This is a genomic window from Kitasatospora sp. NPDC097605, assembly GCF_040302725.1.
Taxonomy (GTDB): domain Bacteria; phylum Actinomycetota; class Actinomycetes; order Streptomycetales; family Streptomycetaceae; genus Kitasatospora.
On the sequence record NZ_JBEOSF010000006.1, the window covers coordinates 56752 to 113325 of the forward strand.

A 56574-nucleotide genomic window follows, 5' to 3' on the forward strand; every position below is an offset into this window, starting at 1 on the left:
CGCGCAGCCCGTCGATGTGCACGGTGAAGGTGAAGTACGGCGAGGGCGTGAACTTGTCCAGCTTCTTGCGCAGCAGCAGCGCGTTGGTGCAGAGGAAGACGTACTTGCGGCGCTCGACCAGCTGCCGGACGATCTCGTCGATCTGCGGGTGCATCAGCGGCTCGCCGCCGGCGATGGAGACCATCGGGGCGCCCGACTCCAGGACCGCGCCGACCGCCTGGGCGACCGGCATCCGCTGCTTGAGCACGCCCGCCGGGTGCTGGATCTTGCCGCACCCCTCGCAGGCCAGGTTGCAGGCGAAGAGCGGTTCCAGTTCGACGATCAGCGGGAATTTGTCGCGTCGCTTCAGCTTCTGCTGCATGAGGTAGGTGCCGACCCGCACGGTCTGGCGCAGCGGCATGGCCATGGCTAGCTCGCCTCCTGGGGGAGCGTCGAGGATGTGGGGTGGTCGAGGGCGGTCGGCGCGGGGCGGCCGCGCGCCGACCGGTCGTTGCGAAGGTGCCAGTCGACCAGGGCGGGCACCGTGGAGCGCAGCGTCCGCCAGGCGCGGACGCCGGCCGGCAGGGTGCCCGGGCGCAGCAGCTCGCGCTCGGGCGTGTCGACCACGACCCGCAGGACCGCCGCGGGCAGGTCGGGGCGCAGCTCGCGCAGGGCGGCCAGCACGGCGGCGGCCTCCATGTCGACCGCGAGCGCGCCCTGGAGGTGCAGGGCCCGCCGTTCCAGGCCGCGCACCACGTGGTCGGCGGTGTGGTGCACACCGGTGTGCGCGGTCAGGCCGCGCACGGTGAGGGCCCGGGTGAGCGCCGGGCCGGAGTCGACGGCGTAGTGGTTGCCCTCGGCGTCGCGCACTCCGTCGGCGACGATCACCTCACCGGGCGCTATTCCCGGCGCGACGGCGGCGCCGAAGCCCGCCACCACGACGGCCCCGTAGCCGCCGGGGGCGGCGGTGAGCAGCCTCCTGACGGCGAGTGAGGCCCGCCGCCGGCCGACCCCGGTCCGCACCACGACGGGCGGGCCGCCCGCCCCGCCGCGCCAGTCCCCGCCGCGCAGCGCCCACACCTCGGGGCCGAGCGCGCAGAGGACCAGCAGCGGGGAAGCGGTCACCGGGACGCCCCGATCGCCGCCGGTCCGCCGGCCGGGTGGCCGGTGGCGGGGTTGCCGTGCAGGTAGCGGCCGAGCGCGGTGACGGGGAACACCAGCCGGTAGAGGTGGTAGTTGATGGAGAAGTCCCAGGGGAAGCCGGTGCCGGTGAACTGGGGTTCGTCCCAGGTGCCCTCGGGCAGCTGGGTGCGCACCAGCCAGTCGGCGCCGCGCTCCACCGCCGGGTTGGCCCGGCCGTCCGGTCCCTCGCCGGCCGCGAGCAGCGCCATCAGCGCCCACGCGGTCTGCGAGGCGGTGGACTCGCCGCGCCCGGCCCAGCGCTCGGGGTCGTCGTAGGAGCGCATGTCCTCGCCCCAGCCGCCGTCGGTGTTCTGGCGGTCCTCCAGCCAGCGCACCGCCCGGCGGATCGCCGGGTGCTCGGCCGGGACGCCGGCCGCGACCAGCGCCGGCAGCACCGAGCCGGTGCCGTAGATGTAGTTGGTGCCCCAGCGGCCGAACCAGGAGCCGTCCGCCTCCTGGTTGCGCAGCAGCCATTCGACGCCGCGCCGGGTGCGCGGGTCGTGCGCCCGGCCGACCTCGGCGAGCATCTCCACGACGTGCGCGGTGACGTCCGCGGACGGCGGGTCGACGACCTCGCCGAAGTCGCAGAACGGCAGCTTGTTCGGCAGGGTGCTGGTGTTGTCGACGTCGAAGGCGCCCCAGGCGCCGTTCTTGGACTGCATGCCGAGGTTCCAGCGCACGCCCCGGTCGACGGAGGCGGCCACCTTGGCGGGGTCGGGGTGGGCGACCCGGCGCAGCGCGAGCACCACCTCGGCGGTGTCGTCGATGTCCGGGTAGGTGTCGTTCTCGAACTCGAAGGCCCAGCCGCCGGGCGCGAGCGAGGGCCGCTGGACCGACCAGTCGCCGCGCTTGGTGATCTCCTCGGCGAGCATCCAGTCGACGGCGGAGACCAGCGCCGGGTGGTCGGCCGGCAGGCCGGCGTCGACCAGGGCGATGGTGGCCAGGCAGGTGTCCCAGACCGGGGACTGGCAGGCCTCCAGCCAGCGCCGGCCGTCGGGGGTGTGCACGGTGAAGCGGTCGAAGGAGGCGAGGCCGGCGCGCATCACCGGGTGGTCGAGCTCGTAGCCCTCCAGGTGCAGGGCGATCAGCGAGTAGACGGCGGGCGGCTGGATACCGCCCCAGCAGCCGTCGGCCTCCTGGCGTTCGACGATCCAGCGGCAGGCCTGGGAGACCGCCAGCCGGCGCAGCGGGCGCAGCGCGCGCCGGTGGTAGGCGTGCAGGACCTTGTCGAGGCGTTCGAACAGGCCGTCCCAGCTGGTGGCGGGGGCGAGCGGCCGGGCGGGGAAGGGGTCGTCCGGGTCGGTGTGCAGCTCGGTCAGTGGGAAGGGGGCCGGGCGGACCGGGCGGTGCGCGGAGACGATGGTCAGCGGGACGATGGTCTGCCGGGCCCAGCAGCCGAAGGCGTAGATGTTCAGCGGGAGCCACTTCGGCAGGAACATGATCTCGGGCGGCATCTCGGGCAGCCGCTCCCAGGGCCACCAGCCGAAGAGCGCGAGCCAGATCCGGGTGAACACCCGGGAGGCGGCGATGCCGCCGGCGGAGCGGATCCAGCGGGCGGCGGCCAGCATGTGCGGGGCGTTCGGGTCGTCGCCCGCGAGCTTCAGGGCGACGTACGCCTCGACGGTGGTGGAGAGCTCGGCCGGGCCTCCGTGGAAGGTGGACCAGGTGCCGTCCTCGCGCTGCTGGGAGCGGATCCACTCGGCGGTGGCCTTCGTCTGCTCCTCGGTGAGGATCCCGAGGAACTGCCGGAGCAGTAAGTCCTCGGCGTCCATGGTGACGTTGGTCTCCAGATCGCCCTTCCACCACCCTTCGGAGCTCTGCAGGGAGAGCAGGTGCGTGGTGGCGCGGGCCAGCGCCTCCTCGGCGGAGGCGGCCCCGTCCTGCTGCTGATCGGTCCGGCCGGCCGGGGCGTCCGGGGCGGATCCCTCGGGCTGCCACCGCCCGGCGCTCAGCAGCGCCGGGGGGAGGCCTCCCACCGCGACCGGCTCGGAATCGTACTCAGGGTCGAGCCGGCCGTCCGCGGTTGCTGTCAACGTAACGTCACCTCTCTCGTACCACCACGAATTCGGCGAGTGCGACGAAGTGCTCGCGCACCACATCGGGCATGGGCACCTCGTCCAGGGCGGCGAGGGCAGTCGTGTGCTGGCGGCGGGCTTCCTCCTGGGTCCAGGCGCGCCCGCCGGCCTTCTCGATCAGCAGGGCGCGGGCGGCGAGCTCGGTCTCGCTCTCCTCGCCGCGCCCCGTGGGGTCGGCGAGCTGTTCGGCCAGTTCGCGGGAGGCCTCGCCGCCCTCGGCGAGGGCGGCGGCGACCGGCAGGGACTTCTTGCGCTGGCGCAGGTCGCCCCAGTGCGGCTTGCCGGTGACCTCGGTGGCGCCCCAGATGCCGAGCAGGTCGTCCACCGCCTGGAAGGCCAGGCCCAGGTGCTCGCCGAAGCGCTGCAGGGAGTCGGCGGCCCGGTCGTCGGCGCCGGCCAGGACGGCTCCCAGCGCCGAGGCGGCGGAGAGCAGCGCGGCGGTCTTGCCGCCCTCCATCTCCAGGCACTCGGCGACGGTGACGGTGTCGCGCTGCTCGAAGGCGACGTCCATCGCCTGGCCGTCGATCAGCCGTCGGCTGGCGGTGTTGAGCAGCCGGACGGCGCGCGCGGCGTCGGTGGCGCTGGCGCCGCCGGTGCTCGCGGCGTCGAGCAGCACCTCGGTACCCAGCGTCGCCAGGGCGTCACCGACCAGGATCGCCTGGGCCGGGCCGAAGACCGTCCAGGCGGTGGCCCGGTGGCGCCGGGTCTCGTCACCGTCCATCAGATCATCATGGAGCAGGGAGAAGTTGTGCACCAGTTCAACAGCGACCCCTCCGGGCACGCCGGCCTCGGCCGGGGCGCCGGCCGCCTGGGCCGAGAGCAGGGCCAGGGCCGGGCGGACGGCCTTGCCGCCGTCCCCCGCGACCGGCGTGCCGTCCCGGTCGATCCAGCCGAAATGGTAGGCCGCGACGGTGTCCATGGGTGCCGCCAGTCGGGCGACGGCGGCCCTCAGCGGCGGGGTGCAGAGCGCGCGGGTGCGGTTGAGCAGCTCCGGCACCGAGACCGGTTCGGCATGTGCCGTGCCTCCGACGGCCGTGCCGATGCGTGACTCCACGTACGTTCCCTCTCCCTGGTGGTGCCTGGCCGCGTGGGACGGCCGGACGCTGGCGGTGGTGGTGCGGCCGGTGGGGCCACGGCCGGCAAGGACGGTCGCGCCGCCGGGACCGAACGGGTGAACGCCCGCTCTGGCGGGCTCGCCGCGGTCCCCGGCGCGCGGGGCGCCGGTCACCGCGGCCACCTCCCGTCGCCGCGGTCCGAGGGCCGGCGGCGGCCGTCGGCGGCGAGGACCGCGTCGGCGGCGGCGTGGCCGCTGCGCACGGCCCCCTCCATGGTGGCGGGCCAGCCGGTGGCCGTCCACGCGCCGGCCAGCAGCAGGCCGGGGACGGCGGTGCGCGGGCCGGGCCGCAGCGCCGCCGTTCCGGGGGCCGGGTCGAAGGTGGCGGTGCGCTCCCTGGTGACGAAGAAGTCCAGCACCTCGGCCCCGCCGGCGGCGGGCAGCAGCCGGGCCAGCTCCGGCAGGTAGCGGCGGCGCAGCTCGGCGACCGGCAGGTCGATCTCGTCCTGCACCGCGGACTGCGACAGCGCCAGGTACTGGGCGCCGGGGTGGGCCGCGCCGAGCGCGGTGCCGGCCAGGCCGGAGTGCGCGGTGCGGTCGAAGACCCACTGGACCGGCGAGCCGAGCGCGGCGAAGAACGGCCGGCGCAGCACCGGGCGGTCGTAGATCACGTGGACGTTGAGGATCGGCGCGGTGCCGAAGCCGGCCAGCCGGTCCTGCCCCGCGATCGCGTCGGGCGGCAGCAGGGCCGCCGCGGTGTCCTGGGCTCCGGCCAGCACCACGGTCTCGGCGGCGAGCGGCTCGTCGACGCCCTCCAGCCGGACGGCGTGCTGCGGGGCGGCGGGCTTGAGCTCGCTCACCCGGGCGCGCAGCAGCACCTTCACGCCGGCGCGCTCCAGCTCGGCGAGCGCCCGGTCGTGGTGGATCACGCCGAGCGGGACGGCGGCCGTCCCGATGTCGGAGGCCCCCGGGTCGGAGAGCAGCCCGGTCTTGAACACCATGGCGGCCAGCGCCAGCGACACCTGGTCGGCCCGGGCGTTCAGGGTGGCCACGCCGACCAGGTCCCAGAGCGCGGCGAGGGTGCGCTCGTTCTGGCCCTGACGGCGCAGCCAGTCCCCGAAGGAGACCGCGTCCAGCGCCGGGTCGGCGAGGTCCAGGCGGCGCAGCGCGAGGGCGCCGCGGACCACCCGGGCCCGGTCGGCCGGGCCCAGGTGCGGGTAGCGGGCCAGGCTGCCGGCCAGGTGCAGCGGCACCGGCAGCGCGGCGCGCGCCAGCCGGCCGAGGGTGCGCACCGGCGCGTCGGCGGGCCCGGAGACGCCCAGCACGGGCACCTCCAGGCGGTCCTGGACGTGCACCAGCCGGTTGGCGCCGAGCCGCTCCAGCAGGCCCCGGTAGGCGGTGCAGCAGCGCAGGTAGACGTGCTGGCCGTTGTCGACGGTCAGCTCGCCGCGCTGGAAGGAGAAGGCCAGGCCGCCCAGCCGGGGGCGGCCCTCGGCGAGGGTCACCCGGTGGCCGGCCTCGGCCAGCCGCAGTGCGGCGGTGATGCCCGCGAGGCCGCCGCCGACCACGACGGCGGCCGGGCGCGCGGCGTCGGCTCGCCCGGTCATCGGCTCTCCCCCTCGCGTCCCGCGCCCGGTCCGGTCGTGACCGGAGCGCCCGTGGTCCATGCGGTCGGACCCGGGACCAGTGCGGTCGGATCCGGCTCAACCGTCAACAGGGCTCTACCCGGAAGTGATTCCCCGCTGACACAGCGTGACAGAACTGTGGCAAGAATCAAGAACGCCCCCCGGCGAGCCCGGAAAGCGCCACATACGCCTTCTCCCAGCCCGGCAGCGACACCCGCCCGCGCAGCACCGACTCGGGGTCGGCGGCGATCCGGCCGAGCAGCCGGTGGTAGATGCCGGCCATCGCGGCGGTGCAGGCCCGGCTGCGGCGGTCCAGCATCGGCAGCAGCCGCAGGCCCTCCTCGAAGGCCGCCTGGGCGCGGGCCGCCTCGAAGGCGATCAGGCCGGTGAAGTCCGCGCCGACCGGCGGCCGCGGCTGGGCGAAGCCCTCCTGGCAGCCGAACCGGGCGAGGTCCTCGGCCGGCAGGTAGGTGCGGCCGTTCAGGGCGTCCTCGCGCAGGTCCCGCAGGATGTTGGTGAGCTGGAGCGCCAGGCCGAGGGTGTCGGCGTACCGGGCGCCGCGCTCGGGGTCGTCGCAGCCGTACACGCCGAGCGACAGCCGACCGATCGCCCCGGCCACGCACCGGCAGTAGACCTTGAGCTCCTCGTACGTCTGGTACTCGGCGCCCTTGAGGTCCATCTCGACCCCGTCGATCAGCTCGTCGAAGCCGCCGAGCGGGATCGGGAACCGCCGGGCCGCGTCCGCCAGCGCGACCTTGATCGGGTCGGTGTCGTCCTCCGCGACGGAGCCGGACCGGATCTCGTCCAGCAGCTCGCGGGTGCGCAGCAGGGCCTCGGCCTTGCGGTCCGCCGGGAGGTCGCCGTCGCCGATGTCGTCCACCCGGCGCGCGAGCGCGTACAGGGCCGACATGGCCAGCCGCTTCGGCTCCGGCAGCAGCCTGATGCCGTAGCTGAAGTTGCGGGCCTGCAGCCCGGTCACTGCCTCGCAGTACCGGTACGCCGCCATGACCGGCGCCGACGCCAGTGGTGATGCCGCCACTCGGGCGTTCACCTTCCCTTCGCGAAGATGGCCGCCGCCTTCGCTGCGAGGCGGCGCTTGTCCGGCTTCGCCTGCTGGGCGAGTACGTCGTACCCGGCGTCCTCGACGGCCGCCAGGGCCGCGTAGCCACCTGCGGTGAATCCCGCCAGGAGCAGTCGAAGCCTCCCCCGAACCGTACCTACCAATGGCGCACCGCGGTCGAGCAGGGTGCGGGCACGGTCCACCTGGAAGGCGATCAGCCGGCGTACCGCGGGGCCGGCGCTCGGCGCGGCGAGGTCCCGCTCGGTGACGCCGAACCGCGCGAGGTCCTCGGCGGGCAGGTAGATCCGGCCGCGGGCGAGGTCCTCGGCGACGTCCTGGAGGTGCTCGACGATCTGCAGGGCCGTGCAGACGGCGTCGGACATCGCGATCCGCTCGGGGGTGGAGACGCCGGCGATGGCGAGCACCAGGCGGCCGACCGGGTCGGCGGAGAGCGTGCAGTAGTCGCGGAGATCGTCGTACGTGGCGTAGCGGTCGGTGGTCTGGTCGACCCGGTTGGCCTGGATCAGACGGCGGAACGGCTCCGGGGTGAGGCCGTGCCGGTCGACCAGCGGGACCAGCGGACGCATCAGCGGGTGGCGGGGCTCCTCGGCCGGGGAGCGGGCGAGGGCCGTCTCGAAGACCCGGTCGAGGTCGCTCTCCAGGCCGTCCAGCAGGGCGAGCCGGAAGGCGGTCTCCTCGGGGCCGGGCCGGTGCGGGCCGGCGTCGGCGGTCGCGGTGGCGGGCGCCGGGGCGGGCACGCCGAGCAGCGCGGCGGTGCCGGCCGGGTCGGCGAGGTCGCCGTCCCCGGCGTCGTCGACCAGCCGGGCGAAGCCGTAGACCGTCATGAGGTCGTCGCGCCACGCGGCGGGCAGGAAGAACGGGGCGACCGGGAAGTTCTCCGCGCTCGCCTTGGCGAGGGTCGCCGCTCCCGCGGCACCCCGCGCCGGGTGGCCGTCCCCGGTCGGGGAATCACTGTTGGGCTGGGCCGAAGCCGACACTGCTGTCACTCCCCCGTTCTACACCGCTCCGGCGACCGGCCCGAGTCGGACACGCGTCCGATCACGGGAGTCACGTCCGGCACACCACCCCCGCGCCTACAGCCTGACACCAACGGCCGCGCCGGAGAAGAGCGCCTCGCCCGGCGCACGGGGCGCTCACCCGGGCGGCGGCGGGCCACCCGGGGCACGGCGGGGCGGGCCGGGGGCGCACGAACGACGGCGGGGCCGGTCCCGGACGTCCTCCGGAAGCCGGCCCCGCCGCGCGGTCCGGTACCCGTTACGGGCGCTCGCCGCGCTCGTAGCGGCGGACGACCTCCTCGGTCGGCCCGTCCATGATCAGCTCGCCGGCCTCGATCCAGATGGTCCGCTCGCAGGTCTCGCGGATCGACGCGTTGTCGTGGCTGACCAGGAAGACCGTACCGGCCTCCTCGCGCAGCTGCTCGATCCGCCTCTTGCTGCGCTTCTGGAAGGCCTGGTCACCGGTGGCCAGCGCCTCGTCGATGAGCAGCACGTCATGGGTCTTGGCGGCGGCGATCGCGAAGCGCAGCCGGGCGCCCATGCCGGAGGAGTAGGTGCGCATCGGCAGGGAGATGAAGTCGCCCTTCTCGTTGATGCCCGAGAAGTCGACGATGTCCTGGTAGCGGCGCTTCACGTCGGCCGGCGCCATGCCCATGGCGAGGCAGCCGAGGACGACGTTGCGCTCACCGGTCAGCTCGTTCATCAGCGCGGCGTTGACGCCGAGCAGCGAGGGCTGGCCGTTGGTGTAGATGCCGCCCTTCTCGGTCGGCAGCAGACCGGCGATGGCCGCCAGCATGGTGGACTTGCCGGAGCCGTTGGAGCCGATCAGGCCGATCGCCTCGCCCTTGTAGGCGGTGAAGCTGACGCCCTTGACCGCGTGCACCTCGCGCACGCCGGAGCCGCGCTTGCGGCTGATGATCCGGCTGAGCGCCGAGGTGGCGCTGCCCTTGCCGGAGCCGGCGCCGTGCACCCGGTAGACGATGTGCACGTCGTCGACGACGACGGTGGGCTCGCGGGCCACGTCGGCGTCGAACACCTTGCGGCGCGGGCGGGTGTCCGCCACGCCCTTGGCCAGGTCGGTCCCCCGCAGGTCGGTGTCAGCCACGGCCGTACTCCTCCTCAGCCTTCCAGAAGAAGACGTATCCGATGACCAGCATGCCCACACCCCAGGCGATCCCGTACTTCCACTGGTGCGGCGGGAACTCCAGGAACTGCGCCTGGTGCTTGTTGTAGATGATCGGCGCGAGCGCGTGGCGGACCAGGTCGATGTAGACCGAGGCCGGGTTGAGCTCCATCACCTTCTGCCAGAACTCCGGCCACTCCTTGATCTTGTCCGAGATGCTGTACATCACACCGGACAGGAACAGCCAGGCGCGCATCGCGAACGGGATCAGCTGGGAGATGTCGCTGGTCTTGGCGCCGATCCGGGCGAAGATCAGGGCGACACCGGTGTTGAACATCGACTGCAGCACCAGCGCGGGGACCACCAGGATCCACGTCCGGCCGGGCTCGACCCCGTTCAGCAGCACCACGGCGAACAGCACGACCATCGAGATCAGCAGCTGCTGGAGCTGGATCACGGTGAACGCGATCGGCAGCGAGGCGCGCGGGAAGTGCAGCGCCCGGATCAGCCCGAGGTTGTCCGCGATCGCCCGGGTGCCGGACTGCACGGCGTTCTGGGTGAACTGGAAGATGAAGACGCCGATGCAGAGCCAGGCGACGTAGTACGGGTTGTCGTCCTTGTTGCTCAGGATCTCGCCGAAGACCAGGTAGAACACCGCGCAGTTCAGCAGCGGCGTCACGACCTGCCAGATCTGGCCGAGCTTGGCGTCGGTGTACTGGGCCACCAGGCGCGCCGTGGCGAAGGCCCAGATGAAGTGGCGGCGGGCCCAGAGCTGCTTGCTGTAGGCGAACAAGCCGGGCCGTCTGCCGCTCACCGTCAGGCCGTACTTGTCCGCAAGCTGCTTGGGGGTCAGGCCCGCGTCCGCCCCCCTCGGGGCTGAGAGGCTGACGGGTTCACTCACTGTCGACACATTCGTCCTTCGCGCGGGATCGTCGGGGCGGGCCGGTCGGCGGGGGTCCGCCGGCCTTGCGCCGATGGCGATCCACTCGGATATCGGGGGGAGTGCGGCCGGTGTGTGGCCACCGGCCATGACGACCGTCCTACCGTACGGTCGTCGAACGGATCAGATGACCGGCGGTCGGCCCAGCCGGGTCAGGCGCCACACGGTACGCCATCGCATGGGCCGCCGCGCACCGCAGGGTTCGCGCCAGCCCGCCTTGAACCCGCCCAGCCAGGCCTTGAACGCCTCCGGGGAGGGCCGGCGGGCCAGCGTGAGCAGGAACCAGGTTCCCAGGTATAGAGGCACCAACAGGGCCGGAAGGTTCCGCCTCGCGAGCCAGACCCTGTTCCGGGCCACGTTGTGGAAGTACGTGGCGTGCCGGGCGGGCGAGGTGGTGGGGTGGTGGAGCACCACGTCGGCCCGGTAGTCGATGGCCCAGCCGGCGTCCAGCGCGCGCCAGGCGAGGTCGGTCTCCTCGTGCGCGTAGAAGAACTCGGCGGGCAGCTGGCCGGCGTTCTCGAACACGGCGCAGCGCACCGCGCTCGCACCGCCCAGGAAGGTGGTCACCCGGGAGGAGCGCAGCGGGTCGCTGGCGCGCAGCCGGGGCACGTGCCGGCGCTGGGTGACGCCGGTGTCCGGGTCGGCGATCCGGAAGCTCACGATGCCGAGCTCCGGGTCGTCGGTGAAGGCCTCGCGCAGCAGGCGGGCCGCGTCGGTGCCGGGCAGCCGGCCGTCGTCGTCCAGGAACAGCACCGCGTCGACCTCGCGGCCGTCGGGGCCGAACAGCTCGATGCCGACGTTGCGCCCGCCCGGGATGCCGAGGTTCTCGGGCAGCTCGACGGTGCGCACGCCCTCCGGGAGCGGGGGCAGCGGGGCGCCGTTGGCGACCACGGCCAGCTCGACGGCCGGGCCCTGCTGGGCGCGCACCGACTCGATCAGCGCGTTCAGCTCGGCCGGGCGGTTGCCCATGGTGATGATCACCGCGCCGAGCCGGAAGGCGTCGGCGCCGGTGGGGCTGGTCTGCACGGTGCTCTCCGTCGTCTCGGTCTCCGCCGTCCCGCTCTCCCGCACGCCGCTCACCGCAGCCTGCTCGACAGGACGATGCTCAACAGGTGCAGCACGGTCTGCAGCATGGCGATCGCGGCCAGCACGACCACCGCGATCCGGGTGAGGAACAGGCCCCCGTGCAGGACGTCGGCGACGCCCGCGGCCAGGATGAACAGCGAGGCCTCGACCGCGCCGACCAGCCGGTGGAACTTGAGGAACGAGGCGGCCCGGCGGGCCTTGGCGACGCCGGAGGAGCGCGGCACCGAGGCGCTGTCCTCGACCGCCGTCATGCCGCTGCGGGCCCGGGCGACGTCGACCAGGTCGGTCTCCGACTTGATCAGGATCGCGCCGAGCGCGGCCAGGGTGCCGAGGAACGCCCACTCCCAGTGCGCGGCGGCGCCCTCGCGGTGGAGCAGGTCGGTGGCGCGCAGGCCGAGGCCGGTGAGCAGCGCCGCCTCGGACATGTAGTGGCCGACCCGGTCCAGGTAGACGCCGGTGAGCGAGGTCTGCCGGCGCCAGCGGGCCACCTCGCCGTCCACGCAGTCCAGCAGCAGGTAGACCTGGATCAGCAGGGCCGCCAGGACGGCGCCGGCGATCCCCGGCACGATCAGCGCGGCGCCGGCCAGGATGCCGGTGACCATCATCAGGTACGTCAGGCCGTTGGGCGTGATCGCCGTCACGGTGGACAGCACCCGGGTGATCCGCAGCGAGATGCTCCGCATGTAGAGCCGGCCGGCCCAGTGCTCGGCGCTCCGGCGCTGGAGCATGCCCTCCGGGTGGATCACCGCGCGCAGCTCCTCGATCGAGGGCCGGCGGGTCAGGTCCACCGGCGGCGGAGCGGCCCCCGCGGCGGAGCGGTCAGCTGTTGACGGCTTGGACATAGTCGGCGTACGCGTCCCTGATTGCGGAAGGGGAGAGGTCGAGGTGCTCGAGGATGGTGAAGCGGCCCGGCCGGGTGTTCGGAGCGTAGTGCACCGCCTCGGTGAACTCCGCCTCGGTGAAGCCGATCTGAGCGGCGGTCACCGGCAGTCCGTGGTGCGCCAGGCGCTCCACGATCAGGCCGGTCAGCTCGCGCTCGCCCCGCAGGAAGCTGGCGAAGGCGGCACCCAGGCCGACCTGCTCGCCGTGCTGGGCGGACCGCTTGGGATACAGCACGTCCAGGGCATGCGAGATCTCGTGGCAGGCGCCCGAGGAGGGCCGGGTGCTGCCCGCGATGTTCATCGCGATGCCGGACAGTACCAGTGCCTCCGCGAGGGCCGTGAGGAAGCCCCGGTCCTGCAGGTTCCCCGGGTGCCGCAGCAGGTTCTCGCCCGCCGAGCGGGCCATCGCGACGGCCAGTCCGTCCACCGGTTCGCCGGTCTCGGCGTGCGACAGCTCCCAGTCGGCGCAGGCCGAGATGTTGGAGACGATGTCGCCGATGCCGGCCGCGACGAAGCGCGGCGGGGCGCCCCGGATCACGTCCAGGTCGATCACGATGCCGATCGGGCTGGGCACCCCGTAGGAGCCGCGCCCGGCGTCGTTGTCCAGGGTGGAGACGGGCGAGCAGATGCCGTCGTGGGCCAGGTTGGTCGGGACCGAGACCAGCGGCAGGCCGATCCGCGCGGCGGCGTACTTGGCCACGTCGATGATCTTGCCGCCGCCCAGGGCGACGACGGTGTCGTAGTGGCCGCCGCGCACCCCGCCGCGGATCTCGTCCGCCAGCCGGACCGCGCTGTCGAGGCTGCCGTCCTCGACGCTGTACCAGTCGGCGCCGGGCAGCGCCGGCTCCAGCCGGCTGCGCAGCACCGAGCCCGAGCCGTTGCTGATCGCCACCGCGATCCGGCCCGAGGCGGACAGCCGCTGGTCGGCGAGGATGCCGCCGAGCGCGTCCAGCGCGCCCGGGCGGATCTCCACGAAGACCGGCGACGGCACCAGCCGGGTCAGTACTGGCACGCGATCTCCCGCGCCTTCGCCAGGTCGTCGTGGTTGTCGACCTCGACCCAGGAGACCTCGCCGATCGGCTGGACGTCGATCCGCAGGCCGCGGTCGACCATCTCCTGGTAGCCGTCCTCGTAGTACAGCTGCGGGTCGCGCTCGTAGGTGGCGCGCAGCGCGTCGGCGAGGTCGGCGGCGGCGGACGGGTTGATCACGGTGACGCCGATGTACTCGCCGGTGGCCTCGGCCGGGTCCATCAGCTTGGTGATGCGGCGCATGCCGGCGGTCGGGTGGACGACGACCTTCATCTCCTCGTCGGCGAGCCGCTTCACCGTGTCCAGGGCGAGCAGGATGCCGGGCTCGCGGCCCTCGGCGGCCAGCCGGGCGTTGCCCTCCAGCATGGTGCGCTGGACGGAGACCGGGTGGACGGTGTCGCCGTTGGCGAGCAGCAGGCCCTCGGTGAAGAGGTCGCGGGCGCACCAGAGCGAGTAGGCGTTGTTCCACTCCTCGGCCTTGTCGTTCTCGACCAGGGTGAGCTTGACGCCGTACTTCCGCTCCAGGGCGTCCTTGCGCTCCTCCACCGCCTCCTTGCGGTAGCCGACGACGATCGCCGCCTCGCGCAGGCCGACCTCGGCGAAGTTTCCGAGGGTGAGGTCCAGGACGGTCCGCTCCCCGTCGACCGGCACCAGTGCTTTGGGCAGGGTGTCGGTGTACGGGCGCAGTCGGCGGCCTGCGCCGGCTGCCAGAACGAGGCCGATCATGCGGGGTCTCCTGATCCGTCGTGCGGTGCGCGGCCGCGCGCGGCTACCGGGAGTCTCCGGGTGACCGGCGATGGCGCGCCGGGGCCGCCGAGATGCGGCCGCGGTGTCCTATGTGATGGTAGGCGACCATGACGACCAGCCCGAACGCGGCCGGAGCGTCGAACACGAATCGAACACATTCCGAACAATTCTGCTAGTGCGGCGCCCCTCCCCGGCCACCGGGCGTCCCCTTCCCGCCCGGTTGTGCGTGGGACCTCTGCACGGTGCCACCCGTACGGCAGACTGGGGCGCGACGCCACCGGTGCGAGCCGTGGTTGCTCCCCGTGCTCCCGAAGTGCTCCCGAAGCTGCCGAAAGAGGCCTCATGCCCCAGAGCCTGCCGACCGACCACCCGACCCACCTCGACCCGGAGGCCGGTCCCGGCACCGACACCGGTCCGGGCTCCGGGCTCGACACCGGTCTGGACACCGGTCTGGACACCGGCCTCGACGTCGAGACGGACGTGGAGGCCGGCGCGCGGTCCGCCGGCGCCGCGGAGGAGATCCTGCTGGAGCTGGTCGACGACGAGGGCGTGACGATCGGCACCGCCGAGAAGCTCTGGGCCCACCAGCAGCCCGGCCGGCTGCACCGGGCGTTCTCGGTCTTCCTCTTCGACCGGCAGGGCCGGATGCTGCTCCAGCGCCGGGCGCTCGGCAAGTACCACTCCCCCGGAGTCTGGTCGAACACCTGCTGCGGCCACCCCTACCCCGACGAGCAGCCGTTCGTGGCGGCCGCCCGGCGGACCGCCGAGGAGCTGGGCGTCGCCCCGGCGCTGCTCTGCGAGGCGGGCACGGTCCGCTACGACCTGCCGGACGAGGCGTCCGGGCTGATCGAGCGGGAGTGGAACCACCTGTTCGTGGGCCTGGTCACCGGGCCGGTGCGGCCGGCCCCGGAGGAGGTGGACGACTACGCCTTCGTGACCGCCGAGGAGCTGCGCGCGCTGGAGGCGGAGCGGCCGTTCTCGGTGTGGTTCCGGACCGTCTTCGAGGCCGCCCTGCCGGGGATCCGGGAGATCGCCGGCACCACCTGGTAGCCCGCCGGGCGCCCCCTCCCGCTCCTTCAGCGGTCCCCCCGGGGGAGCGGCAGCGAGGCCCAGATCACCTTGCCGCCCTCCCCCGCCTTCTCCACGTCGCAGACCCCGCCGGCCTGCAGCGTGACGCTCTTCACCAGCAGCAGCCCGCGCCCGCCGGTCCGCCCGGTGTCGGCCGCCAGCGCCTTCGGCCGGTACGGGTCGCCGTCCTCGACGGAGACCCGTACCCAGCCGCCCCGCACCGCCAGCTCGGTGGTCACCTCCGGCGACAGCTCGGCGGCGTGCGTCACCGCGTTGCCGACCAGCTCGGAGACGATCAGCAGCAGGTCGTCCACCAGCTCCTGGTAGCGGATCTCCGCCAGGCCCTGGGCCAGCAGCCGGTCGCGCACCGCGTGCCGGGTACGCGGCACCGAGGCCTGCTCGGCCGGCACGGTGAACCGCCACACCCCCTCGACGGGACCGCCCCGTGCCGCCTCGTCCTCGCTGCTCCGCTCCACTCCAGCCGCCCTTCGTCCGCGACCCGGGAATCAGGCGTTCCGCTCATGGCGCCCTCGGTGCACAGAGGCTAGGAGAGCCACCGCCGGGGCCGCGGCACCGTCGACAAGTTGCCCGTGTCGGACCGCCCCCGCCCGTTCCCGACTGTTCGCCGTCCGCAACTCGACCGTTAACCACCGTCGAACCACCGCTTCGCGCACACCTGCGACCCATCCCCCGCACCCGCACCATCCCCACCGGGGAAACGCAGGTGAGAAGCACTCCGAAACCCTGGTAATGTTCTCTCTGTCGCCGAGGGGGCGAGCAGAAAACCCCCGGAGCACACACCCCGTCCGGGTGGCGGAATGGCAGACGCGCTAGCTTGAGGTGCTAGTGCCCTTTATCGGGCGTGGGGGTTCAAGTCCCCCCTCGGACACCACTCTGATCTGTTCGCAAGAACGGTCAGCCGGTTAGAAGTGAAGCAGTGCTGGCTTATTGCCAGCACTGCTTTTTTGCGATCGCACCATCTGCGGGGAAGCCCCCCGCTACACTCGCCTCCTGACGAGGGCGGGAGTCTCAGCGCTGCCTGGGTATGCGGTTCGCTGATGTGACGGCAGGCCCCTCCGCGGTTCCGGACAAGACCTTTACGGGTCTCCGCCGAATGTCATGATCTGTGGACTACCCGATAGTGACAGGCCGCCGCTTCCGCCGCTGAGCAGGCCTGGTCCTGTGCGCGCAAGGAGCCGCGAACCAAATGTCCCCCTCTGCCTCCCTCCGCGCCAGCTGGCAGTACGACGTACCGACGCACGGAAGCCTCCAACTGCCGCCCGACGCGGGGTACGCCAAGGCGCTCACCAACCAGGGCTACGGGTTCGAGGCAGCGGTCGCCGACCTCATCGACAATTCGATCGATGCTGGCGCGGACTCGGTCGTGGTGCACTTCCTTCGGGATGCCGACCGGATCGTCTCGCTGCTGGTCCTCGACAACGGTAAGGGCATGGATCCCGCCGGGCTCGACAGCGCCATGACCGTCGGCCGCCGCCGGCAGTACGGCACCGGCGCATTGGGCATGTACGGGACGGGGCTGAAGGCCGGCTCGCTGTCGCACGCGCGGACCCTGACGGTGATCAGCCGCACCAAGCGCAGCGCTCCCGCCGGGCGCAAGCTGACCGCCGAAGGCATCGAGGACGGCTTCCGCTGTGACACCGTCGACCCCGCTTTCGCCCAGCAGCAGATCGATGTCTACGACGGCCTGATCGAGTGGCACGGCACGATCGTGCGCTGGGACCGCGTCCGGGCCTTCGAGACAGTTGCCCCGGGGCAGAGCGAGCAGTTCCTGTCCAAGGCGATATCCCAGCTCGAAATGCACCTCGGCCTCTATCTGCACCGCTTCCTCACGCGCGGGCTCTCCCTCGACATCGCGGTGTGGGACGTGTCGACCGGCGAGGAGACCGATCACATCAGCGTCGATCCGCTGGACCCCTTCGGGTACAAGATCCCTGGCAAGTCCGGCTACCCGAAGCGGTTCTCCGCCCCGGTCGCGGGGGCGGGCACGGTCGGCCTTGAAGCGCACATCTGGCCCGCCAAGTCGAAGCAGGCCGGCTTCCGGCAGATCGGCACCCTCCAGGAGCGCCAGGGGTTCTACTTCTACCGCAACGACCGGCTCGTGCAGGCCGGTGGCTGGAACAACCTGCGAGCCCCGGAGGGGCACCTGTCCCTCGCCCGCGTCGCGGTCGACCTGCCCGAAGAGACCGGCGGCGTGTTCAGCCTGACGGTCAAGAAGGACGGGGTCGAGGTCACCCCCGCGTTCACGGCCGGCGTCGAGCAGGCATCCGACCCGGCCGGTGCCCTGTTCAAGGCCTTCCTCACCGACGCTGAGGCCGCCTACCGTGAGGGCGCGTCGCGGTCGGCGATCGACCGGCCCGCAGTGATCGAGCCAGGCAAGGGCTTCGACCCCATGGTCAAGCGCGCGGTCCGGGAGGAACTCCCGCTGAAGGCCGGCGAGGAGCCGGTCCGCACCGAGTGGGCCTCGCTTCCGGACGACAGGTTCTTCGAGCTGGACCGCGACGGCCACACCATCCTCATCAACAAGTCGTTCAGGGATGACTTCAATGACGGCCGGCGTGGCGGGTCCAACGACGCCCCGGTCATCAAGACGCTGCTCTACCTGCTGCTCCAGGACTCCTTCGGCCTGGGCAGATGGGAGCGGAAGCGGACAGACCGCATCGACTACTGGAACAACATCCTCCTGGCCTCGGCGCACGCCCAGCGTGAACGCCGGACCCGTCCGAGTTCCTGACCTCACTGCTGCCCGAGAGCGAGAGATCCGACGTGACCGACATCCTTCTTGAGATCCATGCCGAAGTCCTCAACGGCATGAGGACAAATCCCCGGCACTTCGAACGGGCTGCGGAACTCACCGCCGAGGAGGACTACCCCGGCGCCGATCTCAGTGAAGAGGCCTTCCGCGCCCGGATAGCCGACGACGAGATGTACGACGGAGCACTCACCGCGCTGTGGTCGCGCGCTCTGACCGCCTGGGACTTCGCAGACGTACCCCGCTGGTCGCAGGACACGGCGCCGAGAACTGAGGCACGGCGCACCGCGGCGTACGAGCGGCTCCGCCTCGGTGACGACCTGCGCAAGGCCCTCGACGCCGCGGTCCCGGTCGCCCGCATCGCCGCAGCGACCGTCATCGCGCGCGAGTACACCCCCTGGTACACCGCTGAACGGGCGTCCGCGCGGTCCTTCTACTGGAACGCCTACGAGCGCAAACTCCGTGAGAAGGGCTGGTCCGAAGCCGCCATCGCGAGCCTGGACGAGGCGAGCCGTGCGGTCGTCGCCCGGCTGACCGATCCGGAGCAGGCCGCGACCCGCCAGGCCAAGGGGCTGGTCCTGGGTTATGTGCAGTCAGGGAAGACCGCCAACTTCACCGGTGTCACCGCGAAAGCTGTCGACGCCGGGTACCGCCTGGTAATCGTCCTCGGAGGCACCCTCAACCTGCTGCGGACCCAGACCCAGCGCCGCCTCGACATGGAGTTGATCGGCCAGGAGAACATCCTCCGCGGCGCGGACGCCGACGACCCGGACGCCCTGATCGGCATTGACTACGTGGGCGACGATGCGCAGTGGCCGGAGTTCGTCCGGCACGGCGCCCGCCCCTCGGCACTGCGCGCTTTCGACATCGAACGCCTCACCACCCGGGACAACGACTACCAGAGCCTCGCTCAAGGCATCCGTGCCCTGGAGTTCGAGAAGCGTGACCACACGCTCCCGCTTCACGCGCCCGTCAATCTGCACCACGCGGCCGCCAGGGTCCTGGTCGTCAAGAAGAACAAGAGCGTCCTGACGAAACTGGTCAAGGACCTCAAGCAGATCCACGGCATCCTCGGAGAACTGCCGACGCTGATCATCGACGACGAATCCGACCAGGCATCCGTCAATACCACCGACCCCAAGAAGTGGGAGAAGGGCTCGACCAAGCGCACCGCGATCAACAGCCTGATCTCGCAGCTTCTGCGCCTGCTGCCGCGCGCGCAATATGTCGGGTACACCGCGACGCCCTTCGCCAATGTCTTCGTCGATCCCGGCGACGCCGAGGACATCTTTCCCAGCGACTTCCTCATCTCCCTCCCCCGTCCTCAGGGGTACATGGGCGTCAGGGATTTCCACGACCTCGAATCGCCCTTGCCCGCCGTGGAGCGCACCGTCGCCAACTCCCAGCAGGAGGCCCACGTCCGCGGGATATACGACAGCACCGGTGACCGACTCCAGGAGGCCATGGACAGCTTCCTCCTCACCGGGGCGCTGAAGCTCTTCCGCGCCGATCACGGTGTGCCCGACGGCCCGTTCCGGCACCACACCATGCTCGTCCACTCGTCCGTGCGGATGGACGACCACGCCGAGCTGGCACTGAGCATCAACACGATGTGGCATCAGGCCGGCTACACCTCTTCTGAAGGCCACGCGCGCCTCGCGGCGCTCTGGGCCGCCGACTTCTCGCCGGTGTCCGAAGCCCGGGCAGCTGACCTTCCCGGCCCCGTGACATACGACGACCTCCGCCCGTACGTCAGCCGGGCGCGGCAGCTGATCAGCAAGGGCGGCAACCCCGTCGTGGTCGTCAACGGTGACTCGGACCGGTACTTCGAACAGCTCGACCTCGACTTCGACCGCACCCCGAACGTGTGGAAGATCCTCGTCGGCGGGACCAAGCTGTCGCGCGGGTTCACTGTCGAGGGTCTCACCGTCACCTACTACCGCCGGGTGAGCCGGCAGGCGGACACCCTCATGCAGATGGGCCGCTGGTTCGGTTTCCGGCCGGGCTACCGTGACCTGGTGCGCCTGTACATCGGGCGGGAGGAACCCAGGTCCAAGACGGCCACCGCAGACCTGTACGAGGCCTTCGAGGCGATCTGCCGCGATGAGGAACTGTTCCGCGAGCAGCTCGCCCAGTACGCCGAACTCGTCGACGGCAGGCCCCAGATCACGCCGTCCCAGATCCCGCCGCTCGTCGCTCAGCATCTTCCCTGGATCAAGCCGTCGGCCAGGAACAAGATGTTCAACGCCGAACTGGTCGAGATCCGCTCGCCGGGGAAGCCCATTGAGCCCGCGTCCTATCCTCTGGACGCTGCGGCCCTGCGGCGGAACACCGAACGGTGGAGCCCCCTCCTGCGCTCCTTCACCGGACAGTCCAGCGAATTCACGGTACCGGCCGACGAATCCGGGTCGACCGCGCCCGTCACGGCGTTCACCGCACGGGCCGGCCACGCGGAGCTGCTCGCCGTCCTGAGCCAGCTCGAATGGGAGCGCGCTGGCCACTTCCGACCGTATCTCCGTTACCTCTCCCAGCTTGACGGCCGCCTGGCGACCGTGGACGACTGGTTCCTGATCGCGCCGCAGCTCCAGAACCCCAAGGCGCTGGCATCGGTCGCAGACTCGGTGCCGATGTCACTGGTCCGCCGGAGCAGGCAGGAAGGCAAGCCGTCCTTCGGCAGGATCGCCGGTGTCGCACACCAGTTGCTCGCGAAGCAGCTCATCAGCGATGCCGCCGGCCCGGCTGCCGCGGCAAGCAGCCCGGTCGGCCCCCGCACCGGTGTCGTCCTCGTGTATCCGGTCGTCGAAGCGGGCACCGACGCGGAGGTGCAAGCGGCCGTCGCCCGCGGCATCGCAGACCCTTCGAAGGTTGTCATGGCATTCACCCTGATCCCGCCGAAGTCGGCGATCGGTTCGTCCCGGCAGCTCATCCGGTTCCAGGCCAAGGACTCGCGCCACGAGGACAGCGCAATCGTGGAGACGAACGCTCTCTGACCGCCCTGAAAATGCGGGGTCCGGCCGCCGCCGTTCCGGCGCCGGACCCCGCAGGTACGGGTACTCCTGACCGGCCGGCCGGTCCTGGAATGAACACCTGCTTCCTGTCGGCCAAAGGGTGATGGTTCGGACACGAGATGGCAACGATCGGGTGTTTCGGGTCGCATTTGAGGGTCATCTGAGGTTTCGCCCGATTTGGCCGCTTAGGCTGTCTCCGTTTGTCCGGAAAACCGAGTGACACGACGAGACAGAGGACCGATACGGTGAGTGAACCCGAGTCGACGACGGCATCACACCAGCACTACCGCCGCTCGCTCGGCACGATCAGCCTCACCGCCGTGGGTCTGGGATCGATCATCGGGTCCGGCTGGCTCTTCGGGGCCGAGCGGGCGGCCCGGCTGGCCGGGCCGGCGTCGATCGTCGCCTGGGTGATCGGGGCGGCCGTCGCGCTGACCATCGCGCTCACCTACAGCGAGCTGGGCTCGATGTTCCCCAAGGCCGGCGGCATGGTCCGGTACGGGCAGTACTCGCACGGCTCGCTGGCCGGGTACCTGGCCGCCTGGGCCAACTGGATCGCCATCGTCTCGGTGATCCCCGGCGAGGCGACCGCCTCGGTGCAGTACATGAGCTCCTGGGACTTCGCGTGGGCCAGGGGGCTGTACGACGGGAAGGAGCTGTCCGTCAGCGGTGTGGCGCTGGCCAGCGTGCTGCTGCTGGTGTACTTCGCGCTGAACTGGTTCGCGATCACGCTGTTCGCCAAGACCAACACGGCGATCACCGTCTTCAAGGTCGTCGTCCCCACGCTCACCGCCGGGGCGCTGCTGTTCGCGCACTTCGACACCAAGCACTTCACCGACCACGGCGGCTTCGCCCCGAACGGCTGGAGCGCGGTGTTCACGGCGGTGGCCGTCTCCGGCATCGTCTGGGCGTTCAACGGCTTCCAGTCCCCGCTCAACCTGGCCGGCGAGGCCCGCAACCCCGGCAAGTCGCTGCCCAAGGCGGTGATCGGCTCGATCCTGATCGCCCTGGTGATCTACGTCGCGCTGCAGATCGCCTTCCTCGGCGCCGTCCCGACCGCCGACCTGGCCAACGGCTGGAGCGGCCTCGGCTACACCTCCCCGCTCGCCGACCTGGCCATCGCCTGGGGCCTGAACTGGCTCGCGCTGCTGCTGTACGCGGACGCCTTCGTCTCCCCCAGCGGCACCGGCATGATCTACGCCGCCACCACCTCCCGGATGATCCACGGCGTCCAGGAGAACGGCCACCTGCCGTCCGTCTTCGGCAAGGTCGACCGCCGGACCGGCATCCCCCGCCCGGCGCTGGTGCTCAACCTGGTCGTCGCCTTCGGCTTCCTCGCGGTCTTCCGCGGCTGGGGCTCGCTCGCCGAGATCGTCTCGGTGGCCACCGTGATCTCCTACATCACCGGCCCGGTCGCGGTGATGGCGCTGCGCCGCCTGGCACCCGAGCTGCCGCGCCCGGTCCGGCTGCGCGCGATGCCGGTGATCGCCCCGGTCGCCATGGTCTTCGGCTCGCTGGTGCTGTACTGGGCCCGCTGGCCGCTCACCGGCAAGGTCATCCTGCTGATGGCCGCCGGCCTGCCGATCTGGGCCTTCTACGAGCTGCGCAAGCCGTTCGCCGAGCTGAAGCCGCACCTCAGGGCGGGCGCCTGGATGATCGCCTACCTCTTCGTGATGGCCGGCGTCTCCTGGGCCGGCTCCACCGACTTCGGCGGCCACGGCTACCTCGCCGAGGGCTGGGACCTCCTCGTCGTCGCCGTGCTCGCGCTGGCCTTCTACGCCTGGGGCGTCCGCAGCGCCTGGGCCAACCCCACCCTCGCCGCCGTCAAGCGCGAGCTGCTGGACGCCGACGACGTGCGGACCCCCACCCCGGAAGGCGCCACGGTTCCCCAGGCCTGACCGCCTCCGCACATGCGAAAGCGCCGACCGGACGAGGCCCGGTCGGCGCTTTCGCATGCGGGCTCCGGGGGGGAGGCGTACGTATTTCGTTGGTCAGGGGGCAATAGTTTCATCATCTTCCATTCAGCTGGGGGCGGCTGCCAGCATCGGCGGACCGTCACCGCCTGAGGGAGATGCCGATGAACCGCCCCCGTCCTCTGCGTTGTCTGGCCGCGCTGGCGCTGGTGGCGCTGGCCGCCACCGCCTGCGGGCGTTCCGACCAGGGTTCCACCGCCGCGCCGGGTGCGGCCGCCGGCGACACCGCCGGGAAGAGCGCGGCCGAACTGCTGCCCGGCACGTACAAGAAGAGCGGCGTGCTGAGAGTGGCGACCGCCGTCGGGTACCCGCCGATGGAGATGTACAAGCCGGGCACCACCGAGCTGACCGGGGTCGACCCGGACCTCGCCGCGGCCGTCGCGGCGAAGCTCGGGCTGAAGCTGGAGATGACCAACGCCTCGTTCGACGGGCTGATCCCGGGCCTCCAGGCCGGCCGGTTCGACCTGGTGATGTCCTCGATGACCGACAGCGAGCAGCGCCGCCAGGCCGTGGACTTCGTCGACTACTTCCGCACCGGCGGGGTCGTCATGACCACCAAGGACAACCCGCAGGGCATCAAGTCCCTGGAGGACCTCTGCGGCAAGCAGGTGGTGCTCGCCAAGGGCAGCTCCAACCTGGAGATCGGCGAGCAGCAGAACGCCAAGTGCGCCGAGAAGATGACCATCTCGCAGAGCGAGGACGCCCCCACCGGGCTGCTGCAGCTGGACAGCGGGCGGGCCGTCGCCACCATCGTGGACTACCCGGTGGCGCAGATGTTCGCGCAGAAGAACACCGCGTACCAGGTGCTGCCCGAGCAGTACGGGACGGCGCCGTGGGGCATCGCGGTCGCGAAGAAGGAGAGCGGGCTGCGCGACGCGGTGCAGCGGGCGCTCCAGGAGCTGATCGACTCGGGCGAGTACCGCACCGTGCTCGACAAGTACGAGGTCGGCGGCAGCGCCGTCACCAAGGCCACCGTCAACACGGTCGGGCAGTGAGCGCGGTGACGGGCGACGGCATGAGAGGCGCCACGGCGACCGCCCCCGTGGCGAAGGCGGCCGAGGACGACCTGGCACTGAGGATCACCGGGCGGCCGCGGCCCGGGCGCTGGGCGGCCGTGCTGGTGGCGGCGTTCGTGGCGGTCTGGCTGGCCTACACCGTCATCGTCAACCCCAACCTGCACTGGGACGTCATCGCGAAGTACCAGTTCGACGGGGTGATCCTGGACGGCCTGTGGGTCACCATCCAGCTGACCCTCATCTCGCAGGTGGCCGGCATCGTGATCGGTGTGCTGGCGGCGGTGATGCAGCTGTCGGACAGCCCGGTGCTGCGGGCCACCGCCGGCGCGTACACCTGGTTCTTCCGCGGCACCCCGCTGCTGGTGCAGCTGATCTTCTGGTTCAACCTCGCGCTGCTGATCCCCGAGATCTCCATCGGGATCCCGTTCGACGGGCCGAAGCTGGTCAGCTGGCAGACCAACGCGCTGATCACCGGCTTCGTGGCGGCGCTGCTGGGCCTGTCGATCAACGAGGGCGCCTACATGTCGGAGATCGTCCGGGCCGGCATCCAGAGCGTCGACCCGGGGCAGCGGGAGGCCGCGGCGGCGCTCGGCATGTCCAACCGGCAGATCCTGGTCCGGGTGGTGCTGCCGCAGGCGATGCGGGTGATCATCCCGCCGTTCGGCAACCAGTTCATCTCGATGCTGAAGACCACCTCGCTGGTCTCGGTCATCGCGGGCGCCGACCTGATGACCGTCTCCCAGCACCTGTACCTGGCGAACTTCGAGGTCATCGCGCTGCTGGTGGTGGCGTCGATCTGGTACCTGGTGCTGACCACCATCGCGAGCGTCGCGCAGCACGCGGTGGAGCGGAAGTTCAGTCCCGGCGCGCAGAGCGCGCGCCCGGCGCTGGGACAGCGGGTGCTGCGCAACCTGCGGCCCGGTGCGCGCAAGACGGACCTGAGGAAGAAGGGGGCGGGGAAGTGACGGTGGCGACGGACGAGGTGATCCTCTCGGCGCGCGGCGTACGCAAGCACTTCGGCGACTTGGAGGTGCTGCGCGGGATCGACCTGGAGGTGCGCGGCGGGGAGGTGCTCTGTGTGATCGGGCCCTCCGGCTCCGGCAAGTCCACCCTGCTGCGCTGCTTCAACCACCTGGAGAAGATCGACGCCGGGCGGATCGCCGTCAACGGCGAGCTGATCGGCTACGAGCCGGCCGGCTCCGGCGGGACCACGCTGCGCGAGCGGCGGCCCAAGGACATCCAGCGCCAGCGCGAGCGGATCGGCATGGTGTTCCAGCGGTTCCACCTCTTCCCGCACCGCACGGCGGTGCAGAACGTGATGGAGGGGCCGGTGGCCGTCCAGGGCCGCGGCCGAGCCGCGGCCGAGCGGCAGGCCCGTGAGCTGCTGGACCGGGTCGGCCTCGCCGACCGCGCCGACCACTACCCCGGCCAGCTCTCCGGCGGCCAGCAGCAGCGGGTCGCGATCGCCCGGGCGCTGGCCATGGAGCCGACCCTGATGCTCTTCGACGAGCCCACCTCCGCGCTCGACCCCGAACTCGTCGGGGAGGTGCTGGGCGTGATGCGCGACCTGGCGCGCAGCGGGATGACGATGATCGTCGTCACCCACGAGATGGGGTTCGCCCGCGAGGTCGCCGACCGGGTCGTCTTCATGGACCAGGGCGCGGTCGTCGAGGCCGGACGCCCGGACGAGGTGTTCACCGCCCCGCGCCACGAGCGCACCCGGGCCTTCCTGGCGACGGTGCTGTGATGGCGGCCGTGGAACTCCTGGTCCGCGGCGGCCTGCTGGTGGACGGTACCGGGGCGCCGGCGCGGCCCGCCGACCTCGCGGTGGCGGGCGGGCGGGTCACCGTGCTGGCGCCCGGGGACGGCGCCGGCGGTGACCGCTCGGTGCCGGTGGTCGACGCCACCGGGCTGGTCGTCACGCCCGGCTTCATCGACGTGCACACCCACTCCGACGCGCTGGCCGCCGTCGGCGGGCCGGAGGCGGCCGGTGGAGCCGTCCCCGGGGACACCGCGTGGGACGCCCTGGAGGAGCTGCGGCTCGCCCCGCTCCTCCAGGGCGTGACCACCGAGATCAGCGGCAACTGCGGCAGCAGCCTCTTCCCCTGCCGGCCCGAGCGGCTGCCGGAGCTGGCCGAGCACCTGCGGGTCACCTTCGGCATCGGCCCGGTCGGCCCCGCCGAGGACTTCGACGCCTTCGCCGCCGCCCAGCGGCCCGCCCTGCGGCGCAACCACCTCGCCTCGCTGGTCGGCCACGGCACACTGCGCGCCGGGGTGATGGGCTTCGACGACCGGCCGCCCCGGCCGGACGAGCTGGCCGCGATGTGCGAGCTGCTCGACCGCGCCCTCACCCAGGGCGCGGCCGGGCTCTCCACCGGTCTGATCTACCCGCCCGGCACCTACGCCGACACCGCGGAGATCGTCGCGCTGGCCCGGGTCGCGGCCCGGCACGGAAAGCCGTACGTCACCCATCTGCGGGACGAGATGTCCCAGGTGGAGAAGGCCCTGGAGGAGGCGCTGGAGATCGCCCGGCGCTCCGGCGCGCCGCTCCAGGTCTCCCACCACAAGACCGCCGGCCGGCACGCCTGGGGCGCCACCCTGCGCACCCTCCCCCGGCTGGAGCAGGCCCGGGCGGACGGCCTCGACGTGCTGTGCGACGTCTATCCGTACACGGCGGGCAGCACGGTGCTGCACGCGATGCTGCCGCCGTGGGCCAGTGAGGGCGGGATCGGCGCGCTGCTGGAGCGGCTGCGCCGGCCCGAGGTGCGCGAGCGGATCCGGGCGGACATCGCGGGCGGGGTGGACGGCTGGGAGAACACCGTCGGCAACGGCGGCTGGGACCTCATCGCGGTCGCGGCCGCCCCGGCCCGCCGCGCGGCGGAGGGCCACCGGATCGCCGACCTGGCGGCCGCGGGCGGCCTCGACCCGGTCGACTACGTCTGCGACCTGCTGCTCGACTCGCAGGGGGAGGTGACCATCATCAGCCACTCGATGCGCGAGGACGACGTCCGCCGGGTCCTGGCCAGCCCGCTGTCGATGATCGGCTCGGACGGTGTGCCCAAGCCCGGCCGGCCGCATCCGCGCTGGGCGGGCAGCTTCGCCCGGGTCCTCGGCCACTACGGCCGGGACGAGGGGCTGCTGTCGCTGGAGGGCGCGGTGCACAAGATGACCGGGCTGCCGACGGCGCGTTTCCGCCTGGACGGGCGCGGGGTGGTCCGCGACGGCGCGGTGGCGGACCTGGTGGTGCTGGACCCGGACGCCGTCCGGGACGCGGCCACCTTCGAGCGGCCGCTGCTGCCGCCGCGGGGGGTGGCGGCCGTGGTGGTCGCCGGGCAGGTCGCGGTGCTCGACGGGCGGCCGACGGACGCCCGGGCCGGAGAGGTGGTACGGGTCCGATGATCCTGGCGCAGGTGGCGGCCGCCGCACGGTCGGCGGCCGCGCTGCCGTTGACCCTGGCGGTCGCGGCGGTGGACGTGGACGCGGACGTGGAGCTGACGGCCGGCTCCGACGGCGCCGACGGGGGCGGCTCGGTCGGGGTGGACGACACGGTGGTGCTGCCGGTGGCCAGCGCGTCCAAGCTGCTGCTGCTCGCCGAGGTGGCGCGCCGGCTGGACGCCGGGGAGCTGCGGGCGGACGCGGTGGTGCCGATCGAGGACGAGGACGTGACCGGGGGCACCGGACTGCTGCGCCGGCTCTCGCGCGGACGCGGCGGCAGTGGGGCCGCGGCCGGCGGCCGGGACGCGTGCGGCTGGACGGTCGAGGACCTGGCCTGGCTGACCGCCTCGGTCAGCGACAACACCGCCACCAACGCCCTGCTGCGCACGGTCGGCCTGCCCGCCACCGAGCGGCTGGCCCGGGACCTCGGCCTGGAGCGGCTCACCCTGCACGACCGGGTCCGCGACGAACGCGGGCCCGGGGTGCCGCCGGTGTTCGCCACCGGGACGGCCCGGGACCTCGCGCGGCTGGCCGCGCTGGCCGTCCGGGGCGAGCTGGTCACGCCCGGCGCCTCGGCCCGGCTGCTGGCGTGGATGCGCTCCAACACCGACCACGGGCTGGTGCCGGCGCTCGTCCAGCACGACCCCTACGCGGAGTGCTTCCCCGATCCGCTGCCCGGCGGCCTGCTGGTCGCCAACAAGACCGGGACCGACACCGGGGTGCGGGCCGACGCCGGGGTGCTGGTGGGCACCCGGCGGGTGGCGTACGCGGTGATCGCGCACTGGGACGTGGCGCTCGGGCCGAGCACCGAGCGGGCGGCGGTGCACGCCATCCGGGAGGTGGGGCGGGCGCTCGCGGCGGGCGCGCTGCGCGGCGAGCCGGCGACCTGCGCGCTGCTGCGGCAGCCGGGCGGCTGAGCCGGGCGGCCCCAGGGGTCCGGCGCCGGGCGGCCGCCGGGGAGGTCAGGACCACTGCAGTGCGAGCAGGGACCGGACCTCCCCGGCGGCCGCCCGCAGTTCGCTGAGGAACGCCCTGACCGCCGGGTTGCGGTTGGTGGCCCGGGTGGCCACGCCGATCCGGCGGTGCAGCTGCGGGTGGTCCAGGCGGCAGACGTGCACCCCGGCGCTGTCGGCCAGGCCGAGCGCCGGGATCAGCGCGACGCCCATGCCGGCCCGGGCGAGGTTGATCGTCACCTGGTAGTGGTCGCTGCGGCAGCGCACCCGGGGGCGGAACCCCTCGGCGGCGCAGGCGCGTTCCAGCACCGGCTCGCCGGTCGAGCCGCCGTGGGTGCCGATCCAGCTCTCGCCGTCGAGTTCGGCGAGCCGCACCACGGTCCGCCGGCCGAGCCGGTGGCGCAGCGGCACGATCACCAACTGCGGCTCGTCGAAGTAGAGTTCGACCTCGGCCGTGCCCTGCCGGCCGGCCTGGCGGATCCACGGGTCGAGCGGGTGCTCGAAGACCACCGCCGCGTCCAGGCGCCCGGCCTCCAGGTCGGGGAGCAGCTCGTGCGGCTGGCCCATGATGAGTTCGAGTTCGACCTGCGGGTGCCGGGCCGAGAACGCGGTGAGCGCGCGGGGCAGCAGGTCGAGGCCGGCCGAGGCGAAGAAGCCGAGGCGCAGCACGCCCGCCGTGCCCCCGGAGTGGGCGCGCAGGTCGTCCTGGGCGACGGCCATCAGGTCGGCGATCGCCTGGGCGTGCTCGGCCAGCCGGACGCCCGCCGGGGTCAGCCGCAGGGACTGCGGCTGGCGCTCGACCAGCGCGACGCCCAGTTCCTGTTCGAGGCGGGCGAGCTGGTGGGAGACCGCGGAGGGGCTCAGGTGCAGCGCCTGCGCCGCGGCCACGATGGTGCCCCGGCGGGCGATCTCCAGCAGGACGAGCAGACGGGCGCTGTTCAGCATCGGGCCAGGGTAGGTCATCTCGGCAGGTCGGGGGCAGAGGGGGACAAAAGGGGACCGGCCCGCCCGTCGCTCCGTGCGGACGGGCGACGGGCGGGCCGGTCCTCCGGCGTCAGACGTCGAGGCGGAGCAGGTCCTCCTCGGTCTCCCGGCGCACCACCACCCGGGCGTCGCCGTCGCGGACGAAGACCACGGCCGGACGCGGCAGCTTGTTGTAGTTCGACGCCATCGCGTACCCGTACGCGCCGGTGACGGGGGTGGCGAGCACATCGCCGATCCGCAGGCCCGCCGGGAGGGCGGCGTCGTCGATGACGACGTCCCCGCTCTCGCAGTGCTTGCCGACCAGGCGGGCGCGCAGCGGCCGGGGCTCCTGCGGGCAGCGCGGCAGGAACGCCTCGTAGCGCGCGCCGTAGAGGGCGGGGCGGAGGTTGTCGCTCATCCCGCCGTCGACGCTGACGTACGTCCGCACGCCCGCGATCCGCTTGACCGTGCCCACCCGGTAGAGGGTCAGCCCGGCCCGCGCGGTGATCGAGCGCCCGGGTTCGACGCCGACCTCCCCCGTCCAGCCGGCCCCGCGGACGGCGGCGCGCACCCGGTCCGCCCAGACCGCGAAGCTCGGCGCGCTCTGGCCCGCCAGGTAGGCCACGCCGAGCCCGCCGCCCACCGTCAGCCGCTCCACCCCGGTGTCCACCGCGAACCGGGCCACGGCGGCGGCGCCGTCGGCGAGTTCGGCCGGGTCGAGGACCTGCGAGCCGACGTGCGCGTGCACGCCCTCCAGCCGTATCGCCGCCGAGGCCGCGGCCCGGCGGGCGGCGGCCGCGGCGGCGCCGTCGGCCAGGCCGAAGCCGAACTTGGAGTCGTGCCCGCCGGTGCGGATCGCCTCGTGGGCGCCCGCCGCGACGCCCGGCGCCACCCGCAGCTGGACGCGGGCCGGCGGCAGGCCCTCCTCGGCGACCAGGCGCTCGATCCGGTCCAGTTCGTCGAAGCTGTCGACGACGATGTGCCGCAGTCCGGCGGTGAGGGCGGTGCGCAGTTCGGCCTCGCTCTTGTTGTTGCCGTGCAGCACGATCCGCTCCGGGGGGACCTCCGCGTGCAGGGCGGTGCGCAGTTCGCCGCCGGAGGCGACGTCGAGCAGCAGGCCCTCCTCGGCGGCGAGCCGGGCCATCGCGGTGCAGAGGAAGGCCTTGGAGGCGTAGGCGACGTTGCCCGGGCCGAAGGCGGCGACGGCCTCCCGGCAGCGGCGGCGCAGGTGCTCCTCGTCGTAGACGAACAGCGGGGTGCCGAACCGGCGGGCCAGCTCGGTCAGCGGCACCCCGCCGACGGCGAGCCCGGCGGGGCCGGCCTCGGCGGTGAGCGGCAGCAGTCCGGCGTCGACGGGCGGCGCGGCGACGGGCGGCCCGTCGACGGGATGGGCGTCGGCCGGCGGCGCGTCGGCGGGGCGGGCGTCGACGGGCGACGGGGCGGCGGGCGAGACAGGCGACACGGATTCCTCCCGGCGGGCTGGTTCGCCTGCCATCCTCGGCCGGAGGGAAGCGGTCGGAAAAGCGCTTTCTTCCGGCCCTGAGCGGTACCGCTTTCGATGCTCCGGCCGGGAGCCGCGCGGGAAACGGCGACGGCCGCGCGCCCCCGGCTGCCGGGGGTGCGCGGCCGTCGGCCGGCGGTGCGGTGTCAGCCGCGGCGGGCGCGGCGGATGGCGGAGGTGACCACGGGCGGGAGGAGGTCGCCCACCGCGCGCTTGGCGACGTTGGCCGGGCGGCGGCGCTCGGCGGCGCGGGCGCGGCGCTCGGCGAGCTCGCGCACGGCCTCGTCGCGCTCGCGCTCGGCGGCGCGCAGGGCGTCCTCGGTGGCCCGGGCGTTCTCGTCGCGCGCGGCCTCCTCGGTCAGCCGGGCGTGGTGGCGGGAGACCCGGAAGGGCTCGGCGCCGGTGTCGTTGCCGTCGATCCGGATCACCCGGTGGTCGGCGAGCGTCTCATTGGTGATGGAGCACTCCGGCAGGGTGCCCCGGCGGGCCAGCAGGTCGAGCTGGGCGGGCTCCGGGTCGCCCCAGGTGCCGTAGAACTTGCTGTCGGTGAGCACGATGGGCCGCAGGCCGTGGTTGAAGACCGCCTCCCAGGTGGCGGCGGCGACGCCCGGGGTGTGCGCGGAGCGGTAGTCGTCCAGCACCACGACGCCCTCGGGGGCGAGCGCGGTCCGGGCCACCTGGAGGTCGCCGGCCACGTGCTCGTAGAGGTGCGAGGCGTCGATGTGGATGAAGCGGAACCCGCCGGGCGCGACGCGGCCGTCGGCCAGCGTCGAGGTCGGGGCCTGGATGATCTCCGGCAGCCGGTCGTGGAAGGAGAGGTAGTTGGACTCGAAGGCGGTGCGGGTCAGCGTCTTGCGGTAGGACATGTCCATCTCGGCGGCGTTCTCGTCGTCCGGCGCGTCCGAGTCGAAGAGGTCGCAGATCGTGAAGGTCTCGCCCGCCTGGAGGTGCGCCCCGATGACGATCGCGCTGCGGCCCAGGTAGGCGCCCATCTCCAGGAGGTCGCCGGAGAAGCCCGCCTTCTCCTGCCGCGCGAGGAACCAGTCGAAGAGGTGACGGTCGTGGTTCCAGAACCACCCGGGCACGTCGTCGAGCACTGCCGGCTCCACCGGTCGCTGCTGGTCGGCACTGCGTACGGCGTCGTTCACGAGGCGGCTCCTATAGACGGTACAACGACCATGGGCAGGATCTCCGGGCCCGGGCAGGGTGGTGCCCCGGGCACGCGGACATGACCCGACCTGCTGCCAACCGTAGTCCGGCGCGCCCGAATGCGCTGCAATCTACTCGCCACCGGGCGCAGTTGGGCGAACTCGCGGAAAAGAATTTCCCGGCCCGGCCCTTTGTGGGCGCACTTGACGGAGCCCCACGGACGGCGGGACGGCCCGTTCGTACCGCGAACGGGGGACAGCCCCGCCTTGCGTCCCCGCCGGGCGCACCGTTTGACTGGTCCGGACCGGCCGGACGGGCCGGCGGGGGGACGCGGGAACCAGCGGAACCGGCACGAGAGGGCAGCACATGGCGGGCGAGACGGAGCGGGCCGAGGGGTACGCCGAGTACACCGATCAGTACGTCGACGGCGCCTGGCGGCCCGCGTTGGACCAGGGGTCGATCCCGGTGCTCGACCCGGCGACCGAGCGCCTGCTCGCCACCGTGCCGGCCGGCGGCGCGGCGGACGTCGACGCCGCCGTGGCGGCGGCCCGGCGGGCGGCCCGGGCCTGGGGCGCGACCACCGCCGCCGAGCGGCTGGTGCCGCTGACCCGGCTGCGGGACGGCCTGGCCGCCCACCAGCAGGAGATCGCCGCCACCGTCTCGGCCGAGCTGGGCGCCCCGATCGGCTTCGCCACCGCCGTGCAGGCCACGCTGCCGCTGACGGTCACCGAGACCTACCTGGAGCTGCTGGACGGCTACCCGTTCGAGGAGCGGATCGGCAACTCGGTGGTGCACGCCGAGCCGGCCGGGGTGGTCGCGGCGATCACGCCGTGGAACTACCCGCTGCACCAGATCGCCGCCAAGGCGGTGCCCGCCCTGGCGGCCGGCTGCCCGGTGGTGCTCAAGCCCGCCGAGGACACCCCGCTGGTGGCCCGGCTGTTCGCCCGGCTGGTCGACGCGGCGGGCTTCCCCGCCGGGGTGTTCAACCTGGTGACCGGGACCGGCGCGGTGGCGGGCGCGGCGCTGGCCGGCCACCCGGACGTGGACGTGGTGTCGTTCACCGGCTCGACGGCGGTCGGGCGCGCGGTCGCCGAGACGGCCGGGCGCGGCATCAAGCGGGTGTCCCTGGAGCTGGGCGGCAAGTCCGCCAACGTGGTGCTGCCGGGCGCCGATCTGGCCCGCGCGGTGAACGTCAACGTCGCCAACGTGTTCACCAACTCCGGCCAGACCTGCAGCGCGTGGACCAGGCTGCTGGTCCACCGCGACCAGTACGAGGAGGCGGTGGCGCTCGCCGCGAAGGCGGCCGACACGTACGTACCGGGCGACCCGGCGGACCCGCAGACCAGGATCGGACCGCTGGTCAGCGCCCGCCAGCGCGAGCGGGTGCGCGGCTACATCACCGGCGCGCTCGCCGAGGGCGCGCGGCTGGTGGCCGGCGGCGCCGAGGCCCCGGACGGCCTCCCGACCGGCTACTACGTCCGCCCGACCGTGCTGGCCGACGTCACCCCCGGGATGACGGTGGCCCGGGAGGAGGTGTTCGGTCCGGTGCTGGCGGTCCTGGCGTACCGGGACGAGGACCACGCCGCCGAGCTGGCCAACGCCACCGCGTACGGCCTGGCCGGCGGGGTGTGGGCGGCCGACACCGACACCGCCGCCCGCTTCGCCCGCCGGCTGGACGCCGGGCAGATCGACCTCAACGGCGGCCGCTTCAACCCCCGGGCCCCGTTCGGCGGTTTCAAGAGCTCGGGCCTCGGCCGCGAGCTGGGCCGGCACGGCCTGGAGGAGTTCCTGGAGTACAAGTCGCTGCAGTACTAGGGCTTGTCTGACAATTCGCGTCGCATCAGCGCGCGGCGTTGGGCGCCCGGCTGGGCGTGCCGCCGGAGCGTCCTCGTACTGGACGTACTTGGACGATTCGGCGGTGCGTCCAGGCGGGATGCCCGGCGTCGTGCGCGCGGCGGGAATTGTCAGACAAGCCCTGGCGGCCTGAGCACCCGTGGCCCGGCCGGGGCGGACCCGGCCGGGCGGCGGTGGGCGGCGGTGAGCGGTCAGGCCAGGTCGACGCCCGGGTAGAGGGGGAAGCCGGCGAGCAGGTCGGCGGCGCGCTTGGCGACGCCCTCGGCGACCGCCGGGTCCAGGGTGTACTGGGCCTTGGACGGCGCGCCGGAGGCGGTGGCGGCCGGGGTGGTGGCGCGCAGCACGGTGTCGATGAGGGCCGCGATCTCGTCCATCTCGGCGGTGCCGAGGCCGCGGGTGGTGAGCGCCGGGGTGCCGATCCGCACGCCGGAGGTGTACCAGGCGCCGTTCGGGTCCTGCGGGACGGAGTTGCGGTTGGTGACGACGCCGGAGTCGAGCAGCGCGGCCTCGGCCTGACGGCCGGTCAGGCCGTGGCCGGAGACGTCGACGAGCACGAGGTGGTTGTCGGTGCCGCCGGTGACGAGCGTGCCGCCGCGGCGCAGCAGGCCCTCGGCGAGCGCCCGGGCGTTGTCCACGACCCGCTGGGCGTAGTCGCGGAACTCGGGGCGGCGGGCCTCCGCGAAGGCGACCGCCTTGGCGGCCATGACATGCGAGAGCGGGCCGCCGAGCACCAGCGGACAGCCGCGGTCGACGTGCTCGGCGAGCTCGGAGGTGCACAGCACCGCGCCGCCGCGCGGGCCGCGCAGCGACTTGTGGGTGGTGGTGGTGACGATGTCGGCGTGCGGCACCGGGTCGAAGTCGCCGGTGAGCACCTTGCCCGCGACCAGGCCGGCGAAGTGCGCCATGTCGACCATCAGGGTGGCGCCGACCTCGTCGGCGATCTCGCGCATCCTGGCGAAGTTCACCAGCCGCGGGTACGCGGAGTAGCCGGCCACCAGGATCAGCGGGCGGAACTCGCGGGCGGTCTCGCGCAGCGCGTCGTAGTCGATCAGGCCGGTGGCCGGGTCGGTGCCGTAGCTGCGCTGGTCGAACATCTTGCCGGAGATGTTGGGGCGGAAGCCGTGGGTGAGGTGGCCGCCGGTGTCCAGGGACATGCCGAGCATCCGCTGGTTGCCCAGCTCCCGGCGCAGCTCGGCCCAGTCCTGCTCGGTGAGGTCGTTGACGTTGCGGACCTCGGCGCGCTCCAGGGCGGGGCTCTCGACCCGCTGGGAGAGGACGGCCCAGAAGGCGGTGAGGTTGGCGTCGATGCCGGAGTGCGGCTGGACGTAGGCGTGGTCGGCGCCGAACAGGGCGCGGGCGTGCTCGGCGGCGATGGTCTCGACGGTGTCGACGTTGCGGCAGCCGGCGTAGAAGCGGCGGCCGGCGGTGCCCTCGGCGTACTTGTCGCTGAGCCAGTTGCCCATGGCGAGCAGCACGGCCGGGGAGGCGTAGTTCTCGCTGGCGATGAGCTTGAGCGAGGCGCGCTGGTCGTCGATCTCCTGGCCGATGGCGGCGGCGATCCGCGGCTCGACCTCGCGGACCACGTCGAGCGCGGAGCGGAAGGCGGTGTTGGCGGCGGGGGTGGCGGCCGTGTGCGGCTGCTGGGCCATGGCGGTCTCCTGAGGGGAGGTCGGGGGGCCCAGGCGCTCGGCAACTGCGTCGTGCATCCGGCACGGGGCCGCTTCCCGATGGTCGATTCCATCCGTGCGCGCCAGTCGCGGCCCGTCGGCATCGTACCAACGCCCGGCGGCCTGTGGTGGAGATCTCACCATCCGGGACGGCGGCGGACATGACACGCCGTTCGCCCCGTTATGTCCGTTCTTCTGCTACAGCAGTATTGCGGCGGAATGAAGCCGTCATAATTCCTGAAACAAAGCACCCGAATCACTTCCGGGGCACCTTCGGAATGATTTGCGGAAACTCCCGCGGTCCGATCTGATGGCGCCCGGCGGCCCTTCCGGGAAACCCCCGGGCGGCCCGCCGGAAATGCACGTCGACGCACCCCTCATCCACGGGGCGGCACGGAATTCGGGGAGTACGCCTCTCATGGCAGTGGTCGAACAAGTCGCAGCACCGGACGCTCCGGCGCCGCCCCCGGCGCCCGCCCCGAGGAGCCTGCTGCGCCGGGTCTGCCGCGACCGCACCGGGGCCGTCGCGCTCGGTGTCGTGCTGCTCTTCCTGCTGCTCGCCCTGGCGGCCCCGCTGATCGCCGCGCTGTACGGCAAGAACCCCACCGAGCACTACGGCCAGAACGCTCCGGGCCTGCTCAGCGACGGCGGCCTGCCGATCGCGCCGAACGGAGGCATCTCCGGGGAGTTCTGGTTCGGCCTGGAGCCCGGCCTGGGCCGCGACGTGTTCACCCAGCTGCTCTACGGCATCCGCACCTCACTGCTGATCGCCTTCCTCTCGGCCGCCGTCACCACCGCCCTCGGGGTGCTGGCCGGCGTCGCGGTGGGCTACCTCGGCGGGGTCACCGACCGGCTCTTCGGCTTCCTCTCGAATGTCCTGCTGGCCTTCCCGACGCTGCTCCTGCTGCTCGCGCTCAGCCCGGTGATCCAGTCCCGATTGGTCGACCCGGGCACCGCGGAACCGGAGTGGATGCAGTTCCTGGTCCTCGTCCTGGTCTTCTCCGCGTTCGGCTGGATTCCGCTCGCGCTTTCCCTGCGGGCCGCCGTCCGGTCACTGCGGGAAAGGGATTTCGTGCAGTCCGCCCGGGCGCTCGGCGCGAGCGGATTCCACATCGTGGTCCGGGAGCTCCTGCCGAACGTCCGGGCGCAGCTGCTGGTGCACGCCACCATGGCGGTGCCGACCTTCGTCGCCTCCGAGGCGGTGCTGTCCTTCCTCGGCGTGGGGATCACCGAGCCGGTCCCGGACTGGGGCCGGATGATCGCCCGCGGCTCCGAGGTCTTCCAGGCCGACCCGACCTACATGGTCTTCCCCGGCGTCGCGCTGCTGCTCTTCGTGCTCGCCTTCAACCTGCTCGGCGACGCCGTCCGGGACGCCCTGGACCCGCGCGCCGCCCGCTGAGCCCTCCCTTCCGTTCCAAGCACGCCACCCGACCACCCCGGAGTCCCCCGGGGCAAGGAGAGATTCGCCATGCGCTGGATCAGACCGTCCCTCGCCGTCCTCGCGACCGCCCTGCTGGCGACCTCCTGCTCGGCCGGCGCGGGCTCCGGCTCCGCCGCCGCCGGCCCCGGCGCCGCGGCCAAGGACGCCTCGCCGCTGACCGCCGCGCTCGGCACCGAGCAGGAGAGCGCCGGCCCGGCCCCCGCCGTCGCCGGCGCCCGCCCCGGCGGCACGGTGAACGTCTACAACGCCACCGACTTCCGCCACCTCGACCCGCAGAAGGTGTACGCGGGCGCCACCTACAACACCTCGCTGCTCTGGGGCCGCCAGCTGACCCAGTACCAGGTGGTCGACGGCAAGGCCAAGCTGGTCGGCGACCTCGCCACCGACACCGGCACCTCCACCGACGGCGGCCGCACCTGGACCTACAGGCTGAAGGAGGGCGTGGCCTGGGAGGACGGCCTGCCGATCACCTCCGAGCAGGTCAAGTACGGCATCGAGCGCTCCTTCGGCAAGGGCTACGAGGTCGGCCCGCCGTACTGGCCGCAGTGGCTCACCGGTGAGGCGAGCTACGACGACGCCCGCAAGAAGTACGGCGGCCCGCAGGACGGCGACCTCGCCGCGATCGAGACCCCGGACGAGCGCACCGTCGTCTTCCACTTCCCCCAGCCGCAGGCCGACGTGCCGTACATGGCCGCACAGTCCTCCTCCTCGCCGGTGCGCCGGGACAAGGACACCGGCACCGACTACGACCGCCAGCCGTTCGCCACCGGCCCGTACCGGATCGTCGAGCACGTCCAGAACACCCGCATGGTGCTGGAGCGCAACCCGCACTGGAAGCCGGAGACCGACCCGATCCGCAGCCAGTACCCGGAGAAGTTCGTCTTCACCTTCGGGAAGGAGGCGCTCAACATCAACCAGGAGATCCTCTCCGGGCGCGACGGCGGCGAGAACGCCACCACGGCGGCCACCGTGCTCTCCCCCGAGCTGTACCAGACGGTGGACACCGACCCGAAGGCCAAGGAGCTGGTCGTCTCCGGACGGCAGGGCGCCTTCGTCACCTATCTGATGGTCAACAACGAGCGGGTGGCCGACGTCGAGGTCCGCCGGGCGCTCAACCTCGCCTACCCGCGCCAGCAGGCCCGCCAGGTCCAGGGCGGCACCCGGGCCGGCGAGCTCGCCAGCACGCTCAGCTCCCCCGCCCTGCTCGACTGGCAGAAGTACGACCTCGACCCGGCCAGGCCCGAGGGCGACCCGGACGCCGCCAAGGCCGCGCTCGCCAAGGCCAAGCAGGCGCCGGGCCCGCTCACCTACGCCTACGCCAACACGCCCAACGGGCAGCGGGTCGCCCAGGTGCTGGTGGACGGCTTCGCCAAGGCCGGCATCACCGTCGTGCCCAAGCCCGTCGACCCCAAGGCGCTGCTGGACGAGGTGCACCGCGCCGACTCCCCGTACGACCTGTGGGAGGAGACCAGCTCGGTCGACTGGCCGACGCCCTCCACGCTGATCCCGTTCTCCTTCGACGGCCGTGCCAACAGCGACATCAACTCCGCCCGCTACCGCAACCCGGCGGTGGACCAGGAGATCGACCGGATCAACCAGATCGGCGAGCCGCGCGCCAAGGCCAAGGAGCTGTACGCGCTGGAGCAGACGGTGATGAAGGACCTGCCGGTGCTGCCGTTCAGCTACCCGACGGTCAACCAGCTGCGCGGCTCCAACGTCGGCGGCGCGTTCATCCACCCGATCTACGGGACGGTCAGCCCCGCCTGGCTCTACCTGAAGTCCTGACCCGCCCCGAAGTCCCCCGGTGGCCCCGCCGCGCGCGCCGTCCCCGAGCGCGCGCGGCGGGACCACCGCCCCGACGCCAACCGAACCCGGACCGGCCACCATGCTCTCCTTCGCCCTGCGGCGGATCCTCCAGGCGCTCGCCGTCCTGGCCGCGGTCTCCGCCGCCGCCTTCGCCCTCTTCTACGCCGCCCCCGCCGACCCGGCCCGCGCCGCCTGCGGCCCGCGCTGCGACACCGGCCAGGTCGCGGCGGTCCGCGCGAGCATGGGCCTGGACCAGCCGCTGCTCGCCCAGTACACCGACTACCTGGCCGGGATCGTCGCCGGCCGGGACATCCAGGACGTCGACGGCTCCACGATCCACTGCGCGGCGCCGTGCCTCGGCTACTCCTACCGGCTGCACCAGCCGGTCACCGAGGCGCTGGCCGACCACCTGCCGGTCACCGTCTCGCTGGCGGCGGGCGCGCTGGCCGTCCTGGTGGTGCTCGGGCTCGGCACCGGCTTCGTCAGCGCGCTGCGGCACGGCACCCGGACGGACAAGCTGCTCTCCGGCTTCACCCTGGTCGGCGCCAGCGTGCAGATCTACTTCCTCGGCTATGTCGCCCAGTGGGGCCTGGTCTACACCACCGGACTGCTGCCGCTGCCGTCCTACACCCCGCCGGCCGCCGACCCGGCCGCCTGGGCGGGCGGCCTGCTGCTCCCCTGGATCGTCCTCGGCTTCGTCAACTCGGCGGTGTTCGCCCGGCTCTCGCGCTCCCAGCTGCTGGAGACGATGAACGAGGAGTACGTCCGCACCGCCCGCGGCAAGGGCCTCGGCCGGCTGCGCACCCACCTCAAGTACACCTCGCGCGGCGCCGCCGGACCCCTGGTGCAGCTGCTCGGCCTGGAGGCGGGCGCGCTGCTCGGCGGCGCGGTGATCACCGAGACGGTGTTCGGGCTGAACGGCGTGGGCCGGTTCGCCACCGAGGCCGTCGAGGGGCAGGACCTGCCGGCCGTGGTCGGCGCCGTGCTGCTGGCCGCCTGCTTCGTCGTGCTGTTCGTCGCGCTGGCCGACCTGGTGGTGGCCTGGCTCGACCCGCGCATCCGCCTCGGCTGACCGTCCCCGTCCCGCTCTGGAGCCCGCCCCGATGACCCCCTCCCCCGTTCCCGCCGCGCCCGTGCCCGTCCCCGCTTCCGTTCCCGCCGCGCCCGTCCCCGTCCCCGCCCCTGACGCCGGACCGCACGCCGAGCCGGTGCTCAGCGTCCGGGACCTCTGCGTCACCTTCGCCGACCCGCGCGGCGGCGCCCCGGTCGCCGCCGTGCGCGGCCTCTCCTTCGACCTCGCCCGCGGCGAGGTCCTCGGCCTGGTCGGCGAGTCCGGCTCCGGCAAGTCCGCCACCGGGCTCGCCGTGCTCGGCCTGCACGACCCGCGCACCACCACCGTCACCGGCTCGATCCGGCTGGCCGGCCGGGAGCTGGTGGGCGCCGGCGAGTCCGTGCTGCGCCGGGTCCGCGGCGGCCGGGTGGCGCTGGTCTTCCAGGACGCGCTCACCTCGCTCAGCCCGTTCCACGGCGTCGGCGCGCAGCTCGCCGAGATGTACCGGCTGCACCACCCCCGCGCGGGCCGCGCCGAGGCCCGCCGGCGGGCGGCGGCGATGCTCGACCGGGTCGGCATCCCGGCCGCCCGGGCGCGCGACTACCCGCACCGGTTCTCCGGCGGCATGCGCCAGCGCGTGATGATCGCGATGGCGCTGATGAACGACCCCGACGTGCTGATCGCCGACGAGCCGACCACCGCGCTCGACGCCCGTGTCCAGCGCCAGGTGCTCGACCTGCTGGGCGAGCTGCAGCGCGAGCACGGCACCGCGGTGCTGCTGGTCAGCCACGACCTCGGGGTGGTCGCCGGCACCACGGACCGCACCCTGGTGCTGCGCGGCGGGCGACCGGTGGAGAGCGCGCCGACCGCCGCCCTGCTGGCCGCACCCCGCGAGCCGTACACCCGGGCGCTGGTGGGCGCTGCGCTCACCCTGGACTCCGTCCCGGGCACCCCGCTGCCGACCGTCGACGACCCCTCGCCCGCGCCCCGGCCGGCCGCCGGGCACAGGGCCCGGGCCGAGGACGGCCGCTGGCTGGCCGAGGTCGAGGACCTCGCCGTGCACTTCCCCGGCCGCGGCGTGCGCCTTCCCTGGCACGGGCGGCCCGAGCCGGTCCGGGCGGTCGAGGGCGTCAGCCTGCGCATCGCGCCCGGCGAGACGCTCGGCCTGGTCGGCGAGTCCGGCTCCGGCAAGTCCACCACCTCCCGGGTGCTGGCCGGCCTCCAGCCCGCCACCGCCGGCACCGTCCGCTACGACGGCGTGGACGCCACCCGGCCCGACCGGGCCCTGCGGCGCCGGCTCGCCCGGGAGGTCCAGCTGGTCTTCCAGGACCCGTACGCCTCGCTCAACCCGCGCCGCACCGTCGCCCAGACCCTGGACACCCCGCTGCGGCTGCACACCGCGCTCGACGCCGGGCAGCGGCGCGAACGCTCCGCCGAACTGCTGGAGCAGGTCGGCCTGACCGCCGCCCACCTGGACCGCTACCCGCACGAGTTCTCCGGCGGCCAGCGCCAGCGGATCGGCATCGCCCGGGCGCTCGCCCCCGAACCGCGGCTGATCATCGCCGACGAGCCGGTCTCCGCGCTGGACGTCTCGGTCCAGGCCCAGGTGCTCAACCTGCTGATGGAGCTGCGCGAACGCCTCGGTGTCGCCTTCCTGTTCGTCTCCCACGACCTCGCGGTGGTCCGCCACTTCTGCGACCGGGTCGCCGTGATGCACGGCGGCCGCCTGGTCGAGTCCACCGACCGGGACCGGCTCTTCGCCGCCCCGCACACCGCGTACACCCGCGAACTGCTCGCCGCCGCCCGCTGAGCGGCGGCGGCCGGTACTGAGCGGCGGCGACCGGTGGTGTCGGTCCCCGTTCTCCGCGGTCGCTCCGCCTACGATCGGTCACCGGCCGTGAGCACACGGCCACCCACCCCGGAGAAGGGGCTTTCCGATGACCACGCTCGTCCGCCGATCCGTCTCCCTGGTCTCCCTCGTGGGCCGCCTCAATCCCGCGGCGTGGGACGGGCTGATCCCCCACGAGGTGGCCCACGGCGTCCTGAACGGCGTCCTCGCGGCCCGCGCCGACGACGGCGGCGGCGACGCGGCCGGGCTGAACCCGCAGCCGCTGCCGCCGGTCGCCGCCGCCCTGCGGCTGTCCGTGGCCCGCACCGTCAACGCCGTGGCCAACGCGGCCATCACCGCCCGGGTCTCCGGCGGCGACGCCCGGCAGATCCTCGCCGAGGTCGGCGAGGACTGGTGCGGCACCCCGCACGGCCGGATCCCGTGGCCCCGGCACTGGCCGCTCCCCTGGCCGCCCGAGGGCCCCGCCCCGATCGACCCGGACTACGCCACCCCGGCCGTCCAGGCCCAGGCGGCGCTCGCCTTCCAGGGCTACGCCAACGGCATCGGCGACGAGCAGCTCCGCGAGCACTTCGGCACGCTGGCCGAGCGGCTGGCGGACACCGCCCTCAAGACCACGGGCTGACCGGCGGCCCGCCGGCCGGACGCGGCAACGGGCCGCCCGGGAACGCCAGTTCGCCGCTTCGGCTGCGCGGCCGGCGCCCGCCGGGTTAGCGTGCTGCGTCCGGCCGTCGTGACCGTTGCCGTCGTGTGTGCCGGGACTGTGCAATGCCGGGACCGACCAGCCGGGGGATACGGGTGTCCGAGGAACTGCTGCTCGCGAGGATCAACCACGGGTTCGACCACCTCGACGCCGACGGGGACGGCCTGCTGACCGAGCACGACCACGTGCTGATGGGCCATGCGGTGGCCCGGTCGCTGGGCCACGGGGAGGGGTCGGGCGTCGAGCAGCGGATCGTCGCCGCCTACCTCGCCATCTGGCGGGACCTGCACGTCTCCCACCTGCCGGTCGGCACCACCGCGATCAGCCGCCGGCAGTTCGTCGCCTCGACCCGCGCGCTCGCCGACGACCCGGTGGCCGCGCGGACCGTGTTCGGGGCGCTCGCCGAGGCGTTCCTGGCCATCGCCGACGTGGACGGCAGCGGAACGGTCGACGCGGGCGAGTTCTTCGTCTTCCAGCGCGGCCACTTCTCCGCGCTCTCCCGCGACGACGCCGACGAGGCGTTCCGCCGGCTCGACCTGGACGGCGACGGCACCCTGTCCGCCGAGGAGTTCGTCTCCGGCCTGGTCGAGTTCTGGACCAGCCGCGCACCGGAGGCGCCCGGCCACTGGTGGGCCGGGCGTCCGCCGTACCTCGGCTGACCCCCCGTCACTCCCGCGGGCCGTCCGGGAAGTCACGCAGCGCGCGGACCTCACGGGTCAGCAGCAACGGCAGCACGGAGAGCAGCGACACCCCGGCGACCCCCCAGAGCGCCGGCCGCAGCCCCACCACCGACCCGAGCAGCCTTCCGCACGACGACCGGCCGCTCGCCGCCCGGGCGTAGGGTGGCGGGCATGCTCCTGTGGATCAACGGGCCGTTCGGCGGTGGCAAGACGCAGGTCGCGCACGAGTTGCGGCGGCGGCTGCCGGGCAGTGTCCTCTGCGACCCCGAGGAGGTCGGGTTCGGCCTCCACCGGATGACCCCGAAGGCGCTGCGCGGCGACTTCCAGGACCTGCCGGCCTGGCGGCAGGGGGTGTTCGAGGTGCTGGACCGCACGCTCACCCACCACCGGGGCGCGGTGATCGTGCCGATGACGGTCACCGAGCCCTCCTACTTCGCCGAGACCGTCGGCCGGCTGCGCGAACACGGCCACGACGTCCGGCACTTCGCGCTGCTCGCGGAGCGCGAGGAGGTGCTGCGGCGGCTGCGCGAGCGCGGCGGTGGGCGTGCCCTGCAACTGCTCGCCGGGAAGGGCGCGCCGCTGCGCCGGGAGTCCTTCGCCGTCTCCCGGCTCGACCACTGCCTGGAGCGGCTGAGCGGCGACGGGTTCGGCGAGCACGTCCGCACCGACCACCTGGGCGTCGCCGAGGTCGCCGACCACCTCGCCGCCTCCGCCGGGCTGACCCTCGCCCCCGACACCGACGGCCCGCTGCGCGCCCGCCTACGGCGCGCGGCCGTCGGCGCGCGCCACATCCGCTTCGTCTGAGCCGCCCCGTCACGCCTCCGGGACGGTGCGGGCGACCAGGGTGTCGACGAGGGCGGGGAGTGCCTCGGTGCCGAGTACGTCGGGGAGGGTGAGGTGCTCGACGAGCAGGCCGGTCATCGCGAGGTAGAGGGTGACGACGGTCTCGCGGTCGCCGGGGAAGCCCTCGTCGAGGTGGTAGGCGATGTTGGCCTCCAGCTGCTCCCGGACGGTGGCGGTCAGCTGGGCGCGCACCTCCGGGCGGCGGGTGGCCTCCAGGCGCAGTTCGAGCATCGCGAGGTAGCCGGAGCGCTCGGCGTCGATGCGGCGCACGAGGTCGTGCATCAGGGCGGTCACCAGGGCCCGGTCGCGGGGCGCCCGCAGCAGCTCGCCGATGATCACCGGGTCCGGGGTGAGCCGGTGGTGGATGTGCCGGGCGGTCTGGTGCAGCAGGTCGTCCCGGTTGGCGAAGTAGTTGGACGCGGTGCCGGCCGGGACGCCCGCCCGCAGGTCCACGGCGCGGAAGGTGAGCCCGCGCGCCCCCTGGTCGGCGAGGACGTCGATGGCGGCGTCGGTGAGCGCGGCACGGCGGGCGGGGTTCTGGGCCATCGCTGGATCTCCCTCGGGAATACTCTTGCAACCACTACAGTCGAAGTACTATAACTGTCGTAGTTCACCGGACGAAGCAAAGGACACGGATGCGAAAGCTCACCTACTACGTCGGCGCCACCCTCGACGGCTTCATCGCCGCCCCGGACGACGACTACGCGGCCCTCATGGCGTACGTCGGCGGGGAGTACCTCTCCCACATGTGCGAGGAGTACCCGGAGACGGTGCCCACCCCCGGACGGGCCGCGATGGGGATCGCCGACGCGCCCAACAAGCGGTTCGACACCGTGGTCATGGGCCGCGGCACCTACGGCCAGGGGCTCCCGGCGGGCCTCACCAGCCCGTACGCCCACCTGCGGCAGATCGTCTTCTCGCGGAGCCCGGGCGAGAGCCCCGACCCCGCGGTGGAGGTCACCGCGGCCGACCCGCTGAGCCGGGTGCGGGAGCTCAAGCGGGAGGACGGCCTCGGCATCTGGCTCTGCGGCGGCGGCGACCTGGCCGGTCAGCTGCTGCCGGAGATCGACGAACTGGTCGTCAAGCAGTACCCGCTGGTGTTCGGCTCGGGGGTCCCGCTGTTCCGCGCGGGCTACGCCCCGTACGCCTTCGCACCCGCCGGCTCGCGCGCCTTCTCCAACGGGGTCACCGTGCTGACCTTCGAGCGGACGAGCGCGCCGACGACCGGCTGACGCTCACCACCAGGCAGACGCCCGCGACCACGATCGCCCCGCCCAGCAGGGTGGGGCCGGTCAGCGGCTCGGCCAGCACCAGCCAGCCCAGCAGCACGGCCACCACCGGGTTCACATAGGCGTAGGTGCCCACCAGGGTCAGCGGGGCGGAGCGCAGCAGCCAGGCGTACGCGGTGAAGGCGACCAGCGAGCCGAACACCACCAGGAAGGCCAGCGCCAGCCAGGAGCGGGTGGAGATGTCGCCGGGGCGCAGGCCGTGCTGCTCGCCGCGGAGCAGTCCGATCAGCGCGTTGCCGAGCCCGCCGGCGAGCATCTGGTAGGCGCTGGAGGCCAGGACGTTGCCGGGCATCCGGATGCGCTTGGCCGCGAAGGAGCCGCACGCCCAGGTCAGGGTGCCGCAGAGGATCGCGACCACCCCGGCGGGCGCGATGTCCCCGCCGATCGCGGGGGCGGAGAGCACGCCGAGGCCGACCAGTCCGAGCAGCACGCCGCCCAGCTCGGCGGGCTTGGGCCGGTCGCCGCCCGCGGCCGTCAGCAGCACCATCCACAGCGGCACCGCGGCCACCAGCAGGGCGGCCAGGCCCGAGGGTATCCAGGTCTCGCCGAGCACCACCAGCCCGTTGCCGCCGGTCAGCAGCAGGCCGCCGACCAGGGCGGCGGAGCCCAGCTGCCGCAGGTCCACCCGCAGGCCGGAGCGGCCGTGGCGGACGGCGACGAACCCGGTGAGCAGCAGTCCGGCGGTCAGGAAGCGCGCGGCGGCGGAGAGGAAGGACGGCATGGTCTCGACCGTGATCCGGATCGCCAGGTACGTCGAGCCCCACACCACGTAGACGATCGCGAGCGCCACCCAGACGCCCGCCCCGAGCCGTCCGGCGGCCGGCGCGGTGTCCGGCGCGGTGTCCGCGGCCGGGGTGTCGGCGGGCGCGGCCGGAGTGCGCTCGACGGGAGCTGTCATGGGTGTCCCCCTAGGACGGTACTGGCAGTTGCACCCGACATGACACCGCATCGGCCACCCCGCGCGCCAGTCGGTACCGCCGGGCGGGCACCATCGACTGTCGACCGGACCGCCGCCCAGGAGGAATCCCCGTGCCCGCCGCGCTGCCCTTCTTCGTCTACGGCACCCTGCTCACCGGGGAGCGCAACCACGCCGCCCACCTCGCCGGCCGGTGCGCCGGGGTGCGGGCGGCGGTGCTGGAGGGCGCGGCGCTGCACGCGGGGCCCGGCTTCCCGTACGCGGTACCGGACCCCGCGCCGGGGCGGCGGATCACCGGCGAGCTGGTCACCGTCCACCCGGACGCCTACCCGGCGGTGCTCGCGGCGCTGGACGCCCTGGAGGACTGCCGTCCGGACGGCCGCGGCGCGTACGTGCGCGAGCGGCTCGCCGTGCGGACAGCGGTCGACGGGGCGGTGGACGGCGGGACGGTGGACGGCGGGACGGTGGACGCCTGGGTGTACCTGGCCGGCCCGGACGCCGCCGCCCGGCTGCGCGCGCACCCGGCGCTCATCGCGTCGGGCGACTGGCGGCGGCGCGACTGAGGGCCCGTGCCCTCGGTCGCGCCGCCGGCGGGCCGAGGCGCCGTCAGTCCTTGCCGACGCCCTTGGCGACCCGGTCGCCCAGCGCCTTGTCGACATTGCGCCAGTACTGCACCGCCCGCTCCAGCACCGGATCGCTCACCCCGCCCTGGAGGTGCCCGACGATGTTGGAGACCAGCCGGTCGCGCGCCGCGTCGTCCAGCACCTCCCGCACCATGGTGCCCGCCTGCCCCCAGTCGTCGTCCTCGGCGTGCAGCGAGTAGGCCTCGCGCACCATGTCGCCCGAGCTGTGCCAGCCGGCCGCCGGGTCGTCGTACACCTTCGCGTCCGCGGCCGGCCCGCCGTAGGAGTTCGGCGCGTAGGGCGTCGCCGTCCGCGCCGGGTCGAAGCGCATCGGCCCGTCCTTGGCGTAGGAGTGCACCGGCACGTGCGGCCGGTTCGGCGGCAGCTGCGCGTAGTTGGGCCCGATCCGGTACCGGTGGGTGTCCGGGTAGGAGAAGATCCGGCCGAGCAGCATCTTGTCCGGCGAGACGCTGATGCCCGGCACCAGGTTGGCCGGTTCGAAGGCGGCCTGCTCGATGTGGACGAAGTAGTCCTCGGGGTTGCGGTTCAGCGTCAGCGTCCCGACCGGGATCAGCGGGTAGTCGCCGTGCGGCCAGACCTTGGTCAGGTCGAAGGGGTTGAACCGGTAGCCGGGCGCGTCGTCGAACGGCATCACCTGCACGTACAGCGTCCAGGACGGCGGGTTGCCGCCCTCGATGGCCTGCCAGAGGTCCTCGCGGTGCAGGTCCGGATCCGAGCCGGCCAGCCGGTCGGCCTCCGCCTGGGTGAGGAAGTCGATGCCCTGGTCGGTCTTGAAGTGGTACTTCACCCAGAACCGCTCGCCGTTCGCGTTGAACCAGAGATAGGTGTGCGAGCCGTAGCCGTTCATGTGCCGGTACGACTTCGGGATGCCCCGGTCGCCCATCAGCCAGGTGACCATGTGCGCCGACTCCGGCGAGAGCGTCCAGAAGTCCCACTGCATGTCGTGGTCGCGCAGGCCGTTGTCCGGGCGCCGTTTCTGCGAGCGGATGAAGTCCTGGAACTTGATCGTGTCGCGGACGAAGAAGATCGGCGTGTTGTTGCCGACCAGGTCGTAGTTGCCGTCCTCGGTGTAGAACTTCAGCGCGAAGCCGCGCGGGTCGCGCCAGGTGTCCGGGCTGCCCTGCTCACCGGCCACCGTCGAGAAGCGGGCCAGCATCTCGGTCCGCTTACCCGGCTGGAACAGGGTCGCCCTGGTGTACCGGCTGACGTCCTCCGTCGTCTTGAAGACGCCGTACGCCCCGGCTCCCTTGGCGTGCACCACCCGCTCCGGCACCCGCTCCCGGTTGAACTGGGCCATCTTCTCGATCAGGTAGTGGTCGTGGAGCAGGATCGGGCCGTCCCTGCCCACCGTGAGCGAGTTGTCGTCGCTCGGCACCGGGACGCCGGCGTTGTTGGTGGTGTACGGGACCACTGACTCGGACATGCTGTCCTCCGTTGCGTGCTGAGGTCCCCCCGGAGGTGTTCCCGGCACGACGCTAACCCCGTGCGACCGGGCCCGCACCCTGGCTCACGGCCCGCCCGGCACCGCCAGGTAGGCTGCCCACGCCCTCGTCGACGACCCGCCCCAGGAGCCCACCGGTGCCCCAGCAGCCACCCCCGATCACCGTCGTCGGGATCGGGGCCGACGGCTGGCCCGGCCTCGGCGGCACCGCCCGCGCCGCGCTGCGGGCGGCCGGGGCCGTGATCGGCGGACCCCGCCAGCTCGGCCTGCTGCCCGCCGGCGAGGTCGCCGCCGAACGGGTGCCCTGGCCGTCCCCGCTGCGCCCGGCCGTGGCCGGCCTGCTCGACCGGTACGCCGACCGCCCGCTCGCGGTGCTGGCCAGCGGCGACCCGATGTTCTACGGCATCGGCCGCACCCTCGCCGAGACCGCCGGACCCGAGCGGCTGCGCGTGCTGCCGCACCCCTCCTCCGTCGCCCACGCCTGCGCCCGGCTGGGCTGGCCGCTGGAGTCCACCGAGGTGGTCAGCCTGGTCGGCCGCCCGCTCGACACCCTGCGGCTCGCCCTCAACCCCGGGCGCCGGCTGCTGGTGCTCAGCGCCGGCGCCGACACCCCGGCCGCCGTCGCCGCACTGCTCACCGGGGCCGGCCACGGCGCCGCCCGGCTGCGCGTCCTCGAACAGCTCGGCGGCCCCGCCGAGCGGCGGCTGGACGGCCCCGCCGACGGCTGGCCGCACCCGCCCGGCGACCCGCTCAACGTCATCGCCGTCGAACTCCCGGCCGACGGCCCCCGGGTCCCCGTCGTCCCCGGCCTGCCCGACGGCGCCTACGAGAGCGACGGCCAGCTGACCAAGCGGCATGTGCGCGCCGCCACCCTGGCCACCCTGGCGCCGGTGCCCGGCGAACTGCTCTGGGACGTCGGCGGCGGCTCCGGCTCGATCGCGATCGAGTGGCTGCGCGCCCACCGCGACAACCGGGCCGTCGCCGTGGAGCGCGACCCGGTGCGGGCCGGGCGGATCGCCCGCAACGCCGCCGCGCTCGGCGTGCCCCGGCTGCGGGTGGTCACCGGCGCCGCGCCGGACGCGCTCGACGGACTGCCCGCCCCGGACGCGGTGTTCGTCGGCGGCGGGCTCACCGCGCCCGGCCTGCTGGACGCCTGCTGGAGCGCGCTCGCCCCCGGCGGCCGGCTGGTCGCCAACACGGTGACCCTGGAGTCGGAGGCGCTGCTCACCACCTGGTACCGGCGGCACGGCGGCGAGCTGCTGCGGCTCGCCGTGGCGCACGCCGCCCCGGTCGGCGGCTTCACCGGCTGGCGCCAGGCGATGCCGGTCACCCAGTGGTCCGCCGTCAAGCCCGCCACCGCGCCCCCCACCCCTCAGGAGAACGCCTCGTGACCGTCCACTTCATCGGGGCCGGCCCCGGCGCCGCCGACCTCATCACCCTGCGCGGCCAGCGGATCCTCGCCCGCGCCGAGGTCTGCCTGTACGCCGGCAGCCTGGTGCCGCGCGAGCTGCTGGCCGAGTGCCCGCCCGGCGCCCGGCTGGTCGACACCGCCAACCTCACGCTCGACGAGATCACCGCGGAGTACGTCCGCGCGCACGCCGCCGGACAGGACGTCGCCCGGCTGCACTCCGGCGACCCGTCGGTGTTCAGCGCCGTCGCCGAGCAGATGCGCCGCCTCGACGCGGCCGGGGTGCCGTACGAGGTGGTGCCCGGCGTGCCGGCCTTCGCCGCCGCCGCGGCCGCGCTCAAGCGCGAACTGACCGTGCCGACCGTCGGCCAGACCGTCATCCTCACCCGGATCGCCAAGCGCGCCACCCCGATGCCGGAGGGCGAGGACCTCGCCACCCTCGGCCGCAGCGGCGCCCTGCTGGTGCTGCACCTGGCCGCCGGGTACGTGGACGACGTGGTCGAGCAGCTGCTGCCGCACTACGGCGCCGACTGCCCGGCCGCCGTGGTCGCGATGGCCAGCCGGCCGGACGAGCTGGTGCTGCGCGGCACCGTCGGCGACATCGCCGGGCAGGTGAAGGCGGCGGGCGTGGTCCGCACGGCGGTGATCATCGTCGGCCGGACGCTGGGAGCCGAGCAGTTCCGCGACAGCCACCTCTACTCCGCGGACCGCGAGCGCCCGCACGAGCCCTGCGGCGCGTGATGGCGCACGTCCTGCTGCTCGGCGGCACCACCGAGGCGCGCGCCCTGGCCGCCGCGCTCGCCGGGGACGCCTCGCTGCGGGTCACCAGCTCGCTGGCCGGGCGGGTCGCCGAACCCCGGCTGCCCGCCGGCGAGGTGCGGATCGGCGGCTTCGGCGGCCCCGACGGCCTCGCCGCCTGGCTGCGCGCCGAAGGGGTGAGCGCCCTGGTGGACGCCACCCACCCGTTCGCCGCCGCGATGTCCCGCAACGCCGCCGAGGCCGCCGCGGCCACCGGTGTGCCGCTGCTCGCCCTGCGCCGCCCCGGCTGGGAGCCGGTGCCGGGCGACCGCTGGCACCGCGTCCCCTCGCTGCCGGCCGCGGCGGACCTGCTGCCGTCCCTCGGCCGGCGGGTGCTGCTCACCAGCGGCCGCCAGGGCATCGCCGCCTTCGCCCACCTGGACGGCCTGCACATCGTCGCCCGCTCCGTCGATCCGCCCGGGCCGCCGCTGCCCGCCTCGCTGGACGTGCTGCTCGACCGCGGCCCGTTCACCCTGGACGGCGAGCGGGCGGTGCTGCGCGAGCACCGGATCGACGTCCTGGTCACCAAGGACAGCGGCGGCGCGGCCACCGCGCCCAAGCTCACCGCGGCGCGCGAACTCGGCCTGCCCGTGGTCGTCGTGGACCGCCCGCCGGCACCGGCCGGCGTCCCGGTCGCGGAGAGCGTCGAGGCCGCCCTCGCCTGGCTGGCCGTCCGGTAATTCCGGTGCCGGGCGGGCCCCGTCCCTGTCACGATGGCCCGATGACCGACGCCTACGACCTCGCCGACGCCGCCCGCACCGAGACCCCGCCCGCCGGTGACGAGCGCGCCACCCTGACCGCCTTCCTGGACTTCCAGCGCGACACCTTCGCGATGAAGTGCGCCGGACTGACCACCGAGCAGCTGCGCGCCCGCCCGCTGCTCCCCTCCCCGCTCTCGCTGCTCGGCCTGGCCCGCCACCTCGCCGAGGTCGAGCGCGGCTGGTTCCGCAACGTCCTGGCCGACGAGGCCCGCCCCGGCTTCTGGAAGCGCCCGGACGGCGGCTTCGCCGAGTTCGACGTCGAGGACGCCGACCCCGACGAGGGCTTCGCCGTCTGGCGCCGCGAGTGCGCCCACGCCCGCGAACTCGTCGCCGCCGCCCCGTCGCTGGACATCCTCGGCCACCACCGCGGCCCCTCCGGCGAGCAGAGCTGGTCGCTGCGCTGGATCCTCACCCACATGATCGAGGAGTACGCCCGGCACAACGGCCACGCCGACCTGCTGCGCGAACACCTCGACGGCCGCACCGGCGAATGACCTCCCGGCAGAAGGACCGCGACGCCCCCGGCCCGCGGGAGCCCTGGAACAGGATCGTCCCGCACCTCTGGGTGGGCGGCCACTACTTCACGCCTCCCGGCGGAGAGCGCGAACCCGCCGTCGTGGACGACGAGTTCGACCTGGTCGTGAGCCTCTTCACGCTGCCCGGCCACGGCCCGGCGCCGGGGGTGGAGCACATCGTCCGCGAGGTGCCCGACGACTACCTCACCGCCCCCCAGCTGCGCGCCGTCCAGGAGGCCGCGACGCTCACCGCGCACGCCGTCCGCCAGGGCCGCCGCACCCTGGTCCGCTGCCACTCGGGCTACAACCGCTCGGGCCTGGTGGCCGCCCAGGCCCTCGTCGAGCTGGGCCACGAGGCCGGCCGCGCCATCGCGCTGGTCCGGGAGCACCGCTCCCCCCGGGCGCTCGCCAACGTGGCTTTCGTCGACTACCTGACCACCGGCCTGGACACCGCGTACCTGCTGGCCGGGCTGGACACCGGCACCGACGGCTGAGGCCGTGGCCTCCCGCGGGCGGCCACGGCCTCGAAGAGCCGGGTGCGGATCAGATGTCGCGGAAGGTCTCGATCTGGGCGCCGATGGAGTTCAGGCGCTCGGCGAGGTCCTCGTAGCCGCGGTTGATGACGTAGACGTTGCGCAGCACCGAGGTGCCCTTGGCGGCCAGCATCGCGAGGAGGATGACCACGGCGGGGCGCAGCGCGGGCGGGCAGACCATCTCGGCGGCGCGCCAGCGGGTCGGGCCCTGGACCAGGACGCGGTGCGGGTCGAGCAGCTTGATGTCCGCGCCGAGCCGGGTGAGTTCGGTGAGGTAGATGGCGCGGTTGTCGTAGACCCAGTCGTGGATCATCGTGGTGCCGTGGGCGGCCGCGGCGATGGCGGCGAAGAACGGCACGTTGTCGATGTTGATGCCGGGGAAGGGCATCGGGTGGATGGTGTCGATCGGCGCGGTGAGCTTGGAGGGGCGCACGGTGAGGTCGACCAGCCGGGTGCGGCCGTTGTGGGCCGGGTACTCGGGGGTGCGGTCGTAGTCGAGGCCCATGCCCTCCAGCACGGCGAGCTCGATCTCCAGGAACTCGATCGGCACCCGGCGGACGGTCAGCTCGGAGGAGGTGACCACGGCGGCGGCGAGCAGGCTCATCGCCTCGACCGGGTCCTCGGCCGGGGTGTAGTCGACGTCGCAGGTGATCTCGGGGACGCCGTGCACGGTGAGGGTGGTGGTGCCGATGCCCTCGATCCGCACGCCCAGCTTCTCCAGGAAGAAGCAGAGGTCCTGGACCATGTAGTTGGGCGAGGCGTTGCGGATGACGCTGACGCCGTCGTGGCGGGCGGCGGCGAGCAGGGCGTTCTCGGTGACGGTGTCCCCGCGCTCGGTCAGCACGATCGGGCGGTCCAGCGGGGCGCCGGGCTGGACGGAGGCGTGGTAGGCGCCGCCGGTGGTGGCGACCTCCAGGCCGAACCGGCGCAGCGCGGTGAGGTGCGGCTGGACGGTGCGGGTGCCGAGGTCGCAGCCGCCGGCGTAGGGGATGGCGAAGGTGTCGGCGCGGTGCATCAGCGGGCCGAGGAACATCAGCACGCTGCGGGTGCGGCGGGCGGCCTCGACGTCCATGCCGGCGAGGTCGAGCTCGGCGGGCGGGGTGAGTTCGAGGTCGCGGCCGTCGTTGGTCCAGCGGCTCTTGACGCCGATGCTGGTGAGCACTTCGAGGATGCGGTAGACCTCCTCGATCCGGGCCACGCTGCGCAGGGTGGTGCGGCCGGTGGTCAGCAGCGAGGCGCAGAGGATGGCCACGCAGGCGTTCTTGCTGCTGCGGACGTCGATCGCGCCGGAGAGGGTGGTACCGCCGGCGACCCTCAGGTGCATCGGGCCCGCGTAGCCGAGGGAGACGATCTCGCTGTCGAGCGCTTCGCCGATACGGGCGATCATCTCAAGGCTGACATTCTGCTTGCCCTGTTCGATGCGGTTGACCGCGCTCTGGCTGGTGCCGAGGGCCTCGCCGAGCTGGGCCTGGGACCAGCCGCGGTGCTGACGCGCGGTACGGATGAGGGTGCCGATACGGGTGAGGTAGTCGCCTGTCACTCGCCAGACCATATCTCATGGCTGAGATAGCGCCAGAACCGACCCCGGGCGTGGCGCGACTTTTGTCCGTTTCTCACCCCGTATGTGCGTCAGATCTTCACATCACGGCGAAGTTCCCGGGACACGCCCGCGACGAAACGCGGGCAGCTCAGGGCCCCAGCGGCTCCGCCCGGCCGACGATCGTGCCGGCCCGGTCGATGCAGATGACGTCCACCGCGACCGGCGAGCCGACCAGCACGCCGAGCGCGGTGGCCCGGGCCGCCTCGGCCACCAGGTCGCCCAGCGGCACCCCGGCCGCCCGGCAGAGCTGGATCGCCTCCAGCGCGGTGTTGGCCGCCGCGACCGCCGCCGTCAGCCGCTCGTCCGCGCCGCCCGCGCGGGCCAGGCCGGCCAGGTAGCCCTTGTCCACCTGGGAGCGGGCCGAGTGCAGGTCGAGGTGGCCGGCGGCGAGCTTGGAGAGCTTGGCGAAGCCGCCGGCGATGGTCAGCCGCGGCACCGGGTGGCGCTTGAGGTACTTGAGCACCGCGCCCGCGAAGTCGCCCATGTCCAGCAGCGCGTCCTCGGGCAGGCCGTGCACGGCGACGGCCACCTTCTCCGACGTCGAACCGGTGCAGCCGGCCACATGGGTGCGGCCGGCGGCCCGCGCCACGTCCACCCCGCGCCGGATCGAGTCGATCCAGGCGGAGCAGGAGTAGGGGACGACGATCCCGGTGGTGCCGAGGATGGAGAGCCCGCCGAGGATGCCGAGCCGGGGGTTCCAGGTGGAGCGGGCGATCTCCTCGCCGTGGTCGACGGAGAGCTCCACCACCACGTCGCCGCTGCCGCCGCACTCGGCCGCCACCTCGGCGACCACGTCCCGGATCAGCTGCCGGGGCACCGGGTTGACGGCCGGCTCGCCGACCGGCACCGGCAGCCCGGCCTTGGTCACGGTGCCCACCCCCGGTCCGGCCCGGAACACCACGCCCGCCCCCGGCTCCCCGGCCCACACGGTGGAGCGCACCAGCGCGCCGTGCGTCACATCGGGGTCGTCCCCGGCGTCCTTCACCACCCCGGCCATCGCCCGCCGCCCCGCCCGCCCCTCGGTGATCCCCTCCACCGCGAGCGCGAACGCCGGCCGCTGCCCCTTCGGCAGCACGATCTCCACCGGATCCGGGAACTCCCCCGTCAGCAGCGCCCGGTACGCCGCCTTGGTCGCCGCCGTGGCACACGCCCCGGTCGTCCAGCCGTGCCGCAGCCCACTGCTCTTCAGCTGCCCGGCCCGCCCACCGACCTCACCCATGCCGTACCGCTCCTTGCTTCCGTGGCCGATCAAGACCTGAACCCCGGCCTCCGCCCCGTTCCGGGACCGCAGGGCCAAGGCGATTGTGCACCTGGCACGCTTCGTACACTCGATGCATGAGCGAGCAGCCTGCCCAGACCGTATCGATTCGTGAGGCCCGTGAGCATCTCGCCGACGTGGTCGACCGCGCCGAACGGGACGAGCCGACCGTGATCACCCGACGGGGCCGTGAGGTTGCCGCGGTCGTCCCGATAGAGCTCCTGCGCGAGTACCGACGCTGGGAGGAGCAGGAGCTGGTACGCCTCGTCGAGGAACGCCGCGACGAACCCACGTACTCCCTCGAAGAGGTCATGGCCGAGACGCTGGCCAGGCCCGAGTGACGTACCGCACCTTCTTCACCGAGTCCGCGCGCGGCGAACTCCGCAAGCTGCCCCGCGTCACCGCCGTTCCGGTCCTGCGAAAGCTCGCCGAGCTGGAGCAGGACCCGTACGGCTTCAACACCACCGCGCTTGTCGGATCACCCGAACACCGGCGGCTGCGGGTGGGGGACCACCGGGTGAACTACACCGTCGACGGTGGTCGGCTGCTGGTCCTGGTCGTGCGGGTCGGCCACCGTTCCGGGATCTGCCGCGACTGACGAAGACTCCGCGCGGAAGGCGTGACGGCCTTCCGCGCGGAAGGCCGTCAGGCCTCGGGGTAGCGGCGGGGGGTCCAGGTGACGTCCGGGTGCGGGGGGCGCGGGACGTGCTGCGTCTGGGAGGAGCCGATCAGGAGGATGGTGCGCATGTCGACCTCGGCGGGGTCGAGGTCGGCGAGGCGGACGGTGCGGACGCGCTCGGTGGGGCCGCCGACGTCGCGGGCCATCACCACCGGGGTCTCCGGGGCCCGGTACTCCAGGAGGAGGTCGCGGGCGCGGCCGACCTGGGTGGTACGGGACTTCGAGCCGGGGTTGTAGAGGGCGAGCACGAGGTCCGCCCCGGCCGCGGCGCGCAGGCGCGCGGCGACGACGTCCCAGGGCTTGAGGCGGTCGGAGAGCGAGACCACCGCGTAGTCGTGGCCGAGCGGGGCGCCGGCCCGGGACGCGGCCGCGTGGGCGGCGGTCATGCCGGGGACGATCCGCACCGGGACCTCCCGGTAGGCCTCCTCGCAGGCGACCTCCAGGACGGCGGTGGCCATCGCGAAGACGCCCGGGTCGCCGGAGGAGACCACCACCACCCGGTGGCCGCGGCGGGCCAGGTCGAGGGCGAACTCGGCGCGCTCGGACTCCACCTTGTTGTCGGAGCCGTGCCGGGTCTGGCCGGGCCGCACCGGCACCCGGTCCAGGTAGGTGGTGTAGCCGACCAGGTCGGTGGCGGCGGCCAGGGCGCCGCGCGCCTCCGGGGTGAGCCAGAGCGGCCCGGCCGGGCCGGTGCCGACGACGGTGACGCCGCCCGGCCCGCTCAGGTCGGGCGCCGCCGGCTCCAGCGGGGCGACCTTGCTGGGCAGCACGGCCACCGAGAAGTACGGGACGCCCTCGGGGTCGACCGAGGCCAGCGGCGCCGTCCGCTCGCCCTCCATGAACGCCCGCTCGACGTACTGGGCGTCGGCCAGCCGGCCGGCCCGCTCCAGGGCGCGGCGCACGGTCGGGAAGGTGCGCCCGAGCTTCATGACGACGGCGGAGTCCGCGGCGGCCAGCCGCGCGGTCAGCTCCTCCTCCGGCAGCGTGCCGGGGATGACGGTGAGCGTCTCCTCGGCCTCGGTGAGCGGCTGGCCGAGCCGGGCGGCGGCGGCGCTGACCGAGGTCACGCCGGGCACCACCTCGGTCGGGTAGCGGTGCGCCAGGCGCTTGTGCATGTGCTGGTAGGAGCCGTAGAAGAACGGGTCCCCCTCGGCGAGCACCACGACATCGCGTCCGGCGTCCAGATGGGCGGCCAGCCGGGCGGCGGC

At 73.5% G+C, this 56574-nt stretch carries 51 protein-coding genes, 1 tRNA gene and 1 riboswitch (2 of these 53 cut by a window edge); of the genes, 27 read left to right on the top strand and 25 right to left on the bottom strand.

The window, feature by feature from the left end; genetic code table 11:
* From hpnH to ABTX81_RS09175, 13 genes are all read right to left on the bottom strand, one after another.
* On the bottom strand, positions 1-406 hold the 5' end (the start) of the coding sequence (gene hpnH / locus ABTX81_RS09115) for an adenosyl-hopene transferase HpnH (protein WP_350542583.1). Its footprint begins 620 nt before the window's first position; the window shows 406 of its 1026 coding nt (coding positions 1-406); it begins with the start codon at positions 404-406; the stop codon falls past the left edge of the window.
* A 2-nt stretch (positions 407-408) separates the two neighbouring features.
* A complete protein-coding gene (locus ABTX81_RS09120) occupies positions 409-1104 on the bottom strand; it encodes a phosphorylase family protein (protein WP_350542584.1) in 696 nt (231 codons plus the stop codon).
* Positions 1101-3194, bottom strand: coding sequence for a squalene--hopene cyclase (shc, locus tag ABTX81_RS09125; protein WP_350542585.1), 2094 nt, complete (start codon positions 3192-3194; stop codon positions 1101-1103). Before shc ends, ABTX81_RS09120 begins: the two co-directional genes overlap by 4 nt.
* A 7-nt stretch (positions 3195-3201) precedes the next feature.
* Positions 3202-4290 (bottom strand): polyprenyl synthetase family protein, encoded by a 1089-nt coding sequence (locus ABTX81_RS09130; RefSeq protein ID WP_502892731.1) that lies wholly within the window; start codon positions 4288-4290, stop codon positions 3202-3204.
* 170 nt (positions 4291-4460) lie between these two features.
* Positions 4461-5897, bottom strand: coding sequence for a hydroxysqualene dehydroxylase HpnE (gene hpnE, locus ABTX81_RS09135; RefSeq protein ID WP_350542586.1), 1437 nt, complete (start codon positions 5895-5897; stop codon positions 4461-4463).
* A 166-nt stretch (positions 5898-6063) separates the two neighbouring features.
* Positions 6064-6921 carry a presqualene diphosphate synthase HpnD gene (gene hpnD, locus ABTX81_RS09140; RefSeq protein WP_350542804.1) on the bottom strand — a complete coding sequence of 286 codons (858 nt, stop codon included), beginning with the start codon at positions 6919-6921 and terminating at the stop codon, positions 6064-6066.
* A gap of 41 nt (positions 6922-6962) precedes the next feature.
* Complete coding sequence (hpnC, locus tag ABTX81_RS09145) at positions 6963-7973, bottom strand: squalene synthase HpnC (protein WP_350542805.1); 1011 nt, start codon at positions 7971-7973, stop codon at positions 6963-6965.
* A gap of 277 nt (positions 7974-8250) precedes the next feature.
* A complete protein-coding gene (locus tag ABTX81_RS09150; RefSeq protein ID WP_502892738.1) occupies positions 8251-9054 on the bottom strand; it encodes an ABC transporter ATP-binding protein in 804 nt (267 codons plus the stop codon).
* Between the two features lie 34 nt (positions 9055-9088).
* On the bottom strand, positions 9089-10024 hold the full coding sequence (locus ABTX81_RS09155) for an ABC transporter permease (RefSeq protein WP_350542587.1): 936 nt from the start codon (positions 10022-10024) through the stop codon (positions 9089-9091).
* Between the two features lie 153 nt (positions 10025-10177).
* On the bottom strand, positions 10178-11023 hold the full coding sequence (locus ABTX81_RS09160; protein ID WP_350542808.1) for a glycosyltransferase family 2 protein: 846 nt from the start codon (positions 11021-11023) through the stop codon (positions 10178-10180).
* A 107-nt stretch (positions 11024-11130) separates the two neighbouring features.
* Positions 11131-11868, bottom strand: coding sequence for a CDP-alcohol phosphatidyltransferase family protein (locus ABTX81_RS09165; protein WP_350542810.1), 738 nt, complete (start codon positions 11866-11868; stop codon positions 11131-11133).
* 91 nt (positions 11869-11959) lie between these two features.
* A complete protein-coding gene (locus tag ABTX81_RS09170; protein WP_350542588.1) occupies positions 11960-13033 on the bottom strand; it encodes an iron-containing alcohol dehydrogenase family protein in 1074 nt (357 codons plus the stop codon).
* Positions 13021-13776: a phosphocholine cytidylyltransferase family protein gene (locus ABTX81_RS09175; RefSeq protein WP_350542589.1), complete on the bottom strand. Its 756-nt coding sequence runs from the start codon at positions 13774-13776 to the stop codon at positions 13021-13023. The genes ABTX81_RS09170 and ABTX81_RS09175 overlap by 13 nt, the downstream gene beginning before the upstream one ends.
* 363 nt (positions 13777-14139) lie before the next feature.
* Here ABTX81_RS09175 and idi point away from each other — a divergent pair, with 363 nt between their 5' ends.
* Complete coding sequence (idi, locus tag ABTX81_RS09180; protein ID WP_350542590.1) at positions 14140-14847, top strand: isopentenyl-diphosphate Delta-isomerase; 708 nt, start codon at positions 14140-14142, stop codon at positions 14845-14847.
* A gap of 26 nt (positions 14848-14873) precedes the next feature.
* On the opposite strand, the gene ABTX81_RS09185 is transcribed toward idi, so the two are convergent.
* Positions 14874-15341, bottom strand: a complete 468-nt coding sequence (locus ABTX81_RS09185; RefSeq protein WP_350542591.1) for an ATP-binding protein — start codon at positions 15339-15341, stop codon at positions 14874-14876.
* Between the two features lie 328 nt (positions 15342-15669).
* Here ABTX81_RS09185 and ABTX81_RS09190 point away from each other — a divergent pair.
* From ABTX81_RS09190 to ABTX81_RS09230, 9 genes are all read left to right on the top strand, one after another.
* Positions 15670-15757, top strand: a tRNA-Leu gene (locus ABTX81_RS09190).
* Positions 15758-16072: 315 nt separating this feature from the next.
* Complete coding sequence (locus ABTX81_RS09195; RefSeq protein WP_350542592.1) at positions 16073-17617, top strand: ATP-binding protein; 1545 nt, start codon at positions 16073-16075, stop codon at positions 17615-17617.
* 32 nt (positions 17618-17649) lie between these two features.
* The gene (locus tag ABTX81_RS09200; RefSeq protein WP_350542593.1) at positions 17650-20625 is read left to right on the top strand and encodes a Z1 domain-containing protein; all 2976 of its coding nucleotides are present in this window, start codon (positions 17650-17652) and stop codon (positions 20623-20625) included.
* A 263-nt stretch (positions 20626-20888) separates the two neighbouring features.
* Positions 20889-22541 carry an APC family permease gene (locus ABTX81_RS09205; RefSeq protein ID WP_350542594.1) on the top strand — a complete coding sequence of 551 codons (1653 nt, stop codon included), beginning with the start codon at positions 20889-20891 and terminating at the stop codon, positions 22539-22541.
* Positions 22542-22720: 179 nt separating this feature from the next.
* Complete coding sequence (locus ABTX81_RS09210) at positions 22721-23611, top strand: ABC transporter substrate-binding protein (RefSeq protein ID WP_350542595.1); 891 nt, start codon at positions 22721-22723, stop codon at positions 23609-23611.
* A complete protein-coding gene (locus tag ABTX81_RS09215; RefSeq protein WP_350542596.1) occupies positions 23608-24597 on the top strand; it encodes an amino acid ABC transporter permease in 990 nt (329 codons plus the stop codon). The genes ABTX81_RS09210 and ABTX81_RS09215 overlap by 4 nt, the downstream gene beginning before the upstream one ends.
* 20 nt (positions 24598-24617) lie before the next feature.
* Positions 24618-25379 carry an amino acid ABC transporter ATP-binding protein gene (locus ABTX81_RS09220; protein WP_350542812.1) on the top strand — a complete coding sequence of 254 codons (762 nt, stop codon included), beginning with the start codon at positions 24618-24620 and terminating at the stop codon, positions 25377-25379.
* On the top strand, positions 25379-27031 hold the full coding sequence (locus ABTX81_RS09225; protein ID WP_350542597.1) for an N-acyl-D-amino-acid deacylase family protein: 1653 nt from the start codon (positions 25379-25381) through the stop codon (positions 27029-27031). The genes ABTX81_RS09220 and ABTX81_RS09225 overlap by 1 nt, the downstream gene beginning before the upstream one ends.
* Positions 27028-27984, top strand: coding sequence for a serine hydrolase (locus ABTX81_RS09230; RefSeq protein ID WP_350542598.1), 957 nt, complete (start codon positions 27028-27030; stop codon positions 27982-27984). The genes ABTX81_RS09225 and ABTX81_RS09230 overlap by 4 nt, the downstream gene beginning before the upstream one ends.
* Before the next feature lie 45 nt (positions 27985-28029).
* Here the strand turns inward: ABTX81_RS09230 and ABTX81_RS09235 are convergent, their stop codons facing one another.
* The 3 genes from ABTX81_RS09235 to ABTX81_RS09245 all read right to left on the bottom strand — a co-directional run bounded on the left by ABTX81_RS09235 (position 28030) and on the right by ABTX81_RS09245 (position 31632).
* On the bottom strand, positions 28030-28965 hold the full coding sequence (locus ABTX81_RS09235; protein WP_350542599.1) for a LysR family transcriptional regulator: 936 nt from the start codon (positions 28963-28965) through the stop codon (positions 28030-28032).
* Positions 28966-29074: 109 nt separating this feature from the next.
* Positions 29075-30445 carry a diaminopimelate decarboxylase gene (gene lysA / locus ABTX81_RS09240; protein WP_350542600.1) on the bottom strand — a complete coding sequence of 457 codons (1371 nt, stop codon included), beginning with the start codon at positions 30443-30445 and terminating at the stop codon, positions 29075-29077.
* A 185-nt stretch (positions 30446-30630) separates the two neighbouring features.
* On the bottom strand, positions 30631-31632 hold the full coding sequence (locus ABTX81_RS09245; RefSeq protein ID WP_350542601.1) for a class I SAM-dependent methyltransferase: 1002 nt from the start codon (positions 31630-31632) through the stop codon (positions 30631-30633).
* Between the two features lie 367 nt (positions 31633-31999).
* Here ABTX81_RS09245 and ABTX81_RS09250 point away from each other — a divergent pair, with 367 nt between their 5' ends.
* Positions 32000-33448: an aldehyde dehydrogenase family protein gene (locus ABTX81_RS09250; protein WP_350542602.1), complete on the top strand. Its 1449-nt coding sequence runs from the start codon at positions 32000-32002 to the stop codon at positions 33446-33448.
* 230 nt (positions 33449-33678) lie between these two features.
* On the opposite strand, the gene ABTX81_RS09255 is transcribed toward ABTX81_RS09250, so the two are convergent.
* Positions 33679-35136, bottom strand: a complete 1458-nt coding sequence (locus ABTX81_RS09255; RefSeq protein ID WP_350542603.1) for a glycine hydroxymethyltransferase — start codon at positions 35134-35136, stop codon at positions 33679-33681.
* Positions 35137-35156: 20 nt separating this feature from the next.
* Positions 35157-35255: riboswitch (ZMP/ZTP riboswitch) on the bottom strand.
* A gap of 317 nt (positions 35256-35572) precedes the next feature.
* Between ABTX81_RS09255 and ABTX81_RS09260 the strand changes: the two genes are divergently transcribed.
* The 6 genes from ABTX81_RS09260 (at position 35573) to ABTX81_RS09285 (ending at position 42660) form a co-directional block, all read left to right on the top strand.
* Positions 35573-36553 (top strand): ABC transporter permease, encoded by a 981-nt coding sequence (locus ABTX81_RS09260; protein WP_350542604.1) that lies wholly within the window; start codon positions 35573-35575, stop codon positions 36551-36553.
* A 69-nt stretch (positions 36554-36622) separates the two neighbouring features.
* Positions 36623-38380, top strand: a complete 1758-nt coding sequence (locus ABTX81_RS09265; protein WP_350542605.1) for an ABC transporter substrate-binding protein — start codon at positions 36623-36625, stop codon at positions 38378-38380.
* A 100-nt stretch (positions 38381-38480) separates the two neighbouring features.
* A complete protein-coding gene (locus ABTX81_RS09270; RefSeq protein ID WP_350542606.1) occupies positions 38481-39473 on the top strand; it encodes an ABC transporter permease in 993 nt (330 codons plus the stop codon).
* A 31-nt stretch (positions 39474-39504) separates the two neighbouring features.
* On the top strand, positions 39505-41262 hold the full coding sequence (locus ABTX81_RS09275; RefSeq protein ID WP_350542607.1) for a dipeptide ABC transporter ATP-binding protein: 1758 nt from the start codon (positions 39505-39507) through the stop codon (positions 41260-41262).
* 127 nt (positions 41263-41389) lie between these two features.
* Complete coding sequence (locus ABTX81_RS09280; protein ID WP_350542608.1) at positions 41390-41923, top strand: hypothetical protein; 534 nt, start codon at positions 41390-41392, stop codon at positions 41921-41923.
* Positions 41924-42096: 173 nt separating this feature from the next.
* Complete coding sequence (locus tag ABTX81_RS09285; RefSeq protein ID WP_350542609.1) at positions 42097-42660, top strand: EF-hand domain-containing protein; 564 nt, start codon at positions 42097-42099, stop codon at positions 42658-42660.
* Positions 42661-42667: 7 nt separating this feature from the next.
* Here the strand turns inward: ABTX81_RS09285 and ABTX81_RS09290 are convergent, their stop codons facing one another.
* On the bottom strand, positions 42668-42790 hold the full coding sequence (locus ABTX81_RS09290) for a hypothetical protein (protein WP_350542610.1): 123 nt from the start codon (positions 42788-42790) through the stop codon (positions 42668-42670).
* Between the two features lie 62 nt (positions 42791-42852).
* Here ABTX81_RS09290 and ABTX81_RS09295 point away from each other — a divergent pair, with 62 nt between their 5' ends.
* Positions 42853-43485, top strand: a complete 633-nt coding sequence (locus tag ABTX81_RS09295; protein ID WP_350542611.1) for an AAA family ATPase — start codon at positions 42853-42855, stop codon at positions 43483-43485.
* A 9-nt stretch (positions 43486-43494) separates the two neighbouring features.
* Here ABTX81_RS09295 and ABTX81_RS09300 read toward each other — a convergent pair whose 3' ends face one another.
* Positions 43495-44070 (bottom strand): TetR/AcrR family transcriptional regulator, encoded by a 576-nt coding sequence (locus tag ABTX81_RS09300; protein WP_350542612.1) that lies wholly within the window; start codon positions 44068-44070, stop codon positions 43495-43497.
* Positions 44071-44159: 89 nt separating this feature from the next.
* Between ABTX81_RS09300 and ABTX81_RS09305 the strand changes: the two genes are divergently transcribed.
* Positions 44160-44756, top strand: a complete 597-nt coding sequence (locus ABTX81_RS09305; RefSeq protein ID WP_350542613.1) for a dihydrofolate reductase family protein — start codon at positions 44160-44162, stop codon at positions 44754-44756.
* On the opposite strand, the gene ABTX81_RS09310 is transcribed toward ABTX81_RS09305, so the two are convergent.
* On the bottom strand, positions 44710-45711 hold the full coding sequence (locus tag ABTX81_RS09310; protein WP_350542614.1) for an EamA family transporter: 1002 nt from the start codon (positions 45709-45711) through the stop codon (positions 44710-44712). The two genes, ABTX81_RS09305 and ABTX81_RS09310, sit on opposite strands and share 47 nt — an antisense overlap.
* Positions 45712-45842: 131 nt before the next feature.
* Between ABTX81_RS09310 and ABTX81_RS09315 the strand changes: the two genes are divergently transcribed.
* Positions 45843-46292, top strand: a complete 450-nt coding sequence (locus tag ABTX81_RS09315) for a gamma-glutamylcyclotransferase family protein (protein ID WP_502892732.1) — start codon at positions 45843-45845, stop codon at positions 46290-46292.
* Between the two features lie 43 nt (positions 46293-46335).
* On the opposite strand, the gene ABTX81_RS09320 is transcribed toward ABTX81_RS09315, so the two are convergent.
* Positions 46336-47796, bottom strand: a complete 1461-nt coding sequence (locus tag ABTX81_RS09320) for a catalase (RefSeq protein WP_350542615.1) — start codon at positions 47794-47796, stop codon at positions 46336-46338.
* 155 nt (positions 47797-47951) lie between these two features.
* On the opposite strand from ABTX81_RS09320, the gene cbiE reads away from it, so the two are divergent.
* Genes cbiE through ABTX81_RS09345 form a run of 5 tightly spaced genes read left to right on the top strand, consistent with a single transcriptional unit; the run spans position 47952 to position 51790 of the window.
* Positions 47952-49205 (top strand): precorrin-6y C5,15-methyltransferase (decarboxylating) subunit CbiE, encoded by a 1254-nt coding sequence (cbiE, locus tag ABTX81_RS09325; protein WP_350542616.1) that lies wholly within the window; start codon positions 47952-47954, stop codon positions 49203-49205.
* A complete protein-coding gene (cobM, locus tag ABTX81_RS09330) occupies positions 49202-49963 on the top strand; it encodes a precorrin-4 C(11)-methyltransferase (protein ID WP_350542617.1) in 762 nt (253 codons plus the stop codon). Before cbiE ends, cobM begins: the two co-directional genes overlap by 4 nt.
* Entirely contained in the window at positions 49963-50700 is a 738-nt protein-coding gene (locus tag ABTX81_RS09335; protein WP_350542816.1) for a cobalt-precorrin-6A reductase, read from the top strand. Before cobM ends, ABTX81_RS09335 begins: the two co-directional genes overlap by 1 nt.
* Before the next feature lie 41 nt (positions 50701-50741).
* A complete protein-coding gene (locus tag ABTX81_RS09340; protein ID WP_350542618.1) occupies positions 50742-51275 on the top strand; it encodes a DinB family protein in 534 nt (177 codons plus the stop codon).
* Positions 51272-51790: a protein-tyrosine phosphatase family protein gene (locus tag ABTX81_RS09345; RefSeq protein ID WP_350542619.1), complete on the top strand. Its 519-nt coding sequence runs from the start codon at positions 51272-51274 to the stop codon at positions 51788-51790. The genes ABTX81_RS09340 and ABTX81_RS09345 overlap by 4 nt, the downstream gene beginning before the upstream one ends.
* 49 nt (positions 51791-51839) lie before the next feature.
* On the opposite strand, the gene ABTX81_RS09350 is transcribed toward ABTX81_RS09345, so the two are convergent.
* Both ABTX81_RS09350 and ABTX81_RS09355 read right to left on the bottom strand, forming a co-directional pair.
* A complete protein-coding gene (locus tag ABTX81_RS09350; protein ID WP_350542620.1) occupies positions 51840-53369 on the bottom strand; it encodes a UDP-N-acetylglucosamine 1-carboxyvinyltransferase in 1530 nt (509 codons plus the stop codon).
* Positions 53370-53517: 148 nt separating this feature from the next.
* Positions 53518-54648: a cobalt-precorrin-5B (C(1))-methyltransferase gene (locus ABTX81_RS09355; RefSeq protein ID WP_350542621.1), complete on the bottom strand. Its 1131-nt coding sequence runs from the start codon at positions 54646-54648 to the stop codon at positions 53518-53520.
* A gap of 116 nt (positions 54649-54764) precedes the next feature.
* Here ABTX81_RS09355 and ABTX81_RS09360 point away from each other — a divergent pair, with 116 nt between their 5' ends.
* Both ABTX81_RS09360 and ABTX81_RS09365 read left to right on the top strand, forming a co-directional pair.
* Positions 54765-55028, top strand: a complete 264-nt coding sequence (locus ABTX81_RS09360) for a type II toxin-antitoxin system Phd/YefM family antitoxin (RefSeq protein WP_350542622.1) — start codon at positions 54765-54767, stop codon at positions 55026-55028.
* Positions 55025-55285 (top strand): type II toxin-antitoxin system RelE family toxin, encoded by a 261-nt coding sequence (locus tag ABTX81_RS09365; RefSeq protein ID WP_350542623.1) that lies wholly within the window; start codon positions 55025-55027, stop codon positions 55283-55285. Before ABTX81_RS09360 ends, ABTX81_RS09365 begins: the two co-directional genes overlap by 4 nt.
* Positions 55286-55332: 47 nt before the next feature.
* Here ABTX81_RS09365 and ABTX81_RS09370 read toward each other — a convergent pair whose 3' ends face one another.
* Positions 55333-56574 carry the 3' portion of a precorrin-2 C(20)-methyltransferase gene (locus ABTX81_RS09370; protein ID WP_350542624.1) on the bottom strand. The gene runs 279 nt beyond the window's last position, so the window shows 1242 of its 1521 coding nt (coding positions 280-1521); the start codon falls outside the window, past its right edge; the stop codon is at positions 55333-55335.

Coding starts and splice junctions, on each gene's coding strand:
- ABTX81_RS09345 (WP_350542619.1), top strand. CDS start 51,272: ATGACCTCCCGGCAGAAGGACCGCGACGCCCCCGGCCCGCGGGAGCCC.
- ABTX81_RS09210 (WP_350542595.1), top strand. CDS start 22,721: ATGAACCGCCCCCGTCCTCTGCGTTGTCTGGCCGCGCTGGCGCTGGTG.
- ABTX81_RS09275 (WP_350542607.1), top strand. CDS start 39,505: ATGACCCCCTCCCCCGTTCCCGCCGCGCCCGTGCCCGTCCCCGCTTCC.
- ABTX81_RS09300 (WP_350542612.1), bottom strand. CDS start 44,070: ATGGCCCAGAACCCCGCCCGCCGTGCCGCGCTCACCGACGCCGCCATC.
- ABTX81_RS09225 (WP_350542597.1), top strand. CDS start 25,379: ATGGCGGCCGTGGAACTCCTGGTCCGCGGCGGCCTGCTGGTGGACGGT.
- ABTX81_RS09255 (WP_350542603.1), bottom strand. CDS start 35,136: ATGGCCCAGCAGCCGCACACGGCCGCCACCCCCGCCGCCAACACCGCC.
- idi (WP_350542590.1), top strand. CDS start 14,140: ATGCCCCAGAGCCTGCCGACCGACCACCCGACCCACCTCGACCCGGAG.
- ABTX81_RS09340 (WP_350542618.1), top strand. CDS start 50,742: ATGACCGACGCCTACGACCTCGCCGACGCCGCCCGCACCGAGACCCCG.
- ABTX81_RS09160 (WP_350542808.1), bottom strand. CDS start 11,023: ATGGGCAACCGCCCGGCCGAGCTGAACGCGCTGATCGAGTCGGTGCGC.
- ABTX81_RS09360 (WP_350542622.1), top strand. CDS start 54,765: ATGAGCGAGCAGCCTGCCCAGACCGTATCGATTCGTGAGGCCCGTGAG.
- ABTX81_RS09295 (WP_350542611.1), top strand. CDS start 42,853: ATGCTCCTGTGGATCAACGGGCCGTTCGGCGGTGGCAAGACGCAGGTC.
- ABTX81_RS09195 (WP_350542592.1), top strand. CDS start 16,073: ATGTCCCCCTCTGCCTCCCTCCGCGCCAGCTGGCAGTACGACGTACCG.
- ABTX81_RS09305 (WP_350542613.1), top strand. CDS start 44,160: ATGCGAAAGCTCACCTACTACGTCGGCGCCACCCTCGACGGCTTCATC.
- ABTX81_RS09260 (WP_350542604.1), top strand. CDS start 35,573: ATGGCAGTGGTCGAACAAGTCGCAGCACCGGACGCTCCGGCGCCGCCC.
- hpnE (WP_350542586.1), bottom strand. CDS start 5,897: ATGACCGGGCGAGCCGACGCCGCGCGCCCGGCCGCCGTCGTGGTCGGC.
- ABTX81_RS09250 (WP_350542602.1), top strand. CDS start 32,000: ATGGCGGGCGAGACGGAGCGGGCCGAGGGGTACGCCGAGTACACCGAT.
- ABTX81_RS09235 (WP_350542599.1), bottom strand. CDS start 28,965: ATGCTGAACAGCGCCCGTCTGCTCGTCCTGCTGGAGATCGCCCGCCGG.
- ABTX81_RS09310 (WP_350542614.1), bottom strand. CDS start 45,711: ATGACAGCTCCCGTCGAGCGCACTCCGGCCGCGCCCGCCGACACCCCG.
- ABTX81_RS09230 (WP_350542598.1), top strand. CDS start 27,028: ATGATCCTGGCGCAGGTGGCGGCCGCCGCACGGTCGGCGGCCGCGCTG.
- ABTX81_RS09280 (WP_350542608.1), top strand. CDS start 41,390: ATGACCACGCTCGTCCGCCGATCCGTCTCCCTGGTCTCCCTCGTGGGC.
- ABTX81_RS09270 (WP_350542606.1), top strand. CDS start 38,481: ATGCTCTCCTTCGCCCTGCGGCGGATCCTCCAGGCGCTCGCCGTCCTG.
- ABTX81_RS09335 (WP_350542816.1), top strand. CDS start 49,963: ATGGCGCACGTCCTGCTGCTCGGCGGCACCACCGAGGCGCGCGCCCTG.
- hpnD (WP_350542804.1), bottom strand. CDS start 6,921: ATGGCGGCGTACCGGTACTGCGAGGCAGTGACCGGGCTGCAGGCCCGC.
- ABTX81_RS09320 (WP_350542615.1), bottom strand. CDS start 47,796: ATGTCCGAGTCAGTGGTCCCGTACACCACCAACAACGCCGGCGTCCCG.
- ABTX81_RS09265 (WP_350542605.1), top strand. CDS start 36,623: ATGCGCTGGATCAGACCGTCCCTCGCCGTCCTCGCGACCGCCCTGCTG.
- ABTX81_RS09175 (WP_350542589.1), bottom strand. CDS start 13,776: ATGATCGGCCTCGTTCTGGCAGCCGGCGCAGGCCGCCGACTGCGCCCG.
- ABTX81_RS09355 (WP_350542621.1), bottom strand. CDS start 54,648: ATGGGTGAGGTCGGTGGGCGGGCCGGGCAGCTGAAGAGCAGTGGGCTG.
- ABTX81_RS09165 (WP_350542810.1), bottom strand. CDS start 11,868: ATGCTCCAGCGCCGGAGCGCCGAGCACTGGGCCGGCCGGCTCTACATG.